This is a genomic window from Rhizobium sp. SJZ105 (genome assembly GCF_007828365.1).
GTDB lineage: Bacteria > Pseudomonadota > Alphaproteobacteria > Rhizobiales > Rhizobiaceae > Agrobacterium > Agrobacterium tumefaciens.
On record NZ_VIUP01000002.1, the window covers coordinates 173,015 to 230,011 of the forward strand.

A 56,997-nucleotide genomic window follows, 5' to 3' on the forward strand; every position below is an offset into this window, starting at 1 on the left:
GCCGATCAGGCGGCCGCGCGACAGCAAGCGGAGGACGATGCGTCTGAGCGGCTGCGCATCGCCACTTCCGGTCTTGCGACAGGACTGAAACGGCTGGCATCGGGCGATCTGGCCTTTCAGCTCGATCAGCCCTTTGCCCCTCAATTCGAGGCCTTGCGACACGATTTCAACAGCTCAGTGCGTCAACTCGGCGAAACGCTGTTCGCCATTTCCGATGGCATCAGCACGATTGACGGCAGCAGCCGGGAAATCGCCGCAGGTGCCGGCGATCTTTCCCGCCGCACGGAAAATCAGGCAGCGTCTCTGGAACAGACCGCAGCAGCTCTCGATGAAATCACGGTCAATGTTTCAAACGCCAACAAGCGTGCCGCCGAAGCGCGGCTCGCCGCCACCGATGCCAACCACAGCGCACTGAAATCTGTGGAGGTTGTCAGCCATGCGGAAGAGGCGATGCGCCGCATCGAAACCTCGTCCCGGCAGATCACCGGCATCGTCGGCGCCATAGACGAGATCGCCTTCCAGACAAATCTTCTGGCGTTGAATGCAGGCGTGGAAGCCGCGCGCGCCGGTGAAGCCGGCAAGGGATTTGCGGTAGTGGCGCAGGAAGTGCGCGATCTCGCCCAGCGCGCAGCAAAGGCCGCAAGCGAAATCCGCGATCATATCCGGCAATCCTCGACGGAAGTGGAAAGCGGCGTGAAACTGGTTCTCGACACCGGCACGGCGCTGAAGGAGATCGGCGAGCGTATCGCCGGCATCGATCGCCATATGAACGCCATCGCCACATCGGCGACCGAACAATCGACCGGCCTTGCCGAAATCAACGCGGCGGTAAACTCCATGGATCATGCCACCCAGCAAAATGCGGCCATGGTGGAGCAGTCCACCGCGGCTTCTGCAATGCTCGCCGCCGAAACGGCAAAGCTGCGCTCGCTTGTATCGCGGTTCCGTCTGGAAATGGAAAGTGCCGGTAGCCGCGACGTTACCCGTCGCGTGGCCTGAGGTCGCTGCCGCAAATCGAGCCGGCAGCAGCAGTATCGAAGCGCTTTGATTGCGCCTTCATTCATTAGCCATTTCCAGCCGCCCTCTCAGGCGGCTGGAAATTTCGTCTATCAATAGGTCTGCATTGGTTGCGACAGGCCGTCGCCGACCACGCCGCCGCCATACTGCGCCACGGGCACGCCCGCCTGCCCGATAGGAACACCCTGCTGTGCCGGCCCGAGCGCCGTCACCACAATCGGCGTACCATCAGGCACACGGTTATAGAGGTCGACAATATCCTGGTTCAGCAGACGCACGCAGCCGGAGGAAACCGACTTGCCGATCGTCCACCATTCCGGCGAGCCGTGCAGACGGTAGATCGTGTCCTTGCCGTCCTTGAAGATATAAAGTGCACGCGCACCGAGCGGGTTCTTGAGGCCTGGCTCCATGCCGCCATTGCGGCCGCTATAGGGTTCCAGCTCAGGCTGGCGGGCAATCATCTCGTCGGGCGGCGTCCAGCGCGGCCATTGACGCTTGTACTGGATAACGCCGCGTCCGGCCCATTCGAAGCCCGCGCGGCCGAGACCGACGCCATAACGCATGGCCTGGTTGTTCTCGTAGGTGAGATAAAGGAAATGGTTGGCGGTATCGACCACAATGATGCCGGGACGCTCACCGGTGGGATTTTCCACCATTTGACGCAGGAACTGGCGCGGGATCCGCTTGTAGGGAATTTCCGGCAACGGAAACTGCTCGTCGGGCTTCGGACCGTACATCAAGGCATACATCGGGTCGTCGGCCGGGGCTGTTGGCCGCGTGGCCTCACGCGAGGTGGTGTTACAGCCTGCAAGGCCGGCCAGCGCCAATCCGCCCGCTCCAAGCAGGAAACCTCGCCGGGTCGTTGTCGTGTCGTTCAATTGAAAAACCTCATCTGCGTCATCTTGCGCTGGCAAAGGGATCTGCCAGCGCCGCCTCGGGGCGGCTTATAGGGTACTTCGTGCCGGAGACCTGCGATGCCATGGCCTTTGCGCCACTGGATTTCAGGATGGCACGGAAGCTTGGGTGCATGCCGCCGTCTACATACGCGCTGACCGGGGCAGAAGTTCCCTCGTTCATCGCGGCGGCAAATTTCTGTTGCTCTTCGGCCATTTTCGACGCCACCAAGGGGTCCGGCTGGTTTATCGCAGGTGGGCAGGCCGCCAGCGGATCGGCAGGCTCACCGCCGGCAAATTCGCTGTTAAAAACGTATCGCCGGCCACAAACGGAAACCTTTGGCTGGCGGCGCGTCACCTCGAAATAGTCATAGCCTTCCTTGAGCGTCTTCCAGAAGGGCATATTGGGATCGTCCCGATTCGCCACCATGTTTCGGGCGCTCATGCGGAAGGGATAGGCCTGAACCTGAAAGCGGTCCTGCCCGCCCTGCAGCGCGCGCGCCACGACCGCATAAATCTCGCCGACCTGTTGATCGGTCATCGCGTAACAGCCCGACGAAGAACAGGCGCCATGCACCATCAACGCTTCGCCGGTGTAACCAAGCGCCGATTCCAGCCGGTTGGGATAGCCGAGATTGAAGGAGACGTAATATTGCGAATTGGGGTTCAGCATGCCTGCGGAGACATGATAAAACCCTTCCGGCGCCTGCCGGTCGCCCGTCTTCGTCTTCGGGCCAAGTTTTCCGGACCAGCGGCACATGGGATAGGTCTTGAGCAGCGCATAATTACCGGTCTTGTCGATCTTCCAGACCTCAAGCTCGCTTTCCTGCTTGAAAATGCGAACGAGAACCGGGCTTTCCGGGCGCATGCTCTTGGCAGACATCTGCGCCATCATCTTGGATGACAGCTTCGGCGGGTCCTTTTTGACGCTGTCGAGACCCATGGAGGTGCACGCGGCGAGACCGCTGCCGATCGCGACGACCGCAGCTATTCTCATTCCCGCTTTTACCCTGCGCCGCAGCCCCGCACTTGCGAAGTTCAGCAATGCATTCATACCCATGGATCGTTCTGCCCGCCCGATTTGCCCGCCTTTGTGGCAGAGGCTTAACTAGCGAAGGTGGCCATATGGCGGCAACCTCCCGCAAGGACAAAGTCTCGTGAACAGACGTTACCCATTCGTTAATCATACGCACACAAGCCTGTGATGGAACTGCCGCTACCGAAGAAGCCCCTGCCCGCCATCGATCCATACCGGCGTTCCGGTGATATGGCGCGACTGGTCAGATGCCAGAAAACCGATCAATGCAGCAACATCCTCGCTCGTCCCTGCAACCCCGCCGGTGACCGGAATGTCACCCGCCGGGAAACGGACTGGCACTTCGGTCCTGTCGCGCCCGCGTATGTCGGTATTTTCGTCAATCGCCGTTTCAATTTCGCCCGGACACACCGCGTTGACACGGATGCGATGACGCCCGAGCTCCAGCGCCAGTTGCTGGGCCATGGCAAGCTGCCCGGCCTTCGTCACCGAATAGGCGGTAGCGCCCGGCGAGTTGAAAGTGCGTGTGCCGTTGATGGAAGAGACGATGATGATGGAGCCGCCACCTGCCGCCTTCAGATGCGGCACACTGGCATGGATAGTTAGATAGGTGCCGCGCAGGTTGATGCGGATCGTATCGTCCCACTCCGAAGGCGTCAGCTCGTCAATCGGCGCCCAGACGCCGTTGACGCCCGCATTGGCCACTACGACATCCAGACGGCCGAAAGCATCGGCAAGCTCTGCGACGGAGTGTCGCATAGCTGCCTCTTCCGCCACATCGGCGACGAGGACCTTAGAAGCGCCAGATAAGGCGGAAATCTCATTTTCCACTGCCTGCAATTCAGATTCGGTACGGCCGAGAAGGCCTACGGAAAAGCCTTCCGCAGCCAGATGAAGGGCAGCAGCCCGGCCGATGCCGGAGCCAGCGCCGGTGACGAGGGCGACTTTACCATTGGCCAAGGTCACAGCCCTCCTTTTCTCGACGCGATCGAGGTGACCGTTGCCGAGACGGGGTCGCTGGCCGGAAAACTGTCTTCCAGCCCCTCTTCCAGTTCCTCTTCAAGAATGACACGATCCTTCGATGTGCGGGCGCTCGCCTGACCGTGCGGGGCTTCATCCTGCGCCGTGCCGAGAGCGGAAAACTGCGACGGCGCATCGGCGCCTTGACGCGTTCCGAATGCCGTCAGCTGAACCATCACCGCGCTCGCGCGTTTGATGGCCTCCGCATCGTCGATGCCATCAAGACCGTCGGCAAGGCGGACCGAGACCTGATCGCCGTCGCTACCGACAAATTCCACGGAAATCACTCCGTTATCCCGTTTTACATAGGTCGTAGAAAGTTGCATGACATGCCCTCCGATTTGAAAAAGCATCGGCGTAACCCGATGCGACAACACACTGAAACCTGAATTCACAACGATGGCAGAGCAGAAGGGGTTCCAGATGGATCAGGCCTTGGGCCCGGAAATGCAGGAGCGCTTCTTTCAGCGCGATCCCGTTGACGTTGCCCGCGCCCTCATCGGCGTGGAATTCCGCGTTGGCAATACCGGCGGCATCATTGTGGAAACCGAAGCCTATCATCCTGATGATCCGGCATCCCATAGTTTCAATGGGCAGACCCCACGCACCAAGGCGATGTTCGGCCCGGCCGGCCATCTCTATGTCTACCGGTCCTACGGCATTCACTGGTGCGCAAACTTCGTATGCGCTCCGGGCTCCGCCGTGCTTCTGCGCGCCATCGAACCCCTCACCGGCATAGACATGATGAAACTGCGGCGAGGAACTGACAAACTGAAACTGTTATGTTCCGGCCCCGGCAGGCTTTGTCATGCCTTGGCCATTACCGGAGAAATGGACGGAGCACCGCTGGACCGCCCGCCGTTTTTCCTCCGTCTGCCAAAGGAGGCCGCTGCCGTTACCAGCGGCAGACGCATCGGCATAAGCCGCGCGCAGGATTATCCGTGGCGGTTCGGACTTGAAGGCTCGGCCTTCCTCAGCAGGAAATTCGAACAAGCCTGAAACCTACAATACCTTGGGCGGTCCGTCGTTTTCATCTGGATTGGGGTTTGGCGCCTCGTCCGGCAGCCTTTCGGGCTCCGGCTCTTTGACCGGCGGTATATCCGGCTGTGGCGGCACCGGCATTGGCGGGTCTGGATAGGGTTCAACGGGAAGAGTTGGCATTGCAGCTCCTGGATATAAGCGCTTCGTCCAATGCGGAATCGAAATGCGCTTTCATCTGCTGGGACGACGCGAGCGCGCCGCCCCTCATCAGGCGGCGCAACACCCAATTCGCCCATCGGTCAGATGCCGGTCAGGTCCCTTCGGTCATTGCGCCGCCCTGCGGATTGTACAGGGCAAACGCAGGAAAACGCCGGTCAGTTCCGTTTTTTTGGGAAGCTTTTGCGAGTGGTCAGGCGAAACCCAGCGAGCTGCGGGAAATATCGCGGTTTTCGCAATAGTCGCGGGAGTGGGCCTCATGGCCGTGTTCGCGAGCGGTGGAACGGGTCAGTTCCGGGCTGGGTACGTTGAGCAGCGCATCGGCATAGGTACCGGTTGCCTCCACATCATCGATCACAGTCTGTTGTTGCGGCTTTAAAAATTCAAACATCGGTCACCTCCTTCAACACGTCCCCTCAACGCGCTGGCCCAGGTCCTGTTCCAAAAGGCCTGTGCAGCTTCGATTATACACGAGATGACGCTGCCGTATAGGCGATGAAAGACGAACGGCAATCAATTGACGTTCACAAAATGGAATGGAATCAGTGAGCTATGGCGACGAGCTCAGGCTGGACCGACCGATTCCCGCAAGATCAGTTCGACCGGCCACAATTCCTGAACCTCGCGGACGGGACGGCCGCCAACGATCTGCAGAAGCAGGTCTGTAACCCGCATGCCAGCCATGCGCATGGGCGAGCGGGTGGTGGAAAGCGGCGGCATCATGCTTTCCGGAGTGAGGTAAGGAAACACGTCGTCATGGGCGATGACGGACACGTCCTTGCCGATCACCAGTCCCAGCTGGGTTGCCGCGCGATAGACGCCCTGCGCCGTCATCATCGCGCCGGCGACGAAGGCGGTCGGTCGCGGCGTCTGCTCCAGCAGCGAGCGGGCGAAACGGAAGGCGGCATCTTCGCTGAAATGCTCGCTCATCATGAGGCGCGGATCAGGCGTGATGCCATGGGTCGCGAGCGCATCACGAAAACCCTGTTCGCGGTCCTGCACGAATGTACGGCCTGTCGGGCCGTTTATCATCGCGATGCGACGGTGGCCACGTTCCAGAAAATGGATTGTCGGACGATACGTCACATCATGATTGTCGATATCGAGCCAGGCGTGCTCGAACGCCGTCTTCGAGCGGCCATGCACGATGAAAGGCACGCCCAGCCGATTGAGCAGCGCGATGCGCTCGTCCTCCGGACGCGGCGAATGCACGATTATGCCATCCACCCGTCCGCTCGACGCCAGCCGGCTGAAAATCGCGAGCTCTTCCTCAATGTTATTGTCGACGGTGACGCTGACGAGAATGTCGGTCTCTTCGCCTTCCAGCCGCGTCGCCATGCCGCCCATGAATTCCGAAAAGAAATGCCCGCCGCCCGAACGGCCCATCACGACACCGATGGCGCCAGCCCTGCCTGTTGCCAGCCTGACCGCGTTGGCATTGGGCCGGTAGCCGTATTTCAGCGCAGCATCCATCACCCGCTGGCGCGTTTCTTCACGCACCTCGGGATAGCCGCCAAGCGCACGGCTGACGGTTGTGGGCGACAGCCCGACCTTTTCTGCGAATTCCTTGAGCTTCATGTTTTCTGCCAATTTGCTCCTGCATGCGTCGCCGCCGCAGATTTTTCAAGCGGACAAAAATTGAAATCGCTTTCAATTTATCCCCACCTGAAACCTTACAGTTCGCCGTTTCGAAAGGCAAACCCTCCGTGGCAACACCCGAAGATGCCCAATTTCCACGCCATAAGAAAGAGTATTGACAGATTTGTCGGCTTTTGCGAACTTCACACCAGTCAAAAGCGCTTTCAATTTTGAGGATGATTGGAAGCGTCAACGGAGGAGTTTGACAATGAATATTTCCATGAAGACTTTGTTGCTGTGTGGGAGCGTGCTGTCTGCGGCAGTTTCCGCGCAGGCGGCCGAACTTTCCATCGCCGCCAACTCGACCGGCAAGAACATTGCATTTTTCAAGGAGCGGATCGCCGCCTTCGAAAAAGAGACCGGCCACAAGGTCAATCTCGTCACCATGCCGTCATCGTCCAGTGAGCAGTTCAGCCAGTACCGGCTATGGCTTGCCGCGGGTAACAAGGATGTCGACGTCTACCAGACGGACGTGATCTGGGCGCCGCAGCTCTCCGACCAATTCGTGGATCTGACCGAAGCAACCAAGGACGTCATCGGCGATCATTTCCCCTCCATCGTGGCGTCGCAGACCGTGGACGGCAAGCTTGTCGCGATGCCGATGTTCACCGATGCACCCGCTCTGTTCTACCGCAAGGACCTTCTGGAAAAATACGGCAAGCAGCCGCCGAAAACCTGGAAGGAACTGGGCGAGACCGCCAAGGAAATTCAGGACAAGGAACGCGAAGGCGGGCAGAAGGACCTCTGGGGCTTCGTCTTCCAGGGCAGCGCCTATGAGGGCCTGACCTGCAACGCTCTGGAATGGATTGCGTCCGCCGGTGGCGGCCATATCGTTGAGACCAACGGCGACATCTCCATCAACAACGAGAAAGCCGCAGCCGCGATCGAAGCCGCCAAGGGCTGGGTCGGCACCATCGCGCCGCAGGGCGTGCTTGCCTACAAGGAAGAGGAAGCACGCGGCGTCTGGCAGACCGGCAATTCTGTCTTCATGCGCAACTGGCCCTATGCATATGCGCTTGGAAACGGTGCCGACAGCGCCATTAAGGGCAAATTCGGCGTCACGCCGTTGCCGGCCGGTGAAGAGGGTGCGGCACCCGCCTCAACGCTCGGCGGCTGGAACCTCGCCGTTTCGAAATATTCCGACGATCAGGAAGCTGCCATCCAACTTGTGAAGTTCCTCGCATCGAAGGATACCCAGAAGATGCGTGCGGTCCAGCTTTCCAACATGCCCACGATCGCCTCGCTTTACGACGACAAGGATGTCGCGGACGCGCAGCCTTTCATGCCGACATGGAAGCCGATTTTCCAGACCGCCGTTCCACGCCCCTCTGCCTCGGCGAAGGTGAAATACAACGAGGTTTCGGCCAAATTCTGGGGTGCCGTGCACAACACGCTCTCCGGCAACGGCACGGCGGCGGAAAACCTTGAGCTCCTTGAAGTCGAACTGACCGATCTCAAAGGCAACGGCTGGTAATCCGGCCCGTGTGGGAAGCGGTCTCGCCTGAGCGTTTCCCACACCCCAACTGCGAGATATCCCCATGAACGATACCGCCCTTCAAAGACCGGTCGCGGCATCCGGCACCGGCTCCGACCTTCAGTCGGAACGCCTGAAATCCGCATGGCTGTTCATTGCCCCCACGTTTCTGGTACTAGCGCTGGTGGCCGGCTGGCCGCTGGTGCGCACCGTCTGGTTCAGCCTCACCGACGCGTCGCTGACCAATCTCGACGGCGCACAATTCGTTGGCTTCAAGAACTACCTCACCTGGATCACGCTCAGCAGCGGCCGCACCATCTATCGCGGCCTGTTGGCTGATCCCGCCTGGTGGGGCGCGGTTCTGAACACGCTGAAATTCACCATCCTTTCGGTCAGCTTCGAAACCGTTCTCGGCCTTATCGTTGCGCTGGTGCTGAACGCGGAATTCAAGGGACGCGGCCTGGTGCGCGCCGCCATCCTCGTTCCATGGGCCATTCCCACCATCGTTTCGGCGCAGATGTGGGCGTGGATGCTGAACGACCAGTTCGGTATCTTGAACGACCTGTTCCTCAATCTCGGGCTGATCTCCCACAAGATCGCATGGACCGCCAATCCGGACACCGCAATGGTCGCCGTTCTCATTGTCGATATCTGGAAGACGACGCCCTTCATGGCGTTGCTCATTCTCGCCGGCCTGCAAATGGTGCCGAAGGACATGTATGAGGCGGCGAAGGTGGACGGTATCCACCCCGTCAAGGTGTTCTTCCGCGTCACCCTGCCCATGATCCGGCCAGCGCTCATGGTTGCCGTCATCTTCCGTATGCTGGATGCGATGCGCGTCTTTGACCTCATCTACATTCTGACGCCGAATAACGCCCAGACCCGCACGATGTCGGTGCTGGCGCGTGAGAACCTGTTCGATTTCGACAAGTTCGCCTATGGCGCAGCCGCTTCCACCATGCTGTTCCTCATCATCGCCTCGATAACAGTCGTTTATATGTGGCTCGGGCGCGTCAACACAGATGGAGCTTCGCGATGACCCTGCCAAGCATCCTGAAAACCACCGCCTTTTATGCGCTGGTCGCCGTCATCATGGTGATTTCGGTATTCCCGTTCTATTACGCGATACTGACCAGCCTGAAATCCGGCTCAGCGCTGTTCCAGGTGAACTACTGGCCGCGTGAATTCTCGCTGACCAATTACAACTTCGTCATCGGCAACGGCACGTTCCTGCGCAATCTCGGCAATTCGCTGTTCGTTGCATCTTCAGTCGTCGTACTGTCGCTGTTCCTTGCGGTAACGGCGTCCTATGCCCTGGCCCGTGTCCGTTTCCGGGGCCGCTCGCTGCTTCTGCTCACCATCCTCTCGGTCTCGATGTTTCCACAGATCGCCGTTCTCGCCGGCCTGTTCGAACTCATCCGCTGGGCTGGCATCTTCAACACGCCGCTCGCGCTGATCTTTTCCTACATGATCTTCACTCTGCCCTTCACTGTCTGGGTGCTGACGACATTCATGCGCGACCTGCCGATCGAAATCGAGGAAGCGGCAATCGTCGATGGCGCAACGCCATGGGTCATCATCACCCAGGTCTTCATGCCGCTGATGTGGCCGGCGCTCGTCACCACAGGGCTCCTCGCCTTCATTGCGGCGTGGAACGAGTTCCTCTTCGCGCTCACCTTCACCTCATCGAACGAACAGCGCACGGTGCCCGTCGCCATCGCACTTCTTTCGGGCGGTTCGCAGTTTGAAATCCCCTGGGGAACGATCATGGCGGCCTCCGTCATCGTCACCGCCCCGCTCGTCGTCCTCGTTCTTATCTTCCAGCGACGCATCATTTCCGGCCTCACCGCCGGCGGCGTCAAAGGCTAGGAGAAAACTTATGACCACCATTCAACTGCGCAATCTTCGCAAATCCTTCGGCGCCTTCGATGTCATCAAGGGCATCGACATGGACATCCGCTCCGGCGAGTTCATGGTTTTCGTCGGCCCTTCCGGTTGCGGCAAGTCCACGCTGCTACGCCTCATCTGCGGGCTCGAGGAAATCACTGGCGGCACGCTCTCCTTTGACGGAGAAGCCGTCAACCGCCTGCCACCCGCCAAGCGTGGCGTCGCCATGGTCTTCCAGTCCTATGCGCTTTATCCGCATATGACCGTATTCGAAAACATGGCCTTCGGCATGAAACTCTCAGGCGCCGACAAGGAGCAGCGCCGCAAGCGTGTAGAGGCGGCAGCGGAAATGCTGCAGCTCACGCCCTATCTGGAACGTCTGCCGAAGCAGCTTTCCGGCGGCCAGCGCCAGCGTGTCGCCATCGGCCGTGCCATCGTGCGTGATCCGAAGGTGTTCCTGTTCGACGAACCGCTCTCCAACCTCGATGCGGCGCTGCGCGTCGCAACCCGTCTCGAAATCGCCAAGCTGCACCGGGAGATGCATGACACGACGATGATCTACGTCACCCATGATCAGGTGGAAGCCATGACGCTCGCCGACCGCATCTGCGTTCTGCGCGATGGCCGCGTCGAACAGATCGGCACGCCGCTCGAGCTTTACGAAAGCCCGGTCAACACCTTCGTTGCCGGCTTCATCGGCTCGCCGAAGATGAACTTCCTTGCCGGCAAATATGCGGAAGTCGAAGGTGCCGCGACCATCGGCATCCGCCCCGAACACCTTGCGATCGGTGCCGGTGAGACCGGCTGGAACGGCGAAATCATCCATTCGGAAATGCTGGGATCGGACAGCTACATCTATGTCGAGATTGGTGCTGGCGAACCCATCGTCGTTCGTGAGGAAGGCGTGACCGACCGCAAGCCGGGAGAAAAAATCGTTCTCGTGCCGGATGCGGCGCAGATCCACCGCTTCGACGCGCAGGGCCAGGCCCTTGCGCGCAATCCCGTGCGCGGCGCCGCCTGAACAATTAACTTTCGCCGGATCACCCAAGCTTCCGGCTTTCACCAAGGAGCAAGAAAATGACCATCAACACCGTTGTATGGGGCGAAAATATCCACGAACACATCAACGAGACGGTGCGTTCGATCTACCCTGATGGTATGCACAACACCATTGCCGATGCGCTGAATACCAACCCTGAGATCAGCGCCACCACCGCCACGCTTCAGGAACCGGAACACGGCCTTTCGCAGGAGCGTCTGGACAAGACCGACGTTCTGGTCTGGTGGGGCCACAAGGACCACGGTGCGGTTCAGGATGAGATCGTCGAGCGCGTTGCCAAGCGTGTCTGGGAAGGCATGGGCCTCATCGTCCTGCATTCCGGCCACTTCTCCAAGCCTTTCAAGCGACTGATGGGTACGCCCTGCGCGCTTAAATGGCGTGAGGCGGGCGAACGCGAACGCCTGTGGACGATCAATCCGCGCCACCCGATTGCAGCCGGCCTGCCCGAGCATTTCGAGCTGGAAAACGAAGAGATGTATGGCGAGCAGTTCTCTGTGCCGGAGCCGCTGGAAACCGTCTTCATCTCCTGGTTCCAGGGCGGCGAAGTCTTCCGTTCTGGCCTTACCTGGCGCCGTGGCGCAGGCAACATCTTCTATTTCCGCCCCGGTCACGAGACTTATCCGACCTATCACGACGCCAATGTACAGAAGGTCATCAGCAATTCGGTGAAATGGGCCTATAATCCGGTCGGCGCACTGAAAAGCATTCATGACGCCCCCAACGTTCCCGTCGACAAGGCGCTGGAGCCTATCGAAGAACGCGGCCCCAAGCTGCACAAGGCAGGCGAAGCAGGTTACAGGTAAACAGCCATGAGACTTCTCATTCTCGGAACCGGCGGCATGGCCAACAACCATGCCACATATTTCTCGCAAATCCCCGGCGTCGAACTGGTGGCTGCGGTGGATGTGGATGATGTGGTTGTGCGGGGCTTTGCGCTTCGCCACAACATTCCACTCTCCTTTACCTCGCTGGATGACGCGATTGCCTGGGGCGAGTTCGACGCGGCGGCAAACGTCACGCCGGATGCCATCCACCACCCGACCAGCCTCAAGCTTCTGGCGGCGGGCAAACATGTTTTCTGCGAAAAACCGCTGGCGGAAAACTACGCCAAGGCCGCCGAAATGGCCGATGCCGCAGAAAAAGCGGGCCTCGTGGCCATGGTCAACCTCACCTATCGCAATGTCGCCCCCTTGCAGGCGGCACGCGAAATGGTGCTGGCCGGCAAGATCGGCAAGGTGCGCCATCTGGAAGCCTCCTATCTACAGAGCTGGCTCGTTTCCAAGGCCTGGGGCGACTGGATGACGGAGAGCAAGTGGCTGTGGCGGCTTTCCACCAAGCACGGCTCAAACGGTGTTCTGGGTGATGTCGGCATCCACATTCTCGACTTCGCCTCCTATGGCGCGGGCAGCGATGTGGAGCGCATCTTCACGCGCCTGAAGACCTTCGACAAATATGAAGGCAACAAGATCGGCGCCTACGATCTCGACGCCAATGACAGCTTCACCATGACCGCCGAGTTGGAAAACGGCGCCATGGGCGTCATTCACGCCAGCCGATGGGCAACGGGCCATCTCAACGAACTGCGCCTGCGCATCCACGGCGACAAGGGTGCGCTGGAGGTGATCCACACGCCTGACTATTCCAGCCTGCGAGCCTGCATCGGCGACGATGTGGAAAAGGCGATCTGGAAGACAATCGATGTCAACCCGGTGCCGACGAATTACGAAAAATTCGCCAAGGCCGTCATGGAAGGTGGCATTGCTGATCCGGACTTCCGCCACGCGGCGAATTTGCAGAAGGTGCTTGATCTCTCGATCATCGCCGACCGCGAACGGCGGGAGCTGGCCGTCTCGGCTTGACTTGCAAGGGCGCGGCGGCGTAAGCCGCCGCTTCCAATACTGCAGCGTGTACTATTATCTCCCGTCACCCCGAATCTAGCGCTGCATGACGGAGGTACTACCTCAAACGCCTCGCCTATTCCCCCACAAGAGCACATGCAGCTGCGGCAGCACCCGGGCGGAAAACCAACGGTCTTCGCTGACCTTGTCCACCAGCCACAACATGCGATCCATGATCCCATCGATATCCACACGCGCGTTGTCGTCATCAGGCGGCGGCGGGGTGTGGTTGCCGGGCTGGAGGTAAATCGGCAAATGCGGGAAACGGGCCGATGCAGCCTTGGCATAAGCATAGTCCGCATCGTCAAACACCACGATCTTCAGCGCCACCTGCGGTCCATCGCCGGCGGCGGCAAGACAGTCTTCAAAGGCCTGCCAGTCGGTTTCCATGCCGCTCGATGGTGGCTTCGGGCTTAGCACCAGATGATCGAGATCGCCAAACCAGTCTTTTGCGATGCTGCCCTGCGTTTCCAGCGCGAACCTATAGCCCTCGCCCTGCCCCTTCGCGATTAGTTGCCCAAGGGGCTGGATGGCGGGATTGCCGCCCGAAAGCGACACCGTCAGCGGCACACCGCCGGAAAGCCGTCGCACCTCCTGCCAGATCGCCTCGACGGACATCGGTTTCCATGTGTCGCGATACTCGCTGTCGACGGCATGCAGCGTATCGCACCAGGAGCAGCGGTAATCGCAGCCGCCAGTGCGAACGAAAACGGTAGGCAGACCAATCAGCAAACCCTCGCCCTGAATGGTCGGGCCGAAGATTTCGCTGATGCGGATCGCTGTTTCCTTCGCTGCAACTTTCTGTGCAGCCGCCGTCATGGCCGGTATTCCGCCCAGGTCTTGGCGGTTTCGCTCACTCGCACGGCGCTGGTTTCCGGCAGGCTCGTCTTGCACCAATCGTAAAAGTGCTTCGCCAGACATTCCGCGGTGACCCGGTCATGGCCGAGAACGTCGTTCAGGTGGCGATGATCGAAATGATCGTCGATGTAGCGCTTCAGCGGCGCGAGTTCGTGGTAATCACGCACGAAACCGTGCTCGTTCAGCTCTTCGCCTGATAGTTCGACCTCAACGATGTAATTATGCCCGTGCAGGCGGGCGCACTGATGGTCGGCGGGCAGGCTTTTCAGCTGGTGAGAGGCGGAGAAATGGAACTCCTTGGTGATGCGAAACATCAACGCACCTCCTGTGCCGCATAGGCATGGGTGGCCGCCACCCAGAAATCCGGGTCCTCATAGTCCGTCGGATCGGTAACACCTGCCAGATGGAAGGCCTCGCGCCGCTCCACGCAGGTGCCGCAACGGCCACAATGGCGAGAGCCGCCCTTGTAACACGACCAGGTTTCGCCAAATGGGGTGCCGTATTTCACCGCGTCAGTCACAATCGCCGCTTTGGAGACGGTGACATAGGGCGCAAACAAGGTGACGTCTGCGTAGCCTTCCAGCGCATGCGCCTGCATGGCATTAAAGCTGTCGATGAAGCCCGGCCGGCAATCGGGATAGATGAAATGGTCGCCGCCATGCACGGCGATCGCCACCGCATCAGCCTGCTGGGCGGCGGCAAGGCCGAAGGCGATGGTCAGCATGATGGCGTTGCGGTTCGGTACCACCGTGGAGCGCATGGTCTCTTCCGCATAATGTCCGTCCGGCACGTCGATATCGTCCGTCAGCGCGGAACCGGTGAGGTGCGCGCCGATGGTTGTGATGTCGATGAGATGATGCGGCACGCCGAGACGTTTTGCGCAGTCGGCTGCGAAATCCAGCTCCTTCTTGTGGCGCTGACCGTAATCGAAGGAGACAAGAGCGAGAAGTTCATGTTCCGCCGCGATTTTGTGCGCAAGCGAAACGGAGTCCAATCCGCCGGAGCAGATGACGATGGTTTTCATACGTTGGGATCCCTTGTTTTGACCGGGTGGGCTGCGACCGGATTACGGGGGCGGCTTTAAACCAAAGCGAAGCGATTGTGAAGGGCTTTGCGGAAATAGCGGAAATTCCGCGCAATCCACGAAATTGCCCCGCCGCAGCAACAAGACGAAACAATCGCGACATAAGCGGGAAACCGGCTTGATCTAGAACGGACTGAACGTTGCAGTTCTTGAAGGATGTTGCCGATGGCGGCCGGTTCTATGTTCCTCTTTTCGCTAAGCGATCTCAGCTCCATCGGCTCCGGCATTTTGATGGCGTTGGCAGGCACGCTTTATGTCACCCTTACCGTTCGTGGGCTGATGGCCACCGTGCGTCATGGATAAGGCACTCGGCAACAGACGCCCAGGGCTCAGGCGCAATCTTGCAGTCTTACTTTTCATAGCCTCCGCGACGCTCGTCGCCACGATAGGGATCGCCCCGTTCGTCTTCCTGATCTGGATGGTCACGACCGTCGCACGCTGGCTTGGTTTTTTCATCGGCTTTTGAGACACGAAGCTCGCCCATGATGCGGCGGAGCGGAAGGAGCCCGGCAAAACGGCAGTGCGCCGGGCTCTTTTTTTCGATAAACCGGGCTTAGCGCAGCAGCGCCTGCGCCTCCTCGATGCCGAGTGCTGCCGGCTGCGTGCAGGTTGTGGTCATCTCGATGAAGCGGCCTTCTTCCCCGGATTTGAGGATGGAGGTCATCACGTCGATACCGTGCAGGGAGCGATCCAGCGAGCAGCGGGCATCGCGGCCTTCAAGGATAGCAATCGCCATATCGGCCAGGCCTGCCGTGCGATAATTGGCGCGCGGGCCATTCGGGCTTTCCTGGTTGGCAATGCCGAAGGGATGCGCCCAGTCTTCCAGCGGCTGGATATTTTTGTCGCGTCCGCTCGCCTCCACCACACCGCCGAAGAAGTTGGGGTCCGGCACGTATATCGATCCTTCCGTACCGTAAAGTTCCATATTGGCGTGGCGATGCGACCACACATCCCAGCTGGCCGAAAGTGTGATCGTTGCTCCGTTCACGAATTCCAGAAGCGCATGGATGTTGGTTGGCGTTTCTACCGGGATGATCTCGCCGTTCAGCGGCTGGCTGGTCACCGTTCGGGTGGGGTTGGCCATTGATGTCAGTGCGCCAACGCGCTTGACCGGGCCGATGAGGTTGATGAGGTTCGCCACATAATAGGGGCCAAGATCGAGGATCGGCCCGCCCCCCTTCAGGAAGAAGAAGCCCGGATTGGGGTGCCACATCTCCATGCCGGGGCTCATCACATGGCAGGTGCCGGAGGTGATGCGCCCGACCTTGCCCTCGTCGATATATTGCCGGGCAAGCTGATGCGCGCCGCCAAGGAAAGTATCAGGCGCGCAGCCAACGGAAAGGTTCTTCTCGCGGGCGATGCGCCGCAACTCCTCGCCTTCCTCCAGCGAAAGCACCAGCGGCTTTTCCGAATAGACGTGTTTACCCGCCTCGAGTGCCGCTTTCGACACGAGAAAATGCGCGGCGGGAATAGTGAGGTTCACCACCACGTCGATGTCCTTGTTGGCGAGGAGTTCCTCGATCGACTGCGCCGTGACGCCAAATTCTTCTGCCCTCAGTTCCGCCGCATTGCGGTTAAGGTCGGCGCAGGCCAGCACCTTGATGCCCTTGAAGAGCGGTGCCAGCGAAAAGTAAGCAGACGAGATGTTGCCGCACCCGATGATGCCGACGCCCAGTTCCCTTTGCATGATGAAACTCCGGATTGATGCTCAATAGGTTTTGAAAGATGCGATGGAGCGAGTGATCAGCCGATCGATATCCTTGGGATTGTCGTGTTCGACCACGAAATGTTTCGTGGCGGATTTTGCCCTCAGTGCTGCCACGAGGGCCTTCCAGTCCACCGTGCCGTGGCCGACATCCGCCCAGCCGTCCTCATCCGTATTTTCGCCTGATGGTGCGATGTCCTTCACGTGCACGGCGGTGATGCGCTTGCCGTAGCTTTCGATCCAGGCGAGCGGATCGGCATTGCCTCTGATAATCCAGGCGATATCCGCCTCCCATTTCAGGTCCGGTCCGCCGGCAAAAATCTGCTCCTGCGGGGTGGAGCCATCCGGGAGCACCTTGAACTCGAAATCGTGGTTGTGCCAGCCGAAGGTCAGCCCGGCATCCACGAATGGTTTACCCACTTCCTGCAGGCGCTTGCCGAAGGCGAACCAACCAGCCGCGTCCGCCGGGCGCTGGTCGGGCATCAGGTAAGGGCAATAAATCGCTTCCACGCCCAGAACCTTGGCGATGTTCAGAGCCTTTTTCGGATCACCCTCGAGAAGGTCGAGGCCGAAATGGCCGGTCGGCATGGCAAGACCATTGGCATCGAGTTCGGAGCGCAGGCTGTTCAACCCAGCGTCATCAAGCGAGGCGTACATAGCGCCGTAACCTTCGACCTGTTTGTAACCAGCCGCCGAAAGCTTCTTCAAAATATTGGAAAACGGCTGGAAATTGCGGGCGCTGTAAAGCTGGAAACCGAGTTCTGTCATTATCTCCTCCATAGAGATGTGGGTGCTTGGGATGGTGTTGGGGGTAAAACGGGGCCCTTCCTAAAGCCGCTCTTCGCTCTGTGCGTCGAACAGGGAGGCCATGGTGAGGTCTAGGCCGAGGCGAACCCGGGTGCCCGGCGCAAACCGCCTGTGGCCGCCCACGCGCACGGACAGGGTATGACCGGCATGTTTGAGCCAGATCAGATTGTCGGCGCCCATCGGCTCCTCGATGTCAACGATCGCCTCATGCACCTCGCCGCTGATGATGTCGGCATCGACGCGCACATGTTCGGGACGCACACCGAGAACCACGGCACGACCGGCGACAAGCGGCGCCTCCGGCTGATAACCATCCAGTGAGAAGGTGACGCCGTTGGTGGTGAAGACCACCTTGCCGTCCTTCTCGATCAATTCGCCACGCAGGAAATTCATCGAGGGCGAACCGATGAAGCCCGCGACGAAGAGGTTCCTTGGCTTGTTGTAGATGGTGACGGGATCGGCAAGCTGCTGGATGACGCCGCTTTTCATGATGGCGATACGATCAGCCAGTGTCAGCGCCTCGATCTGATCGTGTGTCACGTAGATCATGGTGTTTTTCAGCGCCTGGTGCAGCCGTTTGATCTCGACGCGCAGTTCCGAGCGCAGCTTGGCATCGAGGTTGGAAAGCGGTTCATCGAAGAGGAACACATCCACATCGCGCACCAGCGCCCGGCCGATCGCCACGCGCTGGCGCTGGCCGCCGGAAAGCTCGGCGGGCTTGCGCTTCAGGAGTGGTTCGATCTGCAATATGCCCGCCGCCCTTTTGACGCGCCGGTCGATTTCCTCTTTCGGAACCTTGGCGACCTGAAGGCCGAAGGAGAGGTTCTTCTCCACCGTCATCTGCGGATAGAGCGCATAGGACTGGAACACCATGCCGATGCCACGATCCTTCGGCTCCTCCCAGGTAACGTTGCGGTCCTTGATGAAGATTTGCCCGTCGGTTGGCTCCAGAAGGCCCGCAATGCAATTGAGAAGTGTCGACTTGCCGCAGCCGGAAGAGCCGAGCAGCACGAGGAACTCGCCGTCGTAAATATCGAGATTGAGGTCTTTCAGGACGGTAACGGCACCGAAGGACAGGGAAAGATCGCGAATGGAAACGCTTTTGTTCATATAACTCAACCTTTTACTGCGCCTGCGGCGATGCCACGGACGAAAAGCCTGCCTGAGACGAAATAAACGATCAAAGGCACGGCCCCGGTGAGAAGGGTTGCAGCCATGTTGACGTTGTATTCCTTCACGCCCTGCACGGAGTTGACGATATTATTGAGCTGCACCGTCATCGGGTAATATTCCGGCCGCGTGAACACGACACCGAACAGGAAGTCGTTCCAGATGCCGGTGACCTGCAGGATCATCGCCACGACGAAGATCGGCAGCGACATGGGCAGCATGATGCGAAAATAGATCTGCCAGAAATTGGCGCCATCAATACGTGCCGCCTTGAACAATTCCTCCGGCAGCGACGCAAAATAGTTGCGGAAGAGTAGCGTCAGGATCGGCATGCCGAAAATCGTGTGCACGATCACGAGGCCGGTCAGCGTGCCATAAATGCCCAATTCGCGCAGCACGATGACGATCGGGTAGATCATTACCTGATAGGGGATGAAGGCGCCGATGATGAGGATCGAGAAGAACAGTTCCGAACCCTTGAACTTCCAGTTCGCGATGGCGTAACCGCTGACGGAAGCCACGATGATCGAGATCACGACCGACGGTATGAGGATGCGTACCGAGTTCCAGAAGCCGCGTGAAAGCCCGTCGCAGTTCAGCCCGGTGCAGGCATTCGCCCAGGCTTTCACCCAGGGTTCGAAGGTGATTTCCACCGGTGGCGCGAAAATGTTGCCGAGCCGTATTTCCGGCATGCCCTTCAGAGAGGTGACGACCATCACGTAAAGCGGCAGCAGGTAATAGGCGGCAGCGACAAACAGCGTGCCATAGAGAATGATGTTGCGGCGGGAAAACGTTTTTTTCGGCTTCTTACCGCGGGGACCGGAAAGGTCCGTGGCAACCGCATCGGTTGCGGCGGCGACCGTGTTCAATGTGCTGATATTAGCCACGTTTCTTGCCTCCGAATTCGAGGTACGCCCATGGAATGACTATAATGGCGACGGTCAGAAGCATCATGGTGGAGGCGGCAAAGCCCTGCCCCAGGTTCTGCGCCTGGAACATGTAGTCATAGACATATTTCGCCGGCACTTCGGATGCGATGCCCGGTCCGCCACTGGTCTGCGCCACCACCAGATCGTATACCTTGACGATGCCGCTCGCGATAATGACGAGCGTGGTGATGAAGACCGGCCGCATCATGGGAATGATGATGAGGATATAGGTCTTCCACATCGGAATGCCGTCGACGCGCGTCGCCTTCCAGATATCCTCGTCTATGCCGCGAAGACCGGCCAACATCAGGCACATGACGAGCCCCGTGCCCTGCCAGAGCGCCGCGATCAGGATGCCGTAGATAACGATCTCGGAATTATAAAGCGGGTCGAAGGTGAAGCTTTCCCACCCCATCGAGCGGACCACGGACTGAATGCCGAATTCCGGGTTCAACAGCCATTGCCAGACAAGGCCGGTTACGATGAACGACAGAGCAAAGGGATAAAGGAAGATGGTGCGGAAGGTGTTCTCGAAACGGATCTTCTGATCCATCAGCGCCGCCAGCACGAAGCCGATCACCAGACTGAAGATCAACGACAGAATGCCGTAGATCGCCAGATTCTGGATGGAAATGATCCAGCGCGGTGCGGCCCACAACCGCTCATACTGGTCGAAACCGATGAAGCTTGCACGTGGCAGAAGCTTGGAATTGGTGAATGAATAAATCACCGTCCAGACCGTTCCGCCGAGAAAAATCACGACGGCGGTCAATATCATGGGAATGGAAGCAATCTTCGAATTGAGATTGCGGAAAAGCTGGTTGGGGCGGCCGGAGCGCGCTAGACCCGCCATGGATGACCCTCCTGTAACGTTGCCGTTGATAGCCAGGCAAGGTCTCAAAGACCTTGCCCCAATCCTCCGGGCTTGCGCGTTTACGCATCCCGCAGGGAGCTTGCGGCGGATGGATGCCACCCGCCGCACAAGAGGTTGCGGTTAGTCAGCGGAACCGATGATGCCGGCGAAGCGCTTCTGTGCATCTTCTGCAGTCATCGCGCTGGCAAAAAACTCTGCCATCAGGTCTTCTTTCTGCTTCTGCGTATCAGCAGAAATCAGCTGGTCTGTGCTGGTCAGCGCATTGCCCTTGGCCAGAATTTCCAGACCCTTCTTCATGCAGTCATTGGCCGCATTGAGGTCGACGTCGCCACGGATCGGCAGCGAGCCTTTCTTAAGGTTGAAAGCCACCTGCGTTTTAGGATCGACGATGGTTGCGGCCAGAACGTCCTGCGCCTTGGATTTTGCTTCATCCTTCAGCAGCGGGAAATAAAAGGCGTCGCCGCCGGTGGTGAGATAGTCGTTAAGGCCGAGACCCGGCAGGCAAGTGTAGTCCGTACCCGCCTTCTGGTTGGCCAGCTGGAACTCGCCCTGCGCCCAGTCACCCATGATCTGGCCGCCGGCCTTGCCTGTTATGACCATGTTGGTGGCCTGGTTCCAGTCTTGAACATTGGTGCCCTTGGCCATGTCGCGAGCCTCGACGGCGGCCGCAAAAATCTTGGCCATGTCGGGACCGGCCGCTGCTTCGGCATCCTTGTCGCCATAGACCTTCTGATAAAGATCCTTGCCGCCGATCGAAAGCGTCAACGTGTCGAACAGGCCATTGGCCTGCCATGCCTGACCGCCGAGCGCGAGCGGCTGGATGCCGGCTTTTTTCAGTGCCGGTGCTGCGGCAGCAAATTCAGTCCAGTTCTTGGGAACTTCGACGCCCGCTTTCTTGAACGCTTCGTTGGAAAGCCACAGCCATTGCCAAGAATGGATGTTGACCGGCGCGCAATAGATCTTGCCGTCGATGGTGCAACTGTCGAGCAGGCTTGCCGGCTTTATGACGTCTTTCCACTTGCCCTTTTCGGCAACGTCGGTCAGGTCGCGCATCAGGCCGGCCTGCACCAGCTCTTCCGCCTGTCTGCCATGGTTGAACTGGGTGGCACCCATCGGGTCGCCGCCGGTGATACGGCTGATCATGATCGGCCGGGCGGTGCCGCCCGAACCGGCAATAGCGCCGTCCACCCACTTGTTGCCGGTGGCATCAAAAGCCTTGGCAAGTTCGGCAACGGCAGCGGCTTCACCGCCCGATGTCCACCAATGGGTAACTTCAAGATCGGTAGCCCCAGCGACACCCGCCGGAATCATAACACTGGCCAAAAAGGCCGCAGAAATAAAGCGCATTCGCATGAGTCTCCTCCCTCACTGAAACGTTGCAGTTGGAACGTAAGCGAAGATTTTTGATTAGGCAACCGCCTAAAAAATGAATCTCGCCGCAGCTCGCCGCGCTGTTTCGAGCCGATACAAAACGTGCCGACCGGCTAGATTTTGTTGAGAAAGAAGATTGGGAAATTGGAAGGATGCCGAATGACACGACAAAGACTGCGCACCGGTAATCTGCAGGCAACGTAGTATCTTCATAGTCTTCCGACTTTGGCGTCGGTTCCTGCGCACAGAGTGCCAAGCCCGCATGGACGGGCAAACATAAGGTGAGCGATCGTGAAACGTTGGCACATTCTTTTGATGATCGGTCTGGCGGGCGTGTTATCGCTTTTGCTCGCACCGTTCGAACGGCTGGCGTCGGGACAGAATCTTTCCTTCACGATAGGGGTTGTGATGCTCGTCCAGCCGGCAGTCCTGATCATTGCTGCGGTGGCGACGGGTCAAGCGCTCGCCGGCAAACTCGGGCTCGGCACTCCGCTGATCGATGCCTGGCTGAAAGGAACCGGGTTCGGGCCAGTCTTGCGCAGGCAAGCCCCAGCAGCTTTGCTGACGGGTCTTCTCGTCGGCCTGTTGATGGTCGCTTATTCGTCTGTGATCCTGCCTGCCTTCACCGATACGGCAACCATGGAAAAAATGGCGGCGTTTGAAGTCCCACTTGTCACCCGGCTTCTCTATGGCGGCATAACGGAGGAGCTGCTGACCCGATGGGGCTTGATGGCATTATTCGCATGGGCGCTCTGGCGAATAGTGGGCAAGGGGCAAGTCCAGCCGGTCATGCTGTGGACTGCGATTGTCATCGCAGCGACCCTTTTTGCCTTGGGCCACCTGCCCTTTCTGTTTGCCATTACCGTTCATCCGCAACCATTGCTGATTGTCAGTGTCATGCTCGGCAATTTTATCCCCGGACTGATGTTCGGGTGGCTGTTCTGGCGTCGCGGGCTGGAAGCAGCGATGCTTTCCCACGCTTTCGCCCACTGCGTGAATGCAACTGTCTCCTGATCCGTCGAGCCGACAGATAAGTCAGGGATTTATCATCCCGGCCTCGCCGGCCGGGATAAAATGCCGCTTCGGTGCGGGCAGCAGTCCTAATGCCTCTTATAATCATCCTCGATGCGGATGACGTCGTCTTCGCCAAGATAGGCGCCGGTCTGGATTTCGACCAACTCAAGTGGAATCTGCCCCTCATTGGCAAGCCGGTGCGGTTGACCAATCGGGATATAGACGGACTGGTTTTCCGTCAGCAGCCGGGTTTCGTCGCCAATCGTTACGGTTGCCGTGCCCTTGACGATGATCCAGTGCTCCGAGCGGTGATAGTGTTTCTGGAACGAGATGCGGTGGCCAGGATCAACCGTGATGTGGCCCACGCGGTAGCGCTCGTCCACATACATATGTTCGATGTAACCCCATGGACGATACACTCGCCTGTGCGCTTGCGTCCGCGGCGCGTGTTCGCCATCCTTCAGTGTCTCCACCAGGCCCTTCACGTCCTGAACCCGGTTTTTCGGCACCACCAGAACCGCATCCTTGGTAGCCACCACCACCAGATCCTTTGCCCCCACCACGGTCGTCAGCAATTGCGTGGAATGGATCAGGCAGCCCTCGGAATCGATGAAGACGCCGTCGCCCTCGAGCGCATTGTCGTTGCCGTGCTTGTCGGCGATTTCCCAGATCGCGTCCCAGCTGCCGATATCCGACCAGCGGAAATGGCCGTGCACCACCGCCATGCGCTTGGTCTTCTCGATCACCGCATAGTCGATGGAGTTTTTCGGCGAGGCTTCGAAGCTCGCTTGATGTAGGCGCACGAAGCCAAGGTCGCTTTCATATTGTTCGACCGACTGCGTTACTGCCGCAAGAATTTCCGGCGCGAATGCCTTGAGTTCGGCAATCATCACGTCGGAACGAAACAGGAAGTTGCCGGAGTTCCAGAGATAACCCCTCTCCAGATAGGAGATTGCCGTCTTCACATCCGGTTTTTCCACGAATGCCTCGACGATGCTCAGGTCAGCCTCACCATCAATTGCTTCACCAGGCTTGATGTAGCCGTAAGAGGTGCGCGGCTCGGTTGGCACCAGACCGAAAACGACGATATTGCCCTGATCGGCGGCCTTGGCGCCAAGCCTCACGGACTCTGAAAATTTGTCGGCATCCAGCACCACATGGTCGGCGGCGAGCGCCAGCACCAGGCATCCCGGCTCCCGGCGCTCGGCCAGCACGGCGGCAGCGGCCATGGCGGCGGCACTGTCGCGGCGCGCGGGTTCGAGAACCACCGTCGCCGGAAGATCGATCTCCTCAGCCTGACGGCGGGCGAAGAAGCGGAAATCCTCGTTGGTGATCACCAGCGGCTCGGCATAAAGCGCCTTGTCGGCCACGCGCGTCAGTGTCTGCTGATAGGTCGAAAGATTGCCTACCAGCGGCTGGAACTGCTTGGGCAACTGATCGCGCGATACCGGCCAAAGCCGTGATCCCGCCCCACCAGCAAGAAGAACCGGCGTGATCTTTCGAGATTGTTCCGTCACAATAAAAACCTTTCCAACTTAAAAAACTTCCGGCGGGCCGGACAATATACATATTTACCAATGCTGCCATCATCGGTTCACGGGCGGATAAGCGCAAGCTCATAAGTTCGCCTTGTGAAAGCTTGGTGAATGTCGGACCCGTTTTGCTAACGCAACGCACAGGGTGAGGTTCCGCGCAAAGGGCGATCAGTCGCTTTGACAGGCCGCAAAGAAAAACCCGGGCGAATGGCCCGGGTTTCCGTTTTCAGAGCGATGACCTGTCAGGATCAGTTCGGCAGCGCGTAAGCGATCACGTAGTCGCCACGGTCAGGAGACTGACGTGCACCGCCGGCCGAGATGACGACATATTGCTTGCCTGTCTTCGGAGACTTGTAGCTCATCGGGCCGCCCTGGCTACCGACAGGAAGGCGGGCCTTCCAGACTTCCTTGCCGGTCGCCGTATCAAAGGCGCGCAGATAATAATCCTGGGTGCCGGCGATGAAGACGAGACCGCCCTGGGTGGCAAGCGTTCCGCCGAGCGTGGGCATGCCGATCGGGATCGGCAGACCCATCTTGATGCCAAGCGGACCGGTATCCTCAACGGTGCCGACAGGAACCTGCCACTTGATCTGCTGCGTCTTCATATCAATCGCAGTCATCGAGCCATAGGGCGGAGCCTGGCAGGGAATGCCGAGAGCAGACAGGAAACGGTTCTTGTTCACCGCATAGGGCGTGCCCTTCATGGGAACGACGCCCATGCCGGTATTGACGCTTTCGCCGCCGCTTGCCGTTGCCTTGGTGGGAGCAGCTTCCTTCATCTCAATCCACAGGCCGAGGCGCATATCGTTGATGAAGATTGTGTTGGTCGTCGGGTCAGTCGAGATGCCGCCCCAGTTCATGCCGCCGAGCGAGCCCGGGAAGGCGAGGGAGAGGTCCGTGCCTGGCGCCGTATAGAGGCCTTCATAACGCATGCCCTTGAAAGCGATACGGCACAAAAGCTGATCGAAAGGGGTGGCACCCCACATATCGGCTTCCGTCAGCGTCTGCGCGCCGATTTGCGGCATGCCCACCGAACGCGGCTGCGTTGGTGCATATGGCTCGTTCGGAATGTTGCCGGCCTTGACCGGAACGTCTTCCACCTTGGTCAGCGGCTGGCCAGTCGCACGGTCCAGCACATAGATCTGACCGGCCTTGGTGCCGAAGACCAAAGCCGGAACGGTCGTTCCGTCAGCCTTCGGGAAATCGACGAAGCTCGGCTGCATCGGCACGTCGAAGTCCCATAGGTCGTTATGAACCGTCTGGTAGACCCACTTTTCGCGGCCGGTCGTGGCATCGAGCGCCAGCATGGAAGCGCCGTATTTATGATCGAGCGGTGTGCGCGTCGCGCCATAAAGATCGACCGAGGGGCTGCCCACCGGCATGAAGACCGTGTTCAGCTCCGGATCGTAGGACATGGATGCCCAGACGTTCGGCGTCGAACGGGTATAGGTCTGGCCCTCGGGCGGCAGTTTGGTGATTTCAGGGTTGCCGGGATCGAAAGCCCAGCGAAGCTCACCCGTCACCACGTCGAAACCGCGCATCACGCCGCCAGGCATATCCACCTGAACGTTGTCAGCGATACGCCCGCCGACCACGACGGTGGTGCCGGCCAGTGTGGGGGCCGATGTCAGCACATATTGCGGGTCTGGCGCATCACCAAGACCGATCTTCAGATCGACGCGGCCGTTGGTGCCGAAATCCGGGCAAAACGCGCCGGTGTCGGCGTCGAGCGCGATGAGTTCCGCGTTGATGGTGTTCATGAGAATGCGGCGCTGGCAAAGCGCGCCGTCGGCTACGATCGCCGGGGTGACAGGCGTTGCGCCCGGAGCGGTCGGCTGCTTCAGCGGCGCCTTGGCATCGAAATAGGCAAGACCACGGCAACGCATCCAGACGGTGGATTTGGCGTTGATTTCGGTCTTCCACTTCTGCGCGCCGGTATCGGCGTCGAGCGCGATGACATTGTTGTGCGGTGTGCACACAAACACGGTGTCGCCGACCTGAAGCGGCGTTTCCTGATCTTCCGCACCGTTAGCGCCGGGGCTGATCGGGATGTCGCCGGTCCGATAGGTCCATGCCACCTCAAGGTTCTTGACGTTATCGCGGTTGATTTCGTCAAGCGCAACAAAGCGGCTGCCGCCCGCCGTATTGCCGTAATGTTCCCAGTTCTTCTGTTCTTTTTCCGGCGTTACCGGCGTCAGTGCAGCAACCTCACCCTTGAAGGCGACGGTCGGATGCGGCACGAACATGCCGGCAAAACCGGCAGCGGACGCAATGGCCAAAACGCCAGCAAGGGCAAAGGACGCGCCGTAAGCAGGCGTCTTGCCAGCGGCGCGCCGCAGTAGCGGATAGGAGAGCGCAACCACCGTGGCGCCCACGCCCAACGCCAGCAGGCGGGAGATGAGCGGCCAGAAGTGCAGTCCGGCTTCCCACACTGCCCAAACACCGCTAACGATGAAGACAAGCCCGAACAGGAGCGCGCCGGCAGGCTTGCGCAGGAGAATAAGCAAGCCGGAGACGATCAGCGCGATACCCGCCAAGACGAAATAGAGGCTGCCGCCGAGTGTTGCGAGCTGCCCGCCGCCAATGGCGAAAAACAGTCCCGCAGCGACAATGACAGCGCCGAGCACGAAGAGCCATAATCTGGCTGCAAGCGACGTTGAGGTTGCTGGTTTACTCATGAAATTAAATATCCGGTTAGGAGAGCCGCCGCGAAGGCTGACGCCCGATGATCTTTCAATGCCCGGCCCAGGCCAGACAGTCCGCCGCACTTACGGCTGAGCGAAGATGCGCTGAAGGCGACGAGGCGAAATGGGGAACAATGGTGGGGGAGACTTCCGTGGTGACTGTCATTTTGACCCATTCACTGCAGTTTATCGCCGGCCCCAATGGACGGCGGACAATGTGCTCGAACAAATCCTCCCAAGTTCGTATCGCAGAGGCCCGCATGCGGGCACTGGGCGACCGAAACCTCGGTGCGGTATAACGTCGCCTGCGACAAGATGACAATGCGCAAGACGGGCATTTTTGATAAGCTACGCTTATACCATATCAACACCTACAACACAAAGACCTCTCCGCCGATGGATATTCGCCAGCTCGCCATTTTCGTGGAAGCCGCAAGGGCCAAAAATTTCCGCGCGGCCGCTTTGCAGCTGGGCATCGCCCAACCAGCCGTAACGCAGCGTATCCGGCAACTGGAAGAGAATCTGGGCTTCAAGCTTTTCCTCCGTGTCAACCGCGGTGTGGAACTTACGCCGGCTGGGCAGTCGATGCTGCTAGATGCGGAGGAAATTCTTGCCCGCACCAAGGGCGCGCTGGAAAAGGCACACCAGATCAGGCGCGGCCAGCTCGGCACGCTGCGCATCGGCTTCGGCACCAGCGTAATGGCGGAACGAAAATTGCCGGCGCTGATCACCCGCTATGGCAACGACCACAGGGAGGTGACGCTTGAACTCCTGCCCGGCATGACGATGGAACAATTGATCGAGCAGGTGGCGACGCGCAAGACAGACGTCGCTTTCATTCGCGCACCCCTGCCCCAATTGCCGCAGAGCTTGCGGGCCATGCCCTTCGACCGCTCCAAACTGTGCGTCGCCCTGCCGGAGCGCCATCCGCTCGCCTCCCGCCCCAGAGTTTCGGTTGGCGATATCGTGCAGGAAAAACTGCTGCTGCCGGTGGACGAGATCGGCCTGGGGCTCAGCAGCAGCGCGCTTTCCCTTTTCGAGGATGCAGGCTGTGAGCCGGAAATCGGCATGCGCATCGCCAACGTCAACACCATCCTTGCCCTCGTGGAAGCTGGCGCGGGAATTTCCATTCTGCCGGAAACCACCGTGCGCTCCACAAGGGGCATCACAGGTGTGCCGCTCGAAAGCGCCGATGCCTGGTCAGATAGCGTGCTGGTCGTCAGACGCGGTCCGCTTGCCCTCCACGTGGAGGCCTTCGTGAATATGGTACGGCAGGCCTACCAGTCCCACCTATAATGCCGACAATACGCACTTAATCGATTGAATCGGCCACAAATTTCGCCACGGCTAAATTTGCTGCACTGAACAACATTCAACGCTTGGCACGCGCGCGAAAAATACAATAACAACGACGGATATTTTTGCACTGTTATCGACACGAAAGCACACTCAGCCCATGTCCGACACGACGAAGCCCGCCAGCCCCAGAACATCGGTTACAGATCAGGAAGCACTTGATTTCCACGCGCAAGGCAGACCGGGGAAACTGGAAATCACCCCGACCAAGCCGATGGCGACTCAGCGGGATCTGTCGCTTGCCTATTCGCCGGGAGTGGCCGTGCCGGTTAAAGCCATCGCCGAAAATCCGGCGACCGCTTACGATTATACGACACGCGGCAACATGGTAGCAGTGATCTCCAACGGCACGGCGATCCTCGGTCTCGGCAATCTCGGCGCGCTCGCCTCCAAGCCTGTCATGGAAGGCAAGTCCGTTCTGTTCAAGCGCTTTGCGGATGTGGATTCCATCGATCTCGAGGTCGATACCGAAGACGCCGACGAATTCATCAATTGCGTGCGCTACCTTGGCCCCTCTTTCGGCGGCATCAATCTGGAAGACATCAAGGCGCCGGAATGTTTCATCATCGAAAGCCGCCTGCGCGAGCTGATGGACATTCCCGTTTTCCATGACGACCAGCACGGAACCGCCATCATCGCCGCCGCCGGTCTCATCAACGCCATCGAACTGACAGGCCGAGACTTCAAGACGACGAAGCTCGTCTGTAACGGCGCAGGTGCTGCTGCCATCGCCTGCATGGACCTCATCAAGGCCATGGGTTTCAACCCCGAAAACATCACGCTTTGCGACACCAAGGGCGTGATCTACCAGGGACGCACCGAAGGCATGAACCAGTGGAAATCCGCCCATGCGGTAAAGACTGACAACCGCACGCTGACTGAGGCCATGAAGGGCGCGGATGTCGTCTTCGGCCTGTCGCAGAAGGGTGCCTTCACCGAAGAGATGATCCGCTCAATGGCGCCAAAGCCGATCATTTTCGCAATGGCCAACCCTGACCCGGAAATCACCCCGGAAGAAGTCGCCCGCATCCGCGATGATGCCATTATGGCGACCGGGCGTTCGGATTATCCGAACCAGGTCAACAACGTCCTCGGCTTTCCCTATATCTTCCGCGGCGCGCTCGATGTCCGTGCAAGCCAGATCAACGACGCAATGAAGATTGCCGCTGCACAGGCGCTGGCCGATCTTGCCCGCGAGGATGTGCCGGATGATGTGGCCGCCGCCTATCAGGGCAACCGCCCACGCTTCGGATCGCAATATATCATTCCCGTTCCCTTCGATCCGCGCCTGATCTCGGCCATTCCGGTGGCCGTGGCCAAGGCCGCCATCGAAACCGGCGTCGCTCGCCGCGAATTGCCCGATCTCGATGCCTATGCCCGCGAGCTTTCCGCCCGCCGCGACCCCATGGCGTCGACCACGCAGCGCCTTTACGAGCGTGTGCGCCGCTCTCCGAAGCGGGTCGTTTTCGCCGAAGCGGAAGAAGAACAGGTGATGCGCGCAGCGATCTCGTTTACCGCGCAGGGGCTTGGCACCGCCATCCTGCTCGGCCGTGACGACATCATCAAGGCCAATGCGGAGCGTGCCGGCATCGATCTCGACCGCGCCAATATAGAGATCACCAATGCCCGCCTTTCCAGCCGCGTCGATGCCTATGTCGATTATCTCTATGCGCGGTTGCAGCGCGGCGGCTTCCTGCTGCGCGACGTGCAGCGCCTGATCCACAACGACCGTAACCATTTCGCCGCCTGCATGGTGGCGATGGGCGATGCGGACGCCGTGGTCACCGGCGTTACCCGCAACTATTCCACGGCGCTCGAGGATATCCGCCGCTGCATCAACACCAAACCCGGCCACCGTGTCATCGGCGTTTCTCTGGTCGTGTCGCGCAACCGAACGGTCTTCGTGGCAGATACCGCTGTGCACGACATGCCGTCTGCCGAAGACCTTGCCGATATCGCCGAAGAAGCAGCCGGTCTCGCCCGCCGTTTCGGCTACGAACCGCGTGTAGCGATGCTCGCCTATTCCACCTTCGGCCAGCCGGTTGGCGAACGCTCCGACAAGGTGCGCGAAGCGGTGAAAATCCTCGACAAGCGCAACGTCAATTTCGAGGTCGACGGGGAAATGTCGGCCGATGTGGCGCTGAACCATCATCGCATGCAGAGCCAGTATCCCTTTGCCCGCCTTTCCGGTGCGGCCAACGTGCTGGTCATGCCCGCCATCCATTCCGCCTCGATCTCCACCAAGATGCTACAGGAACTGGGCGGCGCGACCGTCATCGGCCCGCTTCTCGTCGGCCTCGACAAATCGGTGCAGATCACCTCGATGGGTGCCAAGGACAGCGACATCGTCAATATGGCGGCGATCGCGGCCTATAACGCCGGTCGGTAACGATGTGGGAGCGCTCTTCGGGAGAAGGGCGCTCAAAATGCCCAGGCATAGCCAGCATATCCTCGCCCCGTGGCGAGGATATGCCAGAGCGCCGAACCCCGCCACCGTAAGAACAAGATTCTACGATTTCAAATTATTAGGTTATTTTTTCTCACCAGAGAACTTATTGGAACACGATTTTATTTATACGATTTTTTGCGCAACGCCAATTCTCGCTCTCGACGGACGCCTCATGTAGTTTCCACCCACAACCAAAAGGAAATACCCATGGCCCTCTCCTTCTCCAGATTTGCCGCAAAACTCATCGCCGGAACCGTCGTTATCGCTTCGATGGCCACCGCCGCTCACGCGGATGCGACGCTCGACCGTATCAAGGGTCGCGGCAAGCTCACCGTCGGCGTCATCCTGTCCGGCGCGCCTTTCGGCTTCATCGATCCGAAGACGCAGGAGCAGAAGGGCCTCAACATCGACGTCGCAAAGGCACTGGCCGCCGGTCTCGGTGTGGAGCTGGTGACCGAAACCGTGACCCCGCCCAACCGCGTGCAGTTCCTGCAGCAGGGCAAGGTTGATATTCTGATCGCCAACATGCAGTACACGGAAGAGCGCGCCAAAACGCTCGATTACGTGCCCACCCCCTATGACCGCCAGGGCGGCGCAGCCATCGGCCGAAAGGACTCGGGCATCAAGGACTGGCCGGACCTGAAGGGCAAGATTGCCTGCGTGTCGCAGGGCTCCAACTACACCCAGCCGCTGATCGAGCAATATGGCGCGCAGGTAAAGGCGTTGCCGAGCCAGCCGGAATCGCTGCTCGCGCTGAAGGGCGGCAATTGCGATGTCTCCGTGCACGTCAACGGCACGCTGAGCCTGATGCTTCAGGACCGCGCCGATGAGTGGAAGGATTACGGCATCCTGATCCCCACCGACCTTATCCCTTCTGACTCCGTCATCTGGCTGCGCAAGGGCGAGGCCGACACGCAGGCTGCGCTCGACAAGATCGTCAAGGAGCTGCACGCTTCCGGCAAAATGATCGAATTCGCCAAGGCCAACCGCCTGCCGAGCATCGGCTTCATGGAAGAGCAGAAGACGAAGCTCTCCGCGGCGCAGTAAAGGCTGGGCAATCCCGCTTGCTCCGTCACCCCGGACCTGGTCCGGGGGACCGGCATGTCGTAGGGGCATCTGCCGTCACGGAGATTTCCCCTCACCACTGAGAACGGCCGGTTTCGCCCGCCGTTCTTTTCTGCTTTATAGCAAGACAGGTCATTCTGGCACCGCCTGCCGGGCGGCAGCCGCGACAACAGCATGGATATCCGATGCAGGATGGATTTACAGCGCGTTTCATAGAGTTGGCCGCGCATATAGGCCTCAACTATGACTTTCTGAACAGCGGCTACGAGGTTCAGATCTGGCTCGACGGCATGAAGATGACGCTCATCCTCGTCGCCGTCACCCTGCCGCTCAGCCTCGTTTTCGGCTTCATTTTCGCCGCCATGCTCACGTCAGGCAAAGGCTGGCTCGCCGGTCCGGTGCGCGCCTATGTGGAATTGACCCGCAACACGCCGACGCTGGTGCAGCTGATGTGTGGTTTCCTTGTGCTCAACATGTTGATTTCAAACGCGCTCGGCGGCGCGCAGAACAATCCGCTCACCCCGTTCTTCTGGGTCGTCGCCATCACCGGCCTGCACGTTGCCGCCTTCCATGCGGAAGCCTTGCGCGGCGGTATCGAGGCGGTGCCGGCTACCACCATCGAGGCGGCACGCGCCATCGGTTTCAGCTCTTTCGAGATTTTACGTTACGTGGAATTTCCGCTGGCAATCCGCACGGCACTTCCTTCCATAATCAACAATCTCATCAATCTGGTGAAGCTCACCACCGTCGGCTCGGCGATTGCGGTCGGTGAAATCACCTATGCCTCGATCCTGATCTGGACGCAGCGCGACAATGTGGTCGAACTGATGCTGGTGATCCTCATCTTTTTCAGTGTCATCAATTTCATCGTCGCAAGGGCGGGCCTGTGGCTTGAGCGGCGTCTTGCGGTTCCGGGGTTCGGTCAATGAGCGCGGTGGTCTCTCCAACACAGGCGGCGAAGAAGCTGCCTTTCGGCACCATTCTTCTGTGCGGCGTGCTGGTTGCCGTCGTGCTGTGGCTGGTTCTCGATCCCTCGCTCGGACAGGTGCTGCTAGAATGGCTGCCCTATCTCGGCAAGGGTTTTGCCATGAATGTGCTGATCAGCATCCTGGCGATTGCCATCGGCACCATCATCGGCGTCGTGCTTGGCATCATGGAGCTTGCGCCCTATCGCCTCGTGCGCGCGCCGGCGCTCACCTACGTGCAAATCTTCCGCAACGCCCCGCATCTGGTGCTGATTTTCGCCGCGACCTACATCTTCCCCTTCGAGATCGTCGCCTTCGGCAACTACATTCCGTTTCCAGACTGGATCAAGGCCGTGGTCGGGCTTGCGATTCCGGCCAGCGCCCACATCGCCGAAATCACCCGAGGCGCCATCCAGTCCATTCCCACTGCACAATGGGAAGCGGCGCAGGGCCTCGGGTTTTCGCGCAACCAGACGCTGCGCTGGATCATCCTGCCGCAATGCGTGAAGCGCTCGCTGCCGCCGTGGATGAACCTTTACGCCTCCATCACCATGGGCACGGCGCTTGCCTCGCTGGTCGGCGTGCATGAGCTTCTCCACGCCGCAACCGATGCAAGCACCGCAGTGCAGCGCAACGATTTCACCGTCGTGGTCTATCTCACCGTCCTGATGGCGTTCTTCCTGTTCTGCTATCCCGTGTCCCGTTTCACGCAGCGCCTTGAACGGCGCTTCGCTTCCCGCTGATTGGAATACACTATGTCCGCATCCGCCCCCCAAACCGCCGCCAAAGCTCTGGTTGAACTGGAAGGCGTGCACCTGTCCTTCGGCGACAATCAAGTGCTCAAAGGCATTGATCTCACCGTCAACAAGGGCGACGCCGTCTCCATCATCGGCCCTTCCGGCTCGGGCAAATCCACGATCCTGCGCTGCATCAACGGCCTGCTCATTCCGCAATCTGGCAAGATCACCGTGGGGGGCACCCGCGTCGATCAGCTGAAAACGGAAGCTGAGCGCATAACGCTGCGCAAGCGCATCGGCATCGTCTTCCAGCAGTTCAACCTCTTCCCGCATCTGACTGTCATGGAAAATATCACCATCGCGCCGATTAAAATCCTCGGCACGCCGAAGGCGGAAGCTGAGCGTCATGCCCGCGAATTGCTGGAAAAAGTCCGCCTGTCGCAGAAGGTGGATGCCTATCCCGGTCAGCTGTCCGGCGGCCAGCAGCAGCGTGTGGCCATTGCCCGCGCGCTTGCCATGCGGCCTGAATTGGTGCTGTTCGACGAGGTTACCTCCGCACTTGATCCGGAAACCGTGGGCGAAGTGCTCGCCGTCATCCGCGATCTCGTCAATGACGGCATGACCAGCATTCTCGTGACACACGAAATGCGCTTCGCCGAGGAAATCAGCGACAATATCGTCTTCACGGAAAACGGCCTGATCGTTGATCAGGGCACGCCGGAGCATATCTTCTACAAGTCGACCAATCCGCGTATCAACGCCTTTGTAAAGGGCCTCGGCGGACAGGTGGCACGGGTCGCCGACGGCGAAGGGATCTGACGCCATGACCGCCGACGGAAAACTCACCCTTCATCTGGCAGAAGCCATCGCCGCCTCTGATCCGCTCCGCGACGAAGAGGCTGTGACGATCGCCCGCACGGCGCTGATCGACTTTTTTGCCTGTATGCTGGGTGGCGCTTCCGACCGAAGCACTAAAATCCTCATCGACAGCTTTACGTCAGGTACATCCGGCACGGCGGGCATTGTCGGCCATGATCTGCGCACGGATGCTTTCACCGCCGCACTCATCAATGGTCATGCGGGGCACGTGCTGGATTATGACGACGTCCATGGCAGCGTGCGCGGCCACCCCACCGTCGCCATCGTTCCCGCTCTATTGGCTGTTGCGGTCGAGGAAGGCTCTACGGCGGATGCATTTATCGCCGCCTATATTGTCGGGCTGGAAACCATGGCGAGGCTTGGCCTGTCGCTCGGCACCAAGCATTACGAAAATGGCTTCCACGCCACCGCGACCCTCGGACCCATCGGTGCAGCGGCGGCCATTGCCCATCTTCTGAAATTTACCCCGCAGACGACCGCTATCGCACTCGGCCTTGCCGCCACGCAGTCGGCCGGACTTCGCCTGCAATTTGGTTATGATGCGAAGCCCCTGCATGCCGGGCTTGCGACACGCGCTGGCCTCACAGCCGCGCAGCTGACAAGATCGGGTTTTCAGGGTGCGCCGGATTTTCTGGAAAACCCTATCGGCTTTTATTCCGCCTTCGCCTTTGGCGCGGAACAGCCGAAACGGCTCCTGTCCGGCTGGGGTACACCTTGGCAGATCGTCTCTCCCGGATTGACGCTCAAGGCATTTCCCTGCTGCACCGCCAGCCACCCTGTTGCCGTTGGTGCGCTTGCACTGCGCAGTGCCGATGATCTGGCACCAGATGAAATCGAAACTGTCGTCATCACCTTTCCCCCGGGAGGCGATGCCGCTCTTGTGGGTTCGGCCACACCCGCCACGGGCATCGATGCGCGTTTCAGCGCCGAATATGTCTTCGCCGCCGCACTGACGGATGGCGCACTCGGCATCAGCCATTTCGACGAACGCCCTGCACGCGCCGACCTGCTTGGACTTTCCGCAAAAGTCTCGCGCCGGCACGACGAGACCGCCCGCCGCCTCTCGCCGGATCCTACCACCCGTTTCGTGGTCATCGACGTGACGAAGAAGGATGGCACGGTACTGTCGCGCCGTATTGACGGTCTTCCCGGCATTGATGACCCCACGGAAAAATTTGCCGACGCCACCGGCGGCAATGAAAAATTCGCCGGAATTCCGGCACTGGTGCGGACCATGAAAACCGCAGCCGACCTCAAGAAGCTAGAAGCGCTTCTGGCAACGCAAATATAACACGACCGAAATAAAGGCATGATCACCATGACCACGAATACCCGCAAAAGACAGATGCATCTTGGCCTGTTCCTGCAAGGAGCCGGCCACCACGTTTCCGGCTGGCGTCACCCGGATGCGGAAGCCGGCAGCGAGAATTTCGACCTGTTGACCCGTGTCACGAAAATGGCCGAAGATGCCAAGTTCGACATGGTCTTTCTGGCCGATGGCCTCACAAGCGGCGTCGACGCCCATCCCTCGATGATCGCCCGTTTCGAGCCGCTTACCCTGCTTGCGGCGCTTGCCATGGTGACAAACAAGATCGGACTGGCCGCCACCGCCTCCACAACCTATGGTGAGCCCTACCACACCGCACGCGCCTTCGCCTCCATCGACCATCTCAGCCACGGGCGTGCGGCGTGGAACATCGTTACCACCTCCTATGCCCGCACGGCGGCGAACTTCTCCAAGAGCCATCCCGAGCATGACGAGCGTTATGCCGTTGCGGAAGAATATGTGAACGTCGTGCGTGGCCTTTGGGACAGCTGGGACGACGACGCCTTCGTCAAGGACAAGGAAGGCGGCCGCTACGTCGATCCGCAGAAGGTCCATATTCTCGATCACGAAGGCAAATATTTCACGGTGAAGGGGCCGCTGAACATTCCGCGTTCGCCGCAGGGTCACCCGGTTCTCATTCAGGCCGGCTCCTCCGGCCCGGGGCAGGATCTCGCCGCCCGCACTGCCGATATCGTCTTCACCGCCCAGCAGGCCATTTCCGAGGCGCAGGGCTTCTACACCAGCCTAAAGGCGCGAGTGGAGAAATTCGGCCGCGATCCCGCAAGCGTTGCCGTGATGCCCGGTTTCATGCCCATCATCGGCAAGAGCTTCGAAGAGGCCGGCGAAAAGCTGAAGGAGCTGAACCGCTGGACCGAAATCAAGAGCGCCATGCCGTTGCTTGAGGAACGCATCGGCCATAGCCTTACCGAGTATGATCTCGACGGCCCGCTGCCGGACCTGCCTATTTCCGACCAGTTGCGCAGCCGCGCCGAACTTTTGACAGAACTGGCGCGCCGCGAAAAGTTGACGATCCGGGAACTGGCGCTGCGCGTTGCAGCTGGTCGTGGCCACCATATCGTCATGGGCACGGCCAAGGACGTTGCGGATCGCATGCAGGAGTGGTTCGAGAACGGCGCGGCCGACGGCTTCAACGTCATGCCGCCCTTCTTCCCCGGTGGGTTGGAAGAATTCAACCGAGAAGTCGTGCCACTCTTGCAGGAACGTGGCCTGTTCCGCAAGGAATACGAAGGCTCGACGTTGCGCGACCATCTCGGCATCAACAGGCCTGCCCTGCGGGCATAAAAAACGGATGCCCGGCGACGGGCATCCGCATGACAAGAGGCTCACGTGGAAGCAGGCTGTCGCCGATCCGTCAGGCTGCTTTCCTTCCCGACAGTTTCACACTGTGGCTCGTCCGCGACGAGTTGGATGAAATGGATGCCCCGTCGTCGCGCTGGGTCGCGCGGCGGTTCAATTTGAACAGGCTGACCAGTTGCGCCAGCACATCCGCACCCTGGGCAAGTGTAGCGCTAATGGCGGTCGTGCGCGCGCTCATCGCCGCGTTTTCCTGCGTCATCCGGTCGAGCTGGTTGACTGCACGGTTGATTTCGCTGATGCCTAAGGCCTGTTCATCGGCGGCCTTGGCGATCATATCGACATTGCCGTCAATGTGCTTCACCAGCGTATCGATCTGCTTCAGCGCCTCACCCGTCTCGCCAACAAGCCGCACGCCTTCCATAACCTCGGTGCCGGAATTGTTGATGAGCGCCTTGATTTCCTTGGCGGCACTGGCGGAGCGTTGCGCAAGTTCGCGCACCTCCTGTGCCACGACCGCAAAACCCTTGCCGGCATCGCCCGCGCGCGCGGCTTCGACGCCCGCATTCAGGGCAAGAAGGTTGGTCTGGAAGGCGATTTCGTCGATAACGCCGATAATCTGGCTGATTTCCCGCGATGCCGTCTCGATGCGCTGCATGGCGTTGACGGTACGCCCAACGACTTCCGTGGAAGCCGCCGTTGACGTCCGCGCACTCTGAACGAGTTTTCGGGTTTCCTTGGTGTTTTCCGTCGATGCCCGTACGGTCGCAGTGATTTCTTCCAGCGCCGCCGAGGTTTCCTCCAGCGCCACGGCCTGCTCACGCGACCTCTCGGCGAGATGAACAGAGGCTTCGCTGACTTCCTGGCTGCTTCTGGTCAGGTCGTCGGTCTGCCCAAGAACATTTTCCAGGGTTTTCTGGAATTCGGCGATGGACTTGTTGAAATCCCGTCTCAGCCCCTCGAACTCACCCACGAAAGGCTTGTCGAGCGTGACGCGGATGTTGCACTGGGAAAGACGCTCAAGCGCAGCGCCCAGTTCTTCCACCGCATGGACGCGGTCCGTTACATCGAAGGCGAATTTCACCACCTTGACGACTTTTCCCCGCTCGTCGATGATTGGGTTGTAGGACGCCTGGATGAAGACGCGTTTTTCGTTCTTGCCGAGCCGCATGAACTGACCGGTCGAGAACTCTCCCTTACTAAGATCCTTCCAGAAATTGCGGTACTCTTCGGACTGCACGTAGCCACGCTCACAAAACATCGAATGATGGTTGCCGATGATCTCTTCCGCCGTGTAGCCGAGTGCTGTCAGGAAGTTTTCATTCGCGGAGAGAATTTTCCCCTCGGGCGTGAACTCGATCATCGCCTGCGCACGCGAAAGCGCTGCCAGCTTGCCATTATCCTCGGTGCTTCGGCGCTTCGTCGCCGTGATATCGGAAGCGATCTTGACCACCTTGTAAGGTTTGCCGAAACGAAAAACCGGATTGTAGGAGGCTTCAATCCAGATGTCGTCGCCGGTTTTCGACCGCCGCCGATATTGGCCCTGATCGTATTCGCCGCGTGAGAGTTTCGCCCAGAAGGCCTTGTATTCGGGTGACGCTGCATCTTCGGGGGACAGGAACATGCTATGGGGGCGTCCGATGATTTCTGATTGCTGATAGCCGACCGCCTTGCAGAAATTGTCGTTCGCTTTCAGAATTTTGCCAGTCAGATCGAACTCAATGATGGCTTGCGAGCGGCTTAGGGCATCAAGTACCGCAGATGCGTCCGTACCGAGTTTGAAAAATTGAGACATGTCTTTGAACTCCCAACAATAACTTGTATGCGGACCTTTCCTCCTCGATGCCAAAGAGATGAAAATAAAGGATCGGTCTGCGTGTACGCGAAACCTAGCCGGACACCGTTAAATAGCAATTAATGATGACCCATAACTATTGGTCCAATGACCGAAACTGTTGGCAAGAATACTTCAGACCGAGCTGCCTTTACCAACCCGTCCGCACCGGATGAGAACCGCTTATTTGCCACAGTGCTGATATTTCTGCCGCCGCAGAGCGATACGGGCTTTCATCGGTACGGCATTCATTGTTATGGCGGGCTTGAGAGATTTGTGTTGCAGGAGCGCCGATGACCAAAACCCTGAAATGCGACGTGCTGGTGATCGGCACCGGCATTATCGGTTCCATGGCGGCGCTTTACCTGCAAAATGCCGGGCGTGAGGTCTTTCTTCTGGAGCGCGGTGAAGTTGCCCGGGGCGCAAGCTCCGGTAATGCCGGTATCCTCGCCTTTCCCGAAATCATCCCCATTCCCGCCCCCGGCATCATGAGAAAAGCACCGCGCTGGCTTTTCGATCCGCTTGGCCCGCTCAGTGTGCCGCCTGCCTATGCGCCGAAGATCGCGCCGTGGCTGTGGCGTTTCTGGCGCGCCAGCGCTGAGCGCAACTTTCGCCACGGCCTGAGAACGCTCAGCGAGATCAACCGGCTGTCTGCCACCGAAATGGCCCATGTCGCCGCCATGCCGGAGCTCTCGCACTTTGTCGCGAAAACCGGCACGCTCGATCTTTACGACAGCGAAGCCAGCCTCAACGCTGCGCGCAAGGACTGGGATGAAAAGGAACAGGCAGGCTTCTCTTCCAAGCGTGTCGCCCGCAACGAGATAGACGAATTGCAGCCGGGTCTTGCCCCGCAATTCCGCCACGCCATGTTCTCGCCTGATGGCTTGCAGGTCTCCGATCCCTACGACTTCACCCGTGCCATTTTCGACCTGGTGATCGCCCGTGGCGGAAAGCTGCGCAAGGGCGAGGCAGAACGCATCGACGCCGTCGGCGAAAGTACGATCGTGACCCTGGAAAACGGCGACAAGATCGACGCCGACAAGGTGGTGATCGCCTGCGGCGCGTGGTCCAAGCCGCTTGCCGCAACACTTGGCAACATCGTGCCGCTGGAAACCGAACGCGGCTATAACACCACCCTGCCCGCCGGCGCCTTCAACCTCACGCGCCAGCTTTATTTCAACGACCACGGTTTTGTCGTTACACCGCTATCGTCTGGCATCCGCGTTGGCGGCGCAGTCGAGTTGGGCGGTTTGGAGTTGAAGCCGAATTTCAAGCGATCCGAGGCCATGCTCAAGAAAGCCGGGCGTTTCCTGCCCGGTCTCAAGGTTGAAGGCGGCCAGCAATGGATGGGGTTCCGCCCTTCGATGCCGGACTGTCTTCCCGTCATCGGCACCGCGCGCACCACACCTTCCGTCATCTATGCCTTTGGCCACGGCCATCTGGGGCTGACGCAATCGGCAGCTACCGCCCGCCTCGTGACGCAACTGGCAAACGGCGAGGAGACCGCAATATCGGTCGATCCGTTCCGTCCGGGGCGTTTTTCCTGAAAATGCGGAAATCCGGTTTCAAGCCGGTTAGAGTTTCTACGGTTTAGCGGACGCCTGCGCGCTATTTCACCTGTTGTACGGAATCTTCCGGAAACTCCACCGTGGCGAAGGATGGATAGACCTTTCGCAGGATGGTCACCTGCTGCTGATCGCTCACACGCAGCAAATACCATTGCGTACCGTCGATAAGCGCCAGGGTATGGGATTTCGCTTCGATCGTCTGGCCGCCGGTTTCCATCACCGTTTTCGTCGGAACGAGCGCATAGGGCGTTCCATCAGGCGTCTGCTGCACACTGATCGCCGCCGTGTCCATGGTGAATTCGGTGATCTTGACCGCTGCAAGCGCCATTTGCATCTGCGTGGTCAGAGCGCTACGCAACTGCCCGACGGAGACACCCGCATCGTTTGCAATGAATTCAAAGATTTTCGGCGGCACCGTCCGGCCGACAAAATCAAAATCCTGCGCATTCAAGGCGGCGCTGAACCGCTCTATCTGTGTTTGCAGCTTGTCTTGCTCAGACGGCAAAAGATCGCGCGACAAAGCGGGATGCGACATCACCGCCAGCAATAACAGCCAGGCAAACAGGCGTTTCATTGCTTCGCCTTTCCGGGTTTGGGCTTGCCGGTAGCAAGGCATCGCAACGTCCGCGCCGCGACACGCTGGTGAACAGCGTCGCTCAGCGCAGCAGAATGAAACCCGCAGCCGAAAGCACGAGGAAAACGATAAGGCCGCCAAGGAAACCCACGGACGTAAAGAAACCCGCGACCATGGCCAGCATCAGCACGCAGACCAGCATCGTGCCGTACTTCGTCATGGCAAGAAAAGCGTTGTAGGTCTTTTCATGCTCGGCGTAGTTCATCTCGGCGCCAACTTCGACTGGACCCGTGTGGTGTTCGCTCATTCCGCTTCCCCTTCTGCTCCATCCGCCATACCCGCCGCACAAGACAATTTGCCCTGCGGACGATAACGGGCCCATGCCGGATTCTCCGGAGCCAGAGGTAACATGAAGTCGGCGAAAAGTGCAATGCGTTCCAAACGAAAGAACATCGATGACAAGCGGGGCAAACGGTATGCCGTGCAAAGCGTGCCGTCGTGCAACATTCTTTTGTAAACGGTTGAAAACGGCGGCCATGCGGCCGGTTTAATAGTGGTTTCGGTTGCTTTTCGGACAACCTGCCCATACACGGGATTCTGTGGGGAGGAACGCCGGAATTTGGCTGTGCGAGTACGCGTGGAGGCGTGCCCGTCACGATGGCCGACCGGCTTGCTTGCCACCATAACCCGCAAAGGGCCCGGCAAGGGAAGAGGGGAAAGTCATGAAACCGCTTTTGAAATTAAGTGCGCTGATCGACCTTGTCAGCGAAGCTCTGGGCAAGGTCGCCGGTTATCTGGTGCTTGTCTGCTGCCTCGTCAGCGCCGGAAACGCCATGGTGCGTTATACCTTCAACTATAGTTCAAACGGCTGGCTCGAAATCCAGTGGTACATGTTTGCCTTCATCGTGCTGGTGGGTGCGTCCTACACGCTGCGCATGAATGAACATGTGCGGGTGGACATCATCTACGGGGCTATCTCGTCTCGCACGCGCCTGTGGGTGGACATCATCGGCATCATACTTTTTCTTATGCCCGCCTGCTTTTATCTGGCCTGGCTTTCCTGGCCGATGTTCATGCTTTCCTGGCATCAGAACGAAATGTCCTCCAATGCCGGCGGGCTCATCCGCTGGCCGGTGAAACTCATCATCTTCGCCGGTTTCGCCCTTCTGGTTCTTCAGGGATTTTCCGAACTCATCAAGCGCATCGGCGCCCTCAACGGGCTTTATGCGCTCGATACGAAGTACGAAAAACCCCTGCAATGATCGCCGCGATCTGAACCTTCAGGATATTTCCCATGTTCGAATATGGTATTCTTCCGCCACTGATGTTCCTCGGCATGATCATCTTCATGCTCTACGGATTTCCGGTTGCTTTCTCTCTTGCCACCGTCGGTCTGGTTTTCGGCGTCATCGGCATCTTCACCGAGCATTTTTCGCCGGCCTTCCTTCAGGCCTTGCCGCTGCGCATCTTCGGCATCGTCTCGAACGACCTGCTGCTCGCCATTCCGTTCTTCACCTTCATGGGCGCGATCCTGGAGCGATGCGGGCTTGCCGAAGATTTGCTTGAAGGCACGGGCAAGCTGTTCGGCGCCATTCCCGGCGGCCTCGCCTATGCCGTCATCATCGTCGGCGCAATCCTTGGCGCGATCACCGGCACGGTTGCCGCCTCCGTCATCACCATGGGCGTCATCTCGCTGCCGATCATGCTGAAATATGGTTACAATCCGCGCCTCGCCACCGGCGTCATCGCCGCATCCGGCACCATCACGCAGGTCATTCCGCCTTCGCTCGTGCTGATCGTTCTTGCCGACCAGCTCGGTAAATCCGTCGGCGACATGTATCTCGGCGCAATCGGCCCGTCGATCCTGCAAGTCGCCATCTTCATGCTCTTCATCCTGTTCATGTCGATCGTGCGGCCGAAGGATTTGCCTGCTTTGCCGCCAGAAGCGCGGGGCGAACTCAACCGTGCACTGGTATTTCGCGTGCTGGCGGGCATGGTGCCCTCCATCGTGCTGATCTTCCTCGTGCTCGGCACCATCTTCCTCGGCCTTGCAACACCAACGGAAGCCGGCGCGCTCGGCGTCGTCGGCGCCATGGCGCTGGCCGCAGCCCACCGCCGCCTCACCTGGGATCTCGTCAAGCAGGGCATGCATTCCACCATGCACATCACGTCCATGGTGGTGTTCATTCTGGTAGGCGCCACCTGCTTTTCCCTCGTCTTTCAGGGCATGGACGGTTCGCTGTGGATCGAGCACATGTTGTCGGGCATTCCGGGCGGCCCGATCGGCTTCCTGATCTTCGTCAACATCTTCATCTTCTTCCTCGCCTTCTTCCTCGATTTCTTCGAGATCGCCTTCATCGTCATCCCGATGCTCGCACCCATCGCGCAGGCGCTCGGCATCGACCTGATCTGGTTCGGCGTGCTGATCTGCATCAACATGCAGACCAGCTTCATGCACCCGCCCTTCGGTTTCGCGCTGTTCTACCTGCGCTCAATCGCGCCGCGCACGGTCAAGACCTCGGATATCTACATGGGTGCCATTCCCTGGCTCGGCATGCAGCTCATCCTCGTCGCCATCGTGATCTTCTGGCCGGAATCCGTCACCTACTGGTTGGACAAAGCACCCCAGGTGGATCTAAACTCCATCAAGATCGAAGTGCCTGCCTTCGGCAATCAGGGCGGCAACACCATGCCCAATTTCGGCCTTCCAGGAGGCCAGCCGGGTGGGTTGCCAGGCATGCCTAACCTCGGTGAACCACCGAAGATCGGGCCTTAACCGGCGTCTTTTGCGGATTTTTCGGAGAACTTATCATTGCTGAGTGGAAGACAGGGTTGCACCCCTGCCTTCCATTTACTCTGTGTGGAAATTGAACCTGACAGTCATCGACCAGCCTGTGCGGTTTTTCCGAGGTCGGCGTAGCCAATCCTTGCCGGGACTACACCTGGTTATTGAGGCTGCTGCTTTTGCTTCCGACAGCCCTGATCGTCAATCGCCCTTTCCTATCGGGCGGATGCAGGCGCGACGGCACAACAAAAACCCCGGGGACCGAAGTCCCCGAGGCTTTTGTCCGGTCCGCCGCACCGAATAATCAGAGCTTGCCGTTACGCTGCTGGATCATCATGAAAGTATCGAAAGTATATTCCGCGAGCTGCATCCACAGGTAACCCTCGCGCTTGAAGGCGACCTGATCCTCGTAGATCTTCTTGAAGTCCGGGTTGGTTGCTGAAATATTGGCATAGACTTCCAACGCTGCCTTATAGCAGGCCTCGAGGATTTCCTGGCTGAAGGGCCGCAGCACGGCACCTTCCGAAACCAGCTGCTTGATGGCGATCGGGTTTTTCGCGTCGTATTTCGCCATCATGCTGGTATTGGCGAAAGCGCAGGCATCCTGCAGCACCGTCTGGTAATTCTTCGGCAGGCTGTTCCACTTGTCCAGATTGACGAAGGAATGGATGACCGGGCCGCCTTCCCAGAAGGCCGGGTAATAATAATATTTCGCCACCTTCTGGAAACCGAGCTTGTGGTCGTCATACGGACCAACCCATTCCGCAGCGTCGATGGTTCCTTTTTCCAACGCCGGATAGATATCGCCGCCGGCGATCTGCTGCGGGACCACGCCGAGTTTTTCCACCACTTTGCCGGCAAGACCGGCAATGCGCATCTTCACGCCCTTGAAATCGTCGACGGTGTTGATTTCCTTGCGGAACCAGCCGCCCATCTGGGCGCCGGTATTACCTGATATCATGCCGTAGAGATTGTGCTTGGCGTAAAACTCGTTGAGCAGCTTGTTGCCGTTGCCTTCGTAGAACCAGGAATTGGTCAGGCGGGCATTAAGACCGAACGGTATCGCCGTGCCGATAGCGAAGGTCGGATCCTTGCCGACGTAATAATAGGAGCAGGTATGGCACATTTCCACCGTACCCGATGATACGGCATCGGCTGCTTGCAGGCCGGGCACGATTTCGCCAGCCGCAAAGGGCTGGATGGTGAAATTGCCGTCGGTAGCGGCCGCCACATGTTTGGCAATATCCTCGGCGCCGCCATAGATTGTATCGAGAGACTTCGGAAACGACGACGTCAGTCGCCAGGTGATCTTTGTATTCTGTTGTGCAATTGCGGGCGCAGCCAAGGCTGTCGCAGCAGCCCCCGCCAGCGCACCTTTTTTCATAAAGGAACGGCGATCCATCTATATCCTCCCAGATATCAACGCTGCCCGCAGCTTGAATTCCCCTCGTGCTGTTCAGGCATCGCAACAAAGTAAGCACGGTTACCGCCCAGCTGACAAGCACCCGCGCCAAGAATTAATTGCCGGAAAACCAGCCATATCAGGATTTTTTCGGTGGCCTCTTCGCTATTTTATTTGCAACTGAAATATCGCGACGCCGCCTTATACTTTAGCCGCATATATCGCGCTCCGAGGACGAAACACATGCTTGACTTGGCCCGCTGGCAGTCGCACAAATTTTCGAAGATTCGCCCCCCGGAGCCACCATGCCAAAACCGATTATCGCCGTCCCCGCCGACATCCGGCATTTCACCGGAGCCGACTGGCACGCCGCGCAGAACCAGTATCTTTCTGCGGCGCTGAAGGTGGCTGATGTCATGTCCTTCATCGTTCCGGCCTTTGAGGACGGCAATGAGGTCGATGCCATCCTCGACCGGGTCGATGGCCTGCTCGTCTCCGGCTCGGCCACCAATGTTCACCCTTCTCTTTACGGAAAAGAGGCACAGGAGAGTGACGGTCCGTTCGATCCAGCCCGCGACGCCACCAGCCTGCCGCTGATCCGCCGGGCGTTGGAACGCGGCATTCCGATGCTTGCCATCTGTCGCGGCATTCAGGAGCTGAACGTCGCGCTGGGCGGCACGCTTGCTTCCGAAATTCAGGAACAGCCCGGAATTTGGGACCACCGCAAGCCGGAACATGAGGACCGCGACGTGGCCTTCGCAATCCGCCAGCCGGTGCATGTGCGCGAAGGCTCCTGCATTGCACAGCATCTTGGCATGTCGGGAGAAATCCAGATCAATTCGCTGCATCGGCAGGCAATTGCCGAGACCGCGCCACGCCTGCAGGTGGAGGCGACAGCGGCAGACGGCACGATCGAGGCCGTTTCCGTCATCGATGCCAAGGGCTTTGCCGTTGGTGTGCAATGGCACCCGGAATATTGGGCCGAGACAGACGCACCCTCGCGCGCTTTGTTCGAAGCTTTCGGCAAGGCAGTTCACGAGTACCGCAACAGCAAGACCTGAAACCGACCCCTCCCCTCCAAGGCCATTCAGGTCCTTGTCGATGGGACAAAAAAGGGGCAAGCCTGAAGGCCTGCCCCAGGTCCGGGAGGAGGAGTGCTTAGCGTTTTGCGCGTTTCTTCTGGCGGTAGACGTCAGCGACGACGGCGGCCACGATGATCAGTCCCTTGACGATCTCCTGGTAATAGGCATCGACCCTGAGGAACGTGAAACCGGATGTCATGACACCGAGAATGATGGTGCCGATCACTGTGCCGGTAATACGGCCAGCACCGCCGGCGAGCGAAGTGCCGCCGATAACGGCCGCGGCGATGGCGTCGAGTTCATACATCACACCCATGCCGGCCTGCGCCGTCTGTGCACGGGCAGCGGTGACGACACCAGCAAGACCGGCCAGCATGCCGGCAATGGCGTAGACCTTGATCAGATGCGCCTCGATATTGATACCGGAAACGCGGGCGGCCTGCTGGTTGGCGCCGATGGCATAGGTGAACTTGCCGTAACGGGTGTACCGCAGCGCGACGTGGAAAATAACCGCGACGACGAGGAAAACCACGACCGGCCAGACACCTGTACCGATGAAGGTGAAACCGTCGGTCAGACCGGAAATCGGTTGGCCCTTGGTGTACCATTTGGAAAGGCCGCGCGCCGTCACCATCATGCCCAGGGTTGCGATGAAGGGCGGGATTTTCGTGCGTGCTATAAGCTGCCCGTTGATGAAACCGGCCAAAGCGCCAGCCAGAATGCCGACAGCCAGCGGCATGAAGAAAGGCAGATCGGTCAGACCCGGGTAAAGCGTCCGCGGCCATGTGGACGACTGCCCCACGCTGGCGGACAACATCGCCGTCAGACCGACGACCGAACCGGAGGACAGATCGATGCCGCCGGTGATGATGACCTGCGTGACGCCGACGGCGATGATGCCGATGACCGACACTTGCAGGATCATGATCGTCAGGCGCTGCTGGTTCATCAGAAAGCTCTGGCCGATGAAAATCCAGCCAAGAATTTCGTAAACCAGCGCGATGCCAATCAGCACGAAAAATATATTTGCTTCGGGCGGTATGCGCCTGTGCGGCTTGCGCCCGGATTTTGCATCCAACTCTGCGTTGGCGGCGGCGTTCGTATTCATAGTCATTCCTCCTCGAGAAATCCCGGCGCGCCTCACCGCGATGCGAGATCCATCACCTTCACCTGTGTGGCTTCACTTCTGTCAAGGAAGCCCGTCACGCGACCTTCATGCATGACCATGATACGGTCGCTCATGCCCAGAACCTCCGGCATTTCGGAGGAAATCATGATGACGGCGACGCCATTGCGCGCCATCTCGCCAACCAGCTTGTGGATTTCGGCTTTTGCCCCGACATCGATCCCGCGCGTCGGCTCATCCAGAATGAGGATGCGTGGCTGTGTCAGCATCCAGCGCCCGATCAGCACCTTCTGCTGATTGCCGCCCGACAGGTTTTCGATGCGCTCGTAAAGATTGGGCGTCTTAACCCGGAGCTTGCGGCACATGTCGTCGCAGGCTTCCGAAAGCGTCTTTTCCTGCACGAAGCCGTTGGTGACATATTTGTCCTGTAGAACCGCGATCTGCATGTTCTCGAGAATATTGAGGATCAGCAGGCAGCCGGTATCCTTGCGGTCTTCCGTCAGGAACGCCATGCGGTGACGGATCGCCTCTGTCGGACTTGCGATCGACACAGGCTTGCCGTTGATTTCCACAGTGCCAGAAGACGCCGGCGTAACGCCGAACACCGTTTCCGCCACGTTCGAGCGGCCAGAACCGACAAGGCCGGCGACACCTAGAATTTCCCCGGCGCGAACATCAAATGACACGTCATGGAAGACGCCGTTCAGCGTCAGGTTCTTGACCGACAGCACCACATCGCCGATCGGAACCTCTTCCTTCGGGAACATCTGGGTAATTTCGCGCCCCACCATCATGCGGATGATGTCGTCTCGCGTCACATCGGTGGACGCGTGGGTGCCGATATATTTGCCGTCGCGAAAGACGGAAAACTCATCGGCGATCTCGAAAAGCTCATTCATCTTGTGAGTGATGTAGACGATGCCGATACCGCGGTCCCTGAGGTCGCGGATGATGCGGAACAGATGTTCCACCTCGCGCTCAGTCAACGCTGACGTCGGTTCGTCCATGATGAGAACGTCGGAATCGTAGGAAACCGCCTTGGCAATTTCGACCATCTGCCGGCTTGCGACCGATAGTTCGCCGACACGCATTTCCGGATCGAGATCGATACCGAGCCTTTCGAGCAATGTCTGGGTGCGGCGATACATTTCGCCATGGTCGATAAAGCCCAGTCGGTTTTTCGGCTCGCGGCGAATCCATATATTTTCCGCTACCGTCATGTAGGCCATCAGGTTGAGTTCTTGATGGATCATCGCAATGCCGTTTTCGAGCGCATCAAGCGGTGAATCGAGGCGTATCGCAGCGCCCTTCAGGCGAATTTCTCCGACATCCGGCTGGTAGATACCTGCCAGAATCTTCATCAGCGTCGATTTACCGGCGCCATTCTCACCCATCAGCGCATGCACGGTGCCGCGCTTGAGGTGGAACGAAACGTCATCCAGCGCGACAACGCCGGGAAATTCCTTGCGTATGCCGTCCGCTGCGAGAAGATATTCTGCATTGGGCACGGCGCCGCTGGCGCGCACGGCGGCCATTGTCGATGGGCTGACGACCATCTTATCCTCCACGATAGACAAAAATGACCGGGGGAAGAGGTTTCGCCAAAAGGCGCCCATCCTCCGGGGAGGCTTACAGCGCCGTGCCGATCAAGACACACATAAGCGCTGTAACACTTTGAATTCACTGAAATACTATTCTAGCCTGGTTCAACTCGGCGTCTGACACGCCGACTGCCGTCCAGAACCGGCATTTGCTTCCGATATTGCTTGAAACGGTCGCAAATGCCGGTAAAGGGTCGTCAGTTCTTGGCTACGTAGTCCTTGACGTTTTCCGGGGTAACGAGCTGGAAGGGAATGTAGACCTTCTTGTCAACCTTGTCGCCCTTGACGAGCTTCAGTGCGGCATCGAGAGCACCCTTGCCCTGGCCAGCCGCATCCTGGAAGACCGTCACGTCGAGATCGCCTGCCTGCATGGCGGCAAGAGCGTCTTGCGTGGCATCCACACCGGCAACGACATATTCCTTCATGTCCTTGCCCGCGGCCTTCAGAGCCTGGATAGCGCCGATCGCCATTTCATCGTTATTGGCAATGACGGCATTGAACTCGATACCGCCGGACAGCCAGTTGGTGACGAGGTCGGAACCCTGCGTGCGCTGCCAATTGGCCGTCTGCTCTTCAACCACGGAAATGCCCTTGCATTCATCGGTTTTCAGAACATCGTGAACGGCCTGCGTGCGCATGCGCGCGCCCTGATTGGACAACTCGCCCATCATGATCACGGCCTTGCCCTTGCCACCGAGAAGGCGGCAGACTTCCTTGGTTTCAAGCGTGCCGGCCACGGTTTCTTCCGATGCCACGAAGGCCTGGCCGTCTGGCAGGGAATCCACGTTTACCGGCTGGCGGTTGACGTAAACCAGCGGAATCTTGGCTTCAGCAGCAAGTTTCGACATGGCCGCCGTCGCATCCGTATCAACCGGATTGACGATGATCGCATCGACCTTGGAGGCGATGAAATTCTGGATCTGGCTCTGCTGCTTGGCAACGTCGTTCTGCGCGTCCTCAACTTGCAGGGTGACGCCCTTCAGCTCCTTGGAATAATCCTGCATGCCGTTGCGCAGCACGGTCAGGAAGTTGTCGTCGAACAGGGCCATCGAAACACCGACGGTCTCGGCATGTGCCGCCGTGCCCAAAAGCACAGACATAGCCGCACTGATAATAAGCTTTTTCATTGTTTTCTCCTCCTCGGTGTCCAGCGCCACCTCTCCCAGCCGGAAACGGACCCGAGAGCCCGCCGCTAACTCCTCACATCCAGAAAACGGAATAATGAAACCGAATTTCTGTTGTTCGATATATTTATTCCATTTTTGGTTCGAACGTCAATGCTTTCTTCGTGGCCGTGGAGCGAGACGGCACACAAGGCGGTGATGACCAGGAGTTTTCAGAGAAAACGGGGATAGCCCCCTTCGCCCTGGCGTGGGCGGAGGGGGCTCATGCGCTTGCTGAGCACTTTCGCGGAAGTCGCTGGGTTGCCTGCGATAAAACATCACGGACAAATGGAAGAGTGGGACGGGCGCGAAAGACGCGCCACGTCTTAATCGTGAAAACCGGGCATCACGTCCGCCGGAATGGGGCAGACATAATCACTGCCCTCGGTTTTCTCCAGCCATTCTTTTTTGACACTTTCAAGCAGCTCGGGCGAGGTCATCAGCGAAAGACCTGTCGATACGAGCGTCTTGGCGGCGTGTGCCATGGCTTTGTGGGCGGCCGGGCTTTTGCCCTGCGCCACCACCTGCCATGTATGCGGATTGGTCCCGATTGCCCATGCGGGCGTCCAGCATTGCGCTGTTGGCGTTACCCAGCTGACATCACCGACATCGGTCGATCCGGCACGAAAATGCGACTGCCCCTCGAAATCGCGCAGGCCGAGATGCAGCGGCGTCGACCCGTCGATCTTCCCGTTGGAAAAGACGTCGCCCTTGATCTGGTAGAGCCGGATGCTGCTTTTGATCGCCTCTTCCGTGAATGTGTCCTGAATGACCTTGGCGAAGGCCTGATCGGCCTCATCGAAGGCTATGGGTCCAAGCGCCACCATGTTTTCATGCATCGCCGTTTCGAGCGTGATGTTGGGCAGGAGATTGGTGGAGGCGGTATCGAAGACGATCTCCACCTCTGTTTCGGTCATCATGGCCGCACCACGCGCGACCTTGTCCACACGGGCTGCCAGATCGAGCGCCTGGCGCATTTCAGGTGCGCGGATCAGATAGAGCACTTCGGCCTTTGCCTGCACAACATTTGCCGCTTTGCCGCCGGCATCGGTGATCGCATAATGCACCCGGCAATCCTGCGGCATGTGTTCGCGCAGGAAATTGACGCCAACATTCATCAATTCGACAGCATCTAGCGCCGAGCGACCAAGATGGGCGGCGTTGGAGGCATGGGAAGCAACGCCCTTGAAACGATAAAAATATTCCAGCACCGCGAGATTGTTGGTGGAGCGTACGCCGTTAAAGGGCGCGGGATGCCATGTCAAAGCCGCATCGACATCGTCAAACAGACCGGCGCGCACCATGAAAGTCTTGCCGGAACCGCCCTCTTCGCCGGGGCAGCCATAATAACGCACCGTGCCGGGCAGGTTGTTGGCTTTCATATGCCGGGCAAGTGCGATGGCGGCCATCAGCGAGCCGACGCCGAGCAGATTGTGGCCGCAGCCATGGCCGGTGGCGTCGGGTTTAAGCGGTTTTGCCTCAGCCACGCCGGCCATCTGGCTCATGCCAGCAAGCGCGTCAAATTCGCCTAGGAAGGCGATAACCGGCTTGCCGTGGCCGAATTCACCGATGAAGGCCGTGTCCATGCCAGCTACACCGCGGCGGACCACAAAGCCGTTCTCCTCAAGCGCGTTCGCCAGAACCCCGGCGGATTGCCTCTCCTCGAATTTGAGTTCGGCAAAATCCCAGATGCTGTCGCTCAAAGTGGTGAAATATAGCTTCATTGACTCGATTTCGGCGGCAATCGACATCACGGCTTCACGGTTCATGGCTTGTCCTCGCATTCCTGCCCTTTAAGGGCGCACGCAAACGCTTCGGCGGGGGGCCGCCAAATCATTACGGTCATGATGGAAAATGCCCGCGCCGGGCTTTGCTTCCGGCGCGGGCAATATTGGATCAGTTGTCGACCGAGACTTCCCAGAGGCGGGCGTTCGACTGCCAGACCGGCTGACCCTTGAGCTTCTTGGTCGCGCCCCAGACATCGACCATGTCGTAAAGGAAGATGCCCGGCATTTCCTTCAGCATCAGTTCGTGGAACTCGTCGAAAATTTTCTGGCGCTTCGCTTGGTCGGCCTCAACATAGGCAGCCTTCATCAGCTCGATCGCCTTCGGATCATCCCACATCAGGGAGGCGTTCTTGTCCTTGTTACCGACGTAGAATGCATACATCAGGGCCGGATCGAGACGCGGCGCGACAGACTGCGAGATCACCTGATAATTGCCGGAACGGCGACGATCCACCTGCGTGGCATAGTCCAGCACCTCGATCTGTACGTTCAAACCCGCCTGCTGCATCATGGCCTGCGCCATGACGGCTGCCGGAAAACTCGGCACATTGCCGCGCTTGTTGGCGATGATTGAGATCGGCTCGCCCTTGTAACCGGCTGCCTCCAGTTCCTTCTTGGCTGCCTCGATGTCATAGGCCGGACGCTTCTTCTGGGTCTCATCGAAATAGACCGAGTCCTGCGAAACCATCGAGCCGTTGGCTTCGCCCGTACCGTTCGATGCGGCGGCGACCAGTTCATCTAGATCAAGCGCCATCGCCATGGCGCGGCGCACGCCTGGATTGCTCAGCACCTTGTCGCGGGTCTGAATATAGAAAAGGTTCTTGCCGTTGTTGCGGGCAACAATGAGCTGCATCTTCTCATTCGTCTTGAACTCCGGAATGAGATCGGGAGAAATCTCGGCGGTGTCTAGCACGCCGGATTCGAGGCCCGCCTTCACGGTCGAGGCGTCCGGAATAACCATGAACTTGATGCCGTCGGCCAGCGGCCGCTTGGAGCCGACCATGCCATCCGGCTTGCCGTCATTTACAGGCGAAACATAATCCGCGAATTTGGCGAGGCGGATATATTCACCCTTCTTCCATTCGTTCCACTGGAACGGACCGGTGCCGATGGGCTTGACGAAGCTGCCGTCAGCGGCAACAGATTCCGGCGAGATCATGCCGGTATAACCGCATTCGGGCCGCGACATCAGGCCGAGGAAAACGGCTGACGGCTTTTCAAGCGTAATCTGAACCGTGGAGGCGTCCGTGGCCTTGACGCCGGTGACATGCGCGGCACCGCCTTCCACGAAATCATTCAGGCAGGCCCATTTGGTTTCGGGCTTCAGATAGCGCGTCCAGTTCCAGACGACATCTTCTGCGGTGAGCGGCTTGCCGTTATGGAATTTTACGTCCGCGCGCAGCTTAAACGTATAGGTGAGGCCATCTGGCGAAACCTCGAAGCTCTCGGCAAGCAGCGGCTTTACTTCGCCGCCATTGTTGTAACCGACGAGGCCTTCGACGATGTGCAGGATCACCCCGTCCGTATTGCCGTCACGATTGACGCCGGGATTGCTGCTGCGCAGATCGGAGCTCTGCGCGATGGTAATGTCGCGAGCCACCGCGATATTGGCTGTTACGAGCAGGGCCGCGCCTGCGAGAAGAAGTTTTTTCACTGTTCTACCCTCTTTGTTGTCGTTGATTATCATTGTTGAAAGCTGTCCCAGCAGGCCTGCGCCAGCCGGCCGATCGTTTCGAGCGCGATGGTGTATCCCGGCGTGCCGTCAGGCATCACCTGCGGCACTTCATCGGTATAGGCGGTGATGATGAAAGACGGCGCGCCGTTTCTGTAGACGATGCCGGCGTCCATACGCCCGCGCTTGCCGCGTCCGCTCTTGCTCGCCACCACAGCCTCGAATGGCAGGCGGGAGCGGATTCCGTAGCGCAATATCTGGTTTTTCAGCGTCTGCATTGCCCAGCCGCACAATTGCGGGCTGCAGCCGAGCTTTGCCTGCGCCTCTGGCGAGGACTGGGCATCAAGAATGGTCTGAAGCAGCAGCACCTGGTCTGCCGCCGAGGTGGTCGTGACGGTCTTCAGCGGATGATCGGCCGCCAGCGCCAACGGCGGAATGAGGAAACGGTGGTGGGTATTGGCCATGCCGAGCGTCTTGCAATAGCTGTCCACCTCCTCAAGCGTCAGCCGCTCCAACACCATCTTGGTGCAGACATTGTCGCTCAGCACCATCATGCCGGCGAGCGCATCGCGCAGGGAAATGACGATGCCCGGTGTCAGATAGCGGAACATGCCGCTGGCCACCTCTTCCGCCAGCCTCTTCTCATAGGTGACGGGCTGGTCGAGATCGAGCCGCCCTTCGCTGGCAGCCTTGAGCACTGCCATCATGATCGACGTCTTGCGGGTGCTGCCCGATGGGGTCTCCTCGTTTTCTCCCCGTCCGATCTCTTCGCCGGTCAGGAGATTGCGCACCATGAAGCGCGTCACAAAAGGCTGTGCATCACAGATCGCATTCAGTTGGGCAGCCACAGTCATTGTCATGTTCCTGTTAAACTTCTTCTTCCAGACGCCATTTGAGTGTCACACCGCCCTTTTCATTCTGGTCGAGGGCGGGAATGGCCGAGAGGAGCCGGCGTGTGTAGGCCTTTCTCGGGCTGTCGAAAATCGTGTCGCGGTCGCCCTCTTCGATGATACGGCCGTCCTGCATGACGACGACACGGTCGGCCACCTGTTCGACCACGCCGAGATCGTGGCTGATGAACAGGCAGGAAAAGCCGTAACGTTTCTGCAGATCGGAAAAGAGATCGAGCACCTGCGCCCGCACCGTCACGTCAAGGGCGGAAACCGGTTCGTCGGCGATCAGGAACCGCGGACGGCGGGCAATGGCACGGGCAATCGCCACGCGCTGGCGTTGGCCGCCGGAAAGCTCGTGCGGATAACGGCTGGCATAGTCTGCGCCAAGCCCCACCTCTTCCAGCGTTTCCAGCGCTCGCTTGCGCTTGGCGGCCTGATCCAGGCCGGGGACGAGACGCAACGCCTCCTCCACCAGCGCCTGAATGGTCATTCGCGGATCGAGCGAGGAATAGGGATCCTGAAACACCATCTGGCAATTCAGGCGATAGTCGTTCCAGTCCTCGTTGCGTTCCCGCCCCTGAAACTGGATCTGCCCTTCGCTTTCCTTTACGAGACCGGCAATGGTGCGGCCAAGCGTGGTCTTGCCGGAGCCGGAGCCACCGACCAGTGCCACGACTTCACCCTCGTGAATATCGATGCTGACCCCATGCAGCGCCCGCTTCGGCTTGGCTTTCTTCAGCAGTGACTTGCGTCCGGCATAATCGACAACAATGTTTCGGGCTGAAATCATCGGCGCCTTGCTGGTGTCGACGACACGCGGCTCGCCCCGGAAGGGCAGAGAGGAAAGCAGCTTTTTCGTATAGGGATGCTGCGGCACATCGAGCAGGTCTTCGGTGCGACCCTGTTCGACAATCGCGCCCTTCTCCATGACCACGATACGGCTCGTATAGCGGGCCACCATCGGCAGGTCATGGCTGATGAGAAGGACGGCTGTTCCCTCCGCCCGTGTCAGTTCGACCATCAGCTCCATGACGTCGCGCTGGATGACGGCATCGAGCGCCGTCGTCGGCTCGTCGGCGATCAGCAGCGCCGGTTTCAGGAGCATGACCGAGGCCAGCATGATGCGCTGGCGCATGCCGCCGGAAAACTCATGCGGATAGGCAGCAAGCGCCCCTTCGGGATCGCGGATACCGACCCGTCTCAGCATCTCGAGAATTTTCTCGCGGCGCTCTTCCGGCGATAACTTGGTGTGAAGGATCAGGCCTTCTTCCAACTGCCGGCCAATCGTCATCGACGGATTGAGAGAGGTCATCGGCTCCTGGAAAACGACGCCGATTTCCGCGCCGCGCAGGCGGCGAAGTTCCCTTGCCGGCAGGGACATCACGTCCCTTCCCTTGTAGATGACCGATCCACCGGTGACGGCGATTGCCGGGGGCAGAAGCGAGATGAGCGCGCGGGTGGCCAGCGTCTTTCCCGATCCGCTTTCGCCGACGATGCCGAAGATTTCGCCAGGCGCAATATCGAAGGAAACATCCTTGACTACCCGGTGGCCGCTTCCCGCGACCTCCAGCGAAAGGCCGCGCACGGTAAGAAGAGTATTGTCCGTCATTTGAGACCTCTCATGCGCGGGTCAAGCCTGTCGCGAAGGGCATCGCCCAGAAGATTGATGCCGAGCAGTGTCAGCGCGATGCAGAGACCGGGGAAAAGCCCGAGCCAGACGGCCTGCTGGATGAAGGGCCGGCCAGCGGCCAGCATGTTGCCCCAGGTGGGGGCCGGCGGTGGCACGCCAAGGCCGAGGAAGGACAGTGCGCTTTCCGAGAGGATTGCCCAGCCGAACATGGACGTGGCAAGCACCGTGATCGGCGCGATGCAATTGGGCAGGATGTGGCGGAACATGGTGTAGATCTCGCCATTGCCCATCACCAGCGATGCCTCGATGAACTCGCGCTCACGCAGCGACAATACGGCGCCACGCACCACGCGGGCCATGGACGGCGTGTAGGCGATGCCGAGCGCAAAGATGATGCCGTACTGGTTGGCACCAAAGACCGCGAGAAGGCCAAGCGCCAGGAGAATGCCGGGAAAAGCGAGAAGCGCATTGTTGATGGCCATGATGACGCCATCAACCCAGCCGCGCGCATAACCACTGACAAGACCGATCAGAGTGCCGCAGATCGTCGCGAAGCTGACCGTCAGGAAGCCGATCCAGACGCTGGCACGCGCGCCGACCATCAGGCGACTGAGAACATCGCGCCCGAATTCGTCGG

The 56,997-nt window shown here is 59.2% G+C and carries 52 protein-coding genes (2 of these 52 only partly in view); 22 read left to right on the forward strand and 30 right to left on the reverse strand.

Going from position 1 to position 56,997, the window contains the following annotated elements; translation table 11 throughout:
• A protein-coding gene (locus FB593_RS09970; RefSeq protein ID WP_112296452.1) for a methyl-accepting chemotaxis protein crosses the window boundary here: on the forward strand, positions 1 to 999 show its 3' portion. The gene continues 822 nt to the left of window position 1, outside the view; the window shows 999 of its 1,821 coding nt (coding positions 823–1,821); its start codon lies off the left edge, out of view; the stop codon is at positions 997 to 999.
• A 110-nt stretch (positions 1,000 to 1,109) separates the two neighbouring features.
• Here the strand turns inward: FB593_RS09970 and FB593_RS09975 are convergent, their stop codons facing one another.
• The 4 genes from FB593_RS09975 to FB593_RS27500 form a co-directional block, all read right to left on the reverse strand.
• A complete protein-coding gene (locus tag FB593_RS09975; protein ID WP_013761583.1) occupies positions 1,110 to 1,895 on the reverse strand; it encodes a L,D-transpeptidase in 786 nt (261 codons plus the stop codon).
• Positions 1,896 to 1,914: 19 nt separating this feature from the next.
• Positions 1,915 to 2,970, reverse strand: a complete 1,056-nt coding sequence (locus FB593_RS09980) for a L,D-transpeptidase family protein (protein ID WP_013761584.1) — start codon at positions 2,968 to 2,970, stop codon at positions 1,915 to 1,917.
• 156 nt (positions 2,971 to 3,126) lie between these two features.
• On the reverse strand, positions 3,127 to 3,912 hold the full coding sequence (locus FB593_RS09985) for an SDR family oxidoreductase (protein WP_112296453.1): 786 nt from the start codon (positions 3,910 to 3,912) through the stop codon (positions 3,127 to 3,129).
• Positions 3,909 to 4,292 carry a hypothetical protein gene (locus FB593_RS27500; RefSeq protein ID WP_162694078.1) on the reverse strand — a complete coding sequence of 128 codons (384 nt, stop codon included), beginning with the start codon at positions 4,290 to 4,292 and terminating at the stop codon, positions 3,909 to 3,911. The genes FB593_RS09985 and FB593_RS27500 overlap by 4 nt, the downstream gene beginning before the upstream one ends.
• 97 nt (positions 4,293 to 4,389) lie before the next feature.
• On the opposite strand from FB593_RS27500, the gene FB593_RS09995 reads away from it, so the two are divergent.
• Positions 4,390 to 4,965, forward strand: coding sequence for a DNA-3-methyladenine glycosylase (locus FB593_RS09995; RefSeq protein WP_112161601.1), 576 nt, complete (start codon positions 4,390 to 4,392; stop codon positions 4,963 to 4,965).
• Between the two features lie 3 nt (positions 4,966 to 4,968).
• On the opposite strand, the gene FB593_RS27700 is transcribed toward FB593_RS09995, so the two are convergent.
• The 3 genes from FB593_RS27700 to FB593_RS10010 all read right to left on the reverse strand — a co-directional run bounded on the left by FB593_RS27700 (position 4,969) and on the right by FB593_RS10010 (position 6,741).
• Positions 4,969 to 5,127 carry a hypothetical protein gene (locus FB593_RS27700; protein WP_013761588.1) on the reverse strand — a complete coding sequence of 53 codons (159 nt, stop codon included), beginning with the start codon at positions 5,125 to 5,127 and terminating at the stop codon, positions 4,969 to 4,971.
• A 229-nt stretch (positions 5,128 to 5,356) separates the two neighbouring features.
• On the reverse strand, positions 5,357 to 5,554 hold the full coding sequence (locus FB593_RS10005; RefSeq protein ID WP_003510923.1) for a hypothetical protein: 198 nt from the start codon (positions 5,552 to 5,554) through the stop codon (positions 5,357 to 5,359).
• 173 nt (positions 5,555 to 5,727) lie between these two features.
• Entirely contained in the window at positions 5,728 to 6,741 is a 1,014-nt protein-coding gene (locus tag FB593_RS10010) for a substrate-binding domain-containing protein (protein WP_003510924.1), read from the reverse strand.
• Positions 6,742 to 7,009: 268 nt separating this feature from the next.
• Here FB593_RS10010 and FB593_RS10015 point away from each other — a divergent pair, with 268 nt between their 5' ends.
• From FB593_RS10015 to FB593_RS10040, 6 genes are all read left to right on the forward strand, one after another.
• Positions 7,010 to 8,275, forward strand: coding sequence for an ABC transporter substrate-binding protein (locus tag FB593_RS10015; RefSeq protein WP_112355440.1), 1,266 nt, complete (start codon positions 7,010 to 7,012; stop codon positions 8,273 to 8,275).
• A gap of 64 nt (positions 8,276 to 8,339) precedes the next feature.
• Positions 8,340 to 9,314 carry a carbohydrate ABC transporter permease gene (locus FB593_RS10020; RefSeq protein ID WP_145166529.1) on the forward strand — a complete coding sequence of 325 codons (975 nt, stop codon included), beginning with the start codon at positions 8,340 to 8,342 and terminating at the stop codon, positions 9,312 to 9,314.
• Positions 9,311 to 10,144, forward strand: a complete 834-nt coding sequence (locus tag FB593_RS10025) for a carbohydrate ABC transporter permease (RefSeq protein WP_003510927.1) — start codon at positions 9,311 to 9,313, stop codon at positions 10,142 to 10,144. Before FB593_RS10020 ends, FB593_RS10025 begins: the two co-directional genes overlap by 4 nt.
• A 10-nt stretch (positions 10,145 to 10,154) precedes the next feature.
• Positions 10,155 to 11,183: an ABC transporter ATP-binding protein gene (locus FB593_RS10030; RefSeq protein WP_013761592.1), complete on the forward strand. Its 1,029-nt coding sequence runs from the start codon at positions 10,155 to 10,157 to the stop codon at positions 11,181 to 11,183.
• Positions 11,184 to 11,239: 56 nt separating this feature from the next.
• Positions 11,240 to 12,025, forward strand: a complete 786-nt coding sequence (locus tag FB593_RS10035) for a ThuA domain-containing protein (RefSeq protein WP_003510932.1) — start codon at positions 11,240 to 11,242, stop codon at positions 12,023 to 12,025.
• Positions 12,026 to 12,031: 6 nt separating this feature from the next.
• Positions 12,032 to 13,081 carry a Gfo/Idh/MocA family protein gene (locus FB593_RS10040; protein ID WP_112152970.1) on the forward strand — a complete coding sequence of 350 codons (1,050 nt, stop codon included), beginning with the start codon at positions 12,032 to 12,034 and terminating at the stop codon, positions 13,079 to 13,081.
• 102 nt (positions 13,082 to 13,183) lie between these two features.
• Here the strand turns inward: FB593_RS10040 and queE are convergent, their stop codons facing one another.
• The 3 genes from queE to queC are packed head-to-tail and all read right to left on the reverse strand — an operon-like array spanning position 13,184 to position 15,002.
• Entirely contained in the window at positions 13,184 to 13,939 is a 756-nt protein-coding gene (gene queE, locus FB593_RS10045; RefSeq protein ID WP_013761593.1) for a 7-carboxy-7-deazaguanine synthase QueE, read from the reverse strand.
• Positions 13,936 to 14,292 (reverse strand): 6-carboxytetrahydropterin synthase QueD, encoded by a 357-nt coding sequence (queD, locus tag FB593_RS10050; protein ID WP_003510937.1) that lies wholly within the window; start codon positions 14,290 to 14,292, stop codon positions 13,936 to 13,938. Before queD ends, queE begins: the two co-directional genes overlap by 4 nt.
• A complete protein-coding gene (queC, locus tag FB593_RS10055) occupies positions 14,292 to 15,002 on the reverse strand; it encodes a 7-cyano-7-deazaguanine synthase QueC (RefSeq protein ID WP_003510940.1) in 711 nt (236 codons plus the stop codon). The genes queD and queC overlap by 1 nt, the downstream gene beginning before the upstream one ends.
• Positions 15,003 to 15,227: 225 nt before the next feature.
• Between queC and FB593_RS27505 the strand changes: the two genes are divergently transcribed.
• On the forward strand, positions 15,228 to 15,365 hold the full coding sequence (locus tag FB593_RS27505) for a hypothetical protein (protein WP_174003429.1): 138 nt from the start codon (positions 15,228 to 15,230) through the stop codon (positions 15,363 to 15,365).
• 250 nt (positions 15,366 to 15,615) lie between these two features.
• Here FB593_RS27505 and FB593_RS10060 read toward each other — a convergent pair whose 3' ends face one another.
• The 6 genes from FB593_RS10060 to FB593_RS10085 all read right to left on the reverse strand — a co-directional run bounded on the left by FB593_RS10060 (position 15,616) and on the right by FB593_RS10085 (position 21,900).
• Positions 15,616 to 16,749: a Gfo/Idh/MocA family protein gene (locus tag FB593_RS10060; protein ID WP_111800235.1), complete on the reverse strand. Its 1,134-nt coding sequence runs from the start codon at positions 16,747 to 16,749 to the stop codon at positions 15,616 to 15,618.
• 21 nt (positions 16,750 to 16,770) lie between these two features.
• Positions 16,771 to 17,535: a sugar phosphate isomerase/epimerase family protein gene (locus tag FB593_RS10065; protein WP_065659551.1), complete on the reverse strand. Its 765-nt coding sequence runs from the start codon at positions 17,533 to 17,535 to the stop codon at positions 16,771 to 16,773.
• A 60-nt stretch (positions 17,536 to 17,595) separates the two neighbouring features.
• The gene (locus FB593_RS10070) at positions 17,596 to 18,684 is read right to left on the reverse strand and encodes an ABC transporter ATP-binding protein (RefSeq protein ID WP_112161566.1); all 1,089 of its coding nucleotides are present in this window, start codon (positions 18,682 to 18,684) and stop codon (positions 17,596 to 17,598) included.
• 5 nt (positions 18,685 to 18,689) lie between these two features.
• On the reverse strand, positions 18,690 to 19,631 hold the full coding sequence (locus tag FB593_RS10075) for a carbohydrate ABC transporter permease (RefSeq protein WP_003510950.1): 942 nt from the start codon (positions 19,629 to 19,631) through the stop codon (positions 18,690 to 18,692).
• Positions 19,624 to 20,526 (reverse strand): carbohydrate ABC transporter permease, encoded by a 903-nt coding sequence (locus FB593_RS10080; protein ID WP_003510951.1) that lies wholly within the window; start codon positions 20,524 to 20,526, stop codon positions 19,624 to 19,626. The genes FB593_RS10075 and FB593_RS10080 overlap by 8 nt, the downstream gene beginning before the upstream one ends.
• A gap of 141 nt (positions 20,527 to 20,667) precedes the next feature.
• Entirely contained in the window at positions 20,668 to 21,900 is a 1,233-nt protein-coding gene (locus FB593_RS10085) for an ABC transporter substrate-binding protein (RefSeq protein WP_026330684.1), read from the reverse strand.
• Between the two features lie 333 nt (positions 21,901 to 22,233).
• Here FB593_RS10085 and FB593_RS10090 point away from each other — a divergent pair, with 333 nt between their 5' ends.
• Positions 22,234 to 22,932, forward strand: coding sequence for a CPBP family intramembrane glutamic endopeptidase (locus FB593_RS10090; RefSeq protein WP_321186272.1), 699 nt, complete (start codon positions 22,234 to 22,236; stop codon positions 22,930 to 22,932).
• An 86-nt stretch (positions 22,933 to 23,018) separates the two neighbouring features.
• Here the strand turns inward: FB593_RS10090 and FB593_RS10095 are convergent, their stop codons facing one another.
• On the reverse strand, positions 23,019 to 24,449 hold the full coding sequence (locus tag FB593_RS10095; RefSeq protein ID WP_112161564.1) for a mannose-1-phosphate guanylyltransferase/mannose-6-phosphate isomerase: 1,431 nt from the start codon (positions 24,447 to 24,449) through the stop codon (positions 23,019 to 23,021).
• A 266-nt stretch (positions 24,450 to 24,715) separates the two neighbouring features.
• Positions 24,716 to 27,145 carry a glucose/quinate/shikimate family membrane-bound PQQ-dependent dehydrogenase gene (locus FB593_RS10100; protein WP_060642293.1) on the reverse strand — a complete coding sequence of 810 codons (2,430 nt, stop codon included), beginning with the start codon at positions 27,143 to 27,145 and terminating at the stop codon, positions 24,716 to 24,718.
• Positions 27,146 to 27,472: 327 nt separating this feature from the next.
• Here FB593_RS10100 and FB593_RS10105 point away from each other — a divergent pair, with 327 nt between their 5' ends.
• The 8 genes from FB593_RS10105 to FB593_RS10140 all read left to right on the forward strand — a co-directional run bounded on the left by FB593_RS10105 (position 27,473) and on the right by FB593_RS10140 (position 37,231).
• Complete coding sequence (locus FB593_RS10105; RefSeq protein WP_162694187.1) at positions 27,473 to 28,447, forward strand: LysR family transcriptional regulator; 975 nt, start codon at positions 27,473 to 27,475, stop codon at positions 28,445 to 28,447.
• A 160-nt stretch (positions 28,448 to 28,607) separates the two neighbouring features.
• Positions 28,608 to 30,896, forward strand: a complete 2,289-nt coding sequence (locus FB593_RS10110) for an NADP-dependent malic enzyme (RefSeq protein WP_003510961.1) — start codon at positions 28,608 to 28,610, stop codon at positions 30,894 to 30,896.
• Between the two features lie 267 nt (positions 30,897 to 31,163).
• Entirely contained in the window at positions 31,164 to 32,003 is an 840-nt protein-coding gene (locus FB593_RS10115; RefSeq protein ID WP_003510963.1) for a transporter substrate-binding domain-containing protein, read from the forward strand.
• 203 nt (positions 32,004 to 32,206) lie between these two features.
• Positions 32,207 to 32,950, forward strand: coding sequence for an amino acid ABC transporter permease (locus FB593_RS10120; RefSeq protein WP_003510965.1), 744 nt, complete (start codon positions 32,207 to 32,209; stop codon positions 32,948 to 32,950).
• Complete coding sequence (locus tag FB593_RS10125) at positions 32,947 to 33,729, forward strand: amino acid ABC transporter permease (protein WP_013761604.1); 783 nt, start codon at positions 32,947 to 32,949, stop codon at positions 33,727 to 33,729. The genes FB593_RS10120 and FB593_RS10125 overlap by 4 nt, the downstream gene beginning before the upstream one ends.
• A gap of 12 nt (positions 33,730 to 33,741) precedes the next feature.
• The gene (locus FB593_RS10130) at positions 33,742 to 34,542 is read left to right on the forward strand and encodes an amino acid ABC transporter ATP-binding protein (RefSeq protein ID WP_013761605.1); all 801 of its coding nucleotides are present in this window, start codon (positions 33,742 to 33,744) and stop codon (positions 34,540 to 34,542) included.
• A gap of 4 nt (positions 34,543 to 34,546) precedes the next feature.
• Positions 34,547 to 35,893: an MmgE/PrpD family protein gene (locus FB593_RS10135; protein WP_060642296.1), complete on the forward strand. Its 1,347-nt coding sequence runs from the start codon at positions 34,547 to 34,549 to the stop codon at positions 35,891 to 35,893.
• An 18-nt stretch (positions 35,894 to 35,911) separates the two neighbouring features.
• Entirely contained in the window at positions 35,912 to 37,231 is a 1,320-nt protein-coding gene (locus FB593_RS10140; protein WP_162632752.1) for an LLM class flavin-dependent oxidoreductase, read from the forward strand.
• 70 nt (positions 37,232 to 37,301) lie between these two features.
• Here the strand turns inward: FB593_RS10140 and FB593_RS10145 are convergent, their stop codons facing one another.
• Positions 37,302 to 39,038, reverse strand: a complete 1,737-nt coding sequence (locus FB593_RS10145; RefSeq protein ID WP_112161562.1) for a methyl-accepting chemotaxis protein — start codon at positions 39,036 to 39,038, stop codon at positions 37,302 to 37,304.
• 332 nt (positions 39,039 to 39,370) lie between these two features.
• On the opposite strand from FB593_RS10145, the gene FB593_RS10150 reads away from it, so the two are divergent.
• The gene (locus tag FB593_RS10150) at positions 39,371 to 40,624 is read left to right on the forward strand and encodes an NAD(P)/FAD-dependent oxidoreductase (RefSeq protein WP_003510975.1); all 1,254 of its coding nucleotides are present in this window, start codon (positions 39,371 to 39,373) and stop codon (positions 40,622 to 40,624) included.
• Between the two features lie 61 nt (positions 40,625 to 40,685).
• On the opposite strand, the gene FB593_RS10155 is transcribed toward FB593_RS10150, so the two are convergent.
• Both FB593_RS10155 and FB593_RS10160 read right to left on the reverse strand, forming a co-directional pair.
• On the reverse strand, positions 40,686 to 41,219 hold the full coding sequence (locus tag FB593_RS10155; RefSeq protein WP_035199477.1) for a hypothetical protein: 534 nt from the start codon (positions 41,217 to 41,219) through the stop codon (positions 40,686 to 40,688).
• 82 nt (positions 41,220 to 41,301) lie between these two features.
• Positions 41,302 to 41,526, reverse strand: coding sequence for an aa3-type cytochrome c oxidase subunit IV (locus tag FB593_RS10160; RefSeq protein WP_003510978.1), 225 nt, complete (start codon positions 41,524 to 41,526; stop codon positions 41,302 to 41,304).
• Between the two features lie 415 nt (positions 41,527 to 41,941).
• Here FB593_RS10160 and FB593_RS10170 point away from each other — a divergent pair, with 415 nt between their 5' ends.
• Both FB593_RS10170 and FB593_RS10175 read left to right on the forward strand, forming a co-directional pair.
• Positions 41,942 to 42,481: a TRAP transporter small permease subunit gene (locus FB593_RS10170; RefSeq protein ID WP_111851435.1), complete on the forward strand. Its 540-nt coding sequence runs from the start codon at positions 41,942 to 41,944 to the stop codon at positions 42,479 to 42,481.
• Between the two features lie 32 nt (positions 42,482 to 42,513).
• Positions 42,514 to 43,995, forward strand: coding sequence for a TRAP transporter large permease (locus tag FB593_RS10175; RefSeq protein ID WP_003510985.1), 1,482 nt, complete (start codon positions 42,514 to 42,516; stop codon positions 43,993 to 43,995).
• Between the two features lie 313 nt (positions 43,996 to 44,308).
• Here the strand turns inward: FB593_RS10175 and FB593_RS10180 are convergent, their stop codons facing one another.
• Positions 44,309 to 45,406: a TRAP transporter substrate-binding protein gene (locus FB593_RS10180; protein WP_003510986.1), complete on the reverse strand. Its 1,098-nt coding sequence runs from the start codon at positions 45,404 to 45,406 to the stop codon at positions 44,309 to 44,311.
• A 305-nt stretch (positions 45,407 to 45,711) separates the two neighbouring features.
• Between FB593_RS10180 and FB593_RS10185 the strand changes: the two genes are divergently transcribed.
• Entirely contained in the window at positions 45,712 to 46,467 is a 756-nt protein-coding gene (locus tag FB593_RS10185; RefSeq protein WP_013761612.1) for a gamma-glutamyl-gamma-aminobutyrate hydrolase family protein, read from the forward strand.
• A 97-nt stretch (positions 46,468 to 46,564) separates the two neighbouring features.
• On the opposite strand, the gene FB593_RS10190 is transcribed toward FB593_RS10185, so the two are convergent.
• The 8 genes from FB593_RS10190 to FB593_RS10230 form a co-directional block, all read right to left on the reverse strand.
• Positions 46,565 to 47,596 carry an ABC transporter permease gene (locus FB593_RS10190; protein ID WP_112161560.1) on the reverse strand — a complete coding sequence of 344 codons (1,032 nt, stop codon included), beginning with the start codon at positions 47,594 to 47,596 and terminating at the stop codon, positions 46,565 to 46,567.
• A gap of 32 nt (positions 47,597 to 47,628) precedes the next feature.
• Positions 47,629 to 49,170: a sugar ABC transporter ATP-binding protein gene (locus FB593_RS10195; protein WP_025595621.1), complete on the reverse strand. Its 1,542-nt coding sequence runs from the start codon at positions 49,168 to 49,170 to the stop codon at positions 47,629 to 47,631.
• A gap of 242 nt (positions 49,171 to 49,412) precedes the next feature.
• Positions 49,413 to 50,342, reverse strand: a complete 930-nt coding sequence (locus FB593_RS10200) for a sugar ABC transporter substrate-binding protein (RefSeq protein WP_003510994.1) — start codon at positions 50,340 to 50,342, stop codon at positions 49,413 to 49,415.
• A 362-nt stretch (positions 50,343 to 50,704) separates the two neighbouring features.
• Positions 50,705 to 52,147: a M20 family metallopeptidase gene (locus FB593_RS10210; protein ID WP_145166530.1), complete on the reverse strand. Its 1,443-nt coding sequence runs from the start codon at positions 52,145 to 52,147 to the stop codon at positions 50,705 to 50,707.
• A gap of 127 nt (positions 52,148 to 52,274) precedes the next feature.
• Entirely contained in the window at positions 52,275 to 53,819 is a 1,545-nt protein-coding gene (locus FB593_RS10215; protein ID WP_162695813.1) for an ABC transporter substrate-binding protein, read from the reverse strand.
• Positions 53,820 to 53,848: 29 nt separating this feature from the next.
• A complete protein-coding gene (locus FB593_RS10220) occupies positions 53,849 to 54,691 on the reverse strand; it encodes a serine hydrolase (protein ID WP_186438807.1) in 843 nt (280 codons plus the stop codon).
• A 13-nt stretch (positions 54,692 to 54,704) separates the two neighbouring features.
• Positions 54,705 to 56,339, reverse strand: coding sequence for an ABC transporter ATP-binding protein (locus FB593_RS10225; protein WP_080850016.1), 1,635 nt, complete (start codon positions 56,337 to 56,339; stop codon positions 54,705 to 54,707).
• Positions 56,336 to 56,997: the 3' portion of an ABC transporter permease gene (locus tag FB593_RS10230; RefSeq protein WP_003511004.1), read on the reverse strand. Its footprint extends 157 nt past the window's final position; 662 of the gene's 819 nt are visible here — the last part of the coding sequence; its start codon lies off the right edge, out of view; the stop codon is at positions 56,336 to 56,338. Before FB593_RS10230 ends, FB593_RS10225 begins: the two co-directional genes overlap by 4 nt.

Bases quoted from the DNA above. Each gene is read 5' to 3' on its own strand.
- FB593_RS10070 (WP_112161566.1), bottom strand. From the start codon at position 18,684: ATGAACAAAAGCGTTTCCATTCGCGATCTTTCCCTGTCCTTCGGTGCC.
- FB593_RS10115 (WP_003510963.1), top strand. From the start codon at position 31,164: ATGGCCCTCTCCTTCTCCAGATTTGCCGCAAAACTCATCGCCGGAACC.
- FB593_RS10120 (WP_003510965.1), top strand. From the start codon at position 32,207: ATGCAGGATGGATTTACAGCGCGTTTCATAGAGTTGGCCGCGCATATA.
- FB593_RS10090 (WP_321186272.1), top strand. From the start codon at position 22,234: ATGATCGGTCTGGCGGGCGTGTTATCGCTTTTGCTCGCACCGTTCGAA.
- queE (WP_013761593.1), bottom strand. From the start codon at position 13,939: ATGACGGCGGCTGCACAGAAAGTTGCAGCGAAGGAAACAGCGATCCGC.
- FB593_RS10015 (WP_112355440.1), top strand. From the start codon at position 7,010: ATGAATATTTCCATGAAGACTTTGTTGCTGTGTGGGAGCGTGCTGTCT.
- FB593_RS10020 (WP_145166529.1), top strand. From the start codon at position 8,340: ATGAACGATACCGCCCTTCAAAGACCGGTCGCGGCATCCGGCACCGGC.
- FB593_RS10220 (WP_186438807.1), bottom strand. From the start codon at position 54,691: ATGACTGTGGCTGCCCAACTGAATGCGATCTGTGATGCACAGCCTTTT.
- FB593_RS10190 (WP_112161560.1), bottom strand. From the start codon at position 47,596: ATGAATACGAACGCCGCCGCCAACGCAGAGTTGGATGCAAAATCCGGG.
- FB593_RS10150 (WP_003510975.1), top strand. From the start codon at position 39,371: ATGACCAAAACCCTGAAATGCGACGTGCTGGTGATCGGCACCGGCATT.
- FB593_RS10135 (WP_060642296.1), top strand. From the start codon at position 34,547: ATGACCGCCGACGGAAAACTCACCCTTCATCTGGCAGAAGCCATCGCC.
- FB593_RS09980 (WP_013761584.1), bottom strand. From the start codon at position 2,970: ATGGGTATGAATGCATTGCTGAACTTCGCAAGTGCGGGGCTGCGGCGC.
- FB593_RS10200 (WP_003510994.1), bottom strand. From the start codon at position 50,342: ATGAAAAAGCTTATTATCAGTGCGGCTATGTCTGTGCTTTTGGGCACG.
- FB593_RS09995 (WP_112161601.1), top strand. From the start codon at position 4,390: ATGGATCAGGCCTTGGGCCCGGAAATGCAGGAGCGCTTCTTTCAGCGC.
- FB593_RS10060 (WP_111800235.1), bottom strand. From the start codon at position 16,749: ATGCAAAGGGAACTGGGCGTCGGCATCATCGGGTGCGGCAACATCTCG.
- FB593_RS10035 (WP_003510932.1), top strand. From the start codon at position 11,240: ATGACCATCAACACCGTTGTATGGGGCGAAAATATCCACGAACACATC.
- FB593_RS27500 (WP_162694078.1), bottom strand. From the start codon at position 4,292: ATGCAACTTTCTACGACCTATGTAAAACGGGATAACGGAGTGATTTCC.
- FB593_RS10145 (WP_112161562.1), bottom strand. From the start codon at position 39,038: ATGTCTCAATTTTTCAAACTCGGTACGGACGCATCTGCGGTACTTGAT.
- FB593_RS10030 (WP_013761592.1), top strand. From the start codon at position 10,155: ATGACCACCATTCAACTGCGCAATCTTCGCAAATCCTTCGGCGCCTTC.
- FB593_RS10080 (WP_003510951.1), bottom strand. From the start codon at position 20,526: ATGGCGGGTCTAGCGCGCTCCGGCCGCCCCAACCAGCTTTTCCGCAAT.
- FB593_RS27505 (WP_174003429.1), top strand. From the start codon at position 15,228: ATGGCGGCCGGTTCTATGTTCCTCTTTTCGCTAAGCGATCTCAGCTCC.
- FB593_RS10180 (WP_003510986.1), bottom strand. From the start codon at position 45,406: ATGGATCGCCGTTCCTTTATGAAAAAAGGTGCGCTGGCGGGGGCTGCT.
- queD (WP_003510937.1), bottom strand. From the start codon at position 14,292: ATGTTTCGCATCACCAAGGAGTTCCATTTCTCCGCCTCTCACCAGCTG.
- FB593_RS10105 (WP_162694187.1), top strand. From the start codon at position 27,473: ATGCGCAAGACGGGCATTTTTGATAAGCTACGCTTATACCATATCAAC.
- FB593_RS10195 (WP_025595621.1), bottom strand. From the start codon at position 49,170: ATGGTCGTCAGCCCATCGACAATGGCCGCCGTGCGCGCCAGCGGCGCC.
- FB593_RS10210 (WP_145166530.1), bottom strand. From the start codon at position 52,147: ATGAACCGTGAAGCCGTGATGTCGATTGCCGCCGAAATCGAGTCAATG.
- FB593_RS10085 (WP_026330684.1), bottom strand. From the start codon at position 21,900: ATGCGAATGCGCTTTATTTCTGCGGCCTTTTTGGCCAGTGTTATGATT.
- FB593_RS10175 (WP_003510985.1), top strand. From the start codon at position 42,514: ATGTTCGAATATGGTATTCTTCCGCCACTGATGTTCCTCGGCATGATC.
- FB593_RS27700 (WP_013761588.1), bottom strand. From the start codon at position 5,127: ATGCCAACTCTTCCCGTTGAACCCTATCCAGACCCGCCAATGCCGGTG.
- FB593_RS10065 (WP_065659551.1), bottom strand. From the start codon at position 17,535: ATGACAGAACTCGGTTTCCAGCTTTACAGCGCCCGCAATTTCCAGCCG.
- queC (WP_003510940.1), bottom strand. From the start codon at position 15,002: ATGAAAACCATCGTCATCTGCTCCGGCGGATTGGACTCCGTTTCGCTT.
- FB593_RS10110 (WP_003510961.1), top strand. From the start codon at position 28,608: ATGTCCGACACGACGAAGCCCGCCAGCCCCAGAACATCGGTTACAGAT.
- FB593_RS10025 (WP_003510927.1), top strand. From the start codon at position 9,311: ATGACCCTGCCAAGCATCCTGAAAACCACCGCCTTTTATGCGCTGGTC.
- FB593_RS10160 (WP_003510978.1), bottom strand. From the start codon at position 41,526: ATGAGCGAACACCACACGGGTCCAGTCGAAGTTGGCGCCGAGATGAAC.
- FB593_RS10005 (WP_003510923.1), bottom strand. From the start codon at position 5,554: ATGTTTGAATTTTTAAAGCCGCAACAACAGACTGTGATCGATGATGTG.
- FB593_RS10100 (WP_060642293.1), bottom strand. From the start codon at position 27,145: ATGAGTAAACCAGCAACCTCAACGTCGCTTGCAGCCAGATTATGGCTC.
- FB593_RS10225 (WP_080850016.1), bottom strand. From the start codon at position 56,339: ATGACGGACAATACTCTTCTTACCGTGCGCGGCCTTTCGCTGGAGGTC.
- FB593_RS10040 (WP_112152970.1), top strand. From the start codon at position 12,032: ATGAGACTTCTCATTCTCGGAACCGGCGGCATGGCCAACAACCATGCC.
- FB593_RS10125 (WP_013761604.1), top strand. From the start codon at position 32,947: ATGAGCGCGGTGGTCTCTCCAACACAGGCGGCGAAGAAGCTGCCTTTC.
- FB593_RS10010 (WP_003510924.1), bottom strand. From the start codon at position 6,741: ATGAAGCTCAAGGAATTCGCAGAAAAGGTCGGGCTGTCGCCCACAACC.
- FB593_RS10130 (WP_013761605.1), top strand. From the start codon at position 33,742: ATGTCCGCATCCGCCCCCCAAACCGCCGCCAAAGCTCTGGTTGAACTG.
- FB593_RS10185 (WP_013761612.1), top strand. From the start codon at position 45,712: ATGCCAAAACCGATTATCGCCGTCCCCGCCGACATCCGGCATTTCACC.
- FB593_RS10170 (WP_111851435.1), top strand. From the start codon at position 41,942: ATGAAACCGCTTTTGAAATTAAGTGCGCTGATCGACCTTGTCAGCGAA.
- FB593_RS10140 (WP_162632752.1), top strand. From the start codon at position 35,912: ATGATCACCATGACCACGAATACCCGCAAAAGACAGATGCATCTTGGC.
- FB593_RS10155 (WP_035199477.1), bottom strand. From the start codon at position 41,219: ATGAAACGCCTGTTTGCCTGGCTGTTATTGCTGGCGGTGATGTCGCAT.